Annotated in this window: 51 protein-coding genes (2 of these 51 cut by a window edge); 33 read left to right on the top strand and 18 right to left on the bottom strand. The window is 69.8% G+C overall.

The genetic code is table 11. The features are described 5' to 3' along the window. Nucleotides 1-214 carry the 5' portion of a DUF3224 domain-containing protein gene (locus tag ACLJPX_RS39695; protein ID WP_410605398.1) on the bottom strand. 182 nt of this gene lie to the left of the window's left edge, so the window shows 214 of its 396 coding nt (coding positions 1-214); its start codon is at nt 212-214; its stop codon lies off the left edge, out of view. 60 nt (nt 215-274) lie between these two features. Between ACLJPX_RS39695 and ACLJPX_RS39690 the strand changes: the two genes are divergently transcribed. Genes ACLJPX_RS39690 through ACLJPX_RS39680 form a run of 3 tightly spaced genes read left to right on the top strand, consistent with a single transcriptional unit; the run spans nt 275 to nt 3,391 of the window. After that, nucleotides 275-1,252, top strand: a complete 978-nt coding sequence (locus ACLJPX_RS39690) for a helix-turn-helix transcriptional regulator (RefSeq protein ID WP_410605397.1) — start codon at nt 275-277, stop codon at nt 1,250-1,252. Then, nucleotides 1,245-2,054 carry a uroporphyrinogen-III synthase gene (locus tag ACLJPX_RS39685; protein ID WP_410605396.1) on the top strand — a complete coding sequence of 270 codons (810 nt, stop codon included), beginning with the start codon at nt 1,245-1,247 and terminating at the stop codon, nt 2,052-2,054. Before ACLJPX_RS39690 ends, ACLJPX_RS39685 begins: the two co-directional genes overlap by 8 nt. A 53-nt stretch (nt 2,055-2,107) precedes the next feature. Continuing rightward, complete coding sequence (locus tag ACLJPX_RS39680) at nt 2,108-3,391, top strand: sensor histidine kinase (RefSeq protein WP_101612536.1); 1,284 nt, start codon at nt 2,108-2,110, stop codon at nt 3,389-3,391. Nucleotides 3,392-3,464: 73 nt separating this feature from the next. Here ACLJPX_RS39680 and ACLJPX_RS39675 read toward each other — a convergent pair whose 3' ends face one another. Together ACLJPX_RS39675 and ACLJPX_RS39670 are read right to left on the bottom strand one after the other, a co-directional pair. Further along, nucleotides 3,465-4,295, bottom strand: coding sequence for a siderophore-interacting protein (locus ACLJPX_RS39675; RefSeq protein WP_410605395.1), 831 nt, complete (start codon nt 4,293-4,295; stop codon nt 3,465-3,467). A gap of 14 nt (nt 4,296-4,309) precedes the next feature. After that, nucleotides 4,310-4,633 carry an MGMT family protein gene (locus ACLJPX_RS39670; protein WP_101612538.1) on the bottom strand — a complete coding sequence of 108 codons (324 nt, stop codon included), beginning with the start codon at nt 4,631-4,633 and terminating at the stop codon, nt 4,310-4,312. Between the two features lie 54 nt (nt 4,634-4,687). Here ACLJPX_RS39670 and ACLJPX_RS39665 point away from each other — a divergent pair, with 54 nt between their 5' ends. Both ACLJPX_RS39665 and ACLJPX_RS39660 read left to right on the top strand, forming a co-directional pair. Further along, entirely contained in the window at nt 4,688-7,903 is a 3,216-nt protein-coding gene (locus ACLJPX_RS39665; RefSeq protein ID WP_410605394.1) for an ATP-dependent helicase, read from the top strand. Continuing rightward, nucleotides 7,900-11,175 (top strand): ATP-dependent helicase, encoded by a 3,276-nt coding sequence (locus tag ACLJPX_RS39660; RefSeq protein WP_410605393.1) that lies wholly within the window; start codon nt 7,900-7,902, stop codon nt 11,173-11,175. Before ACLJPX_RS39665 ends, ACLJPX_RS39660 begins: the two co-directional genes overlap by 4 nt. Nucleotides 11,176-11,179: 4 nt before the next feature. On the opposite strand, the gene ACLJPX_RS39655 is transcribed toward ACLJPX_RS39660, so the two are convergent. Beyond that, entirely contained in the window at nt 11,180-11,566 is a 387-nt protein-coding gene (locus ACLJPX_RS39655) for a hypothetical protein (protein ID WP_410605392.1), read from the bottom strand. A gap of 88 nt (nt 11,567-11,654) precedes the next feature. Here ACLJPX_RS39655 and ACLJPX_RS39650 point away from each other — a divergent pair, with 88 nt between their 5' ends. Together ACLJPX_RS39650 and ACLJPX_RS39645 are read left to right on the top strand one after the other, a co-directional pair. Beyond that, nucleotides 11,655-12,731: a potassium channel family protein gene (locus tag ACLJPX_RS39650; protein WP_410605391.1), complete on the top strand. Its 1,077-nt coding sequence runs from the start codon at nt 11,655-11,657 to the stop codon at nt 12,729-12,731. A gap of 135 nt (nt 12,732-12,866) precedes the next feature. Then, nucleotides 12,867-13,274 (top strand): hypothetical protein, encoded by a 408-nt coding sequence (locus ACLJPX_RS39645; protein ID WP_410605527.1) that lies wholly within the window; start codon nt 12,867-12,869, stop codon nt 13,272-13,274. 427 nt (nt 13,275-13,701) lie between these two features. On the opposite strand, the gene ACLJPX_RS39640 is transcribed toward ACLJPX_RS39645, so the two are convergent. Beyond that, nucleotides 13,702-14,787, bottom strand: coding sequence for a neutral zinc metallopeptidase (locus ACLJPX_RS39640; RefSeq protein ID WP_410605390.1), 1,086 nt, complete (start codon nt 14,785-14,787; stop codon nt 13,702-13,704). A 217-nt stretch (nt 14,788-15,004) separates the two neighbouring features. Here ACLJPX_RS39640 and ACLJPX_RS39635 point away from each other — a divergent pair, with 217 nt between their 5' ends. The 7 genes from ACLJPX_RS39635 (at nt 15,005) to ACLJPX_RS39605 (ending at nt 21,804) form a co-directional block, all read left to right on the top strand. Further along, nucleotides 15,005-16,108: a hypothetical protein gene (locus ACLJPX_RS39635; protein ID WP_410605389.1), complete on the top strand. Its 1,104-nt coding sequence runs from the start codon at nt 15,005-15,007 to the stop codon at nt 16,106-16,108. Beyond that, the gene (locus ACLJPX_RS39630) at nt 16,102-16,743 is read left to right on the top strand and encodes a DUF4129 domain-containing protein (RefSeq protein ID WP_410605388.1); all 642 of its coding nucleotides are present in this window, start codon (nt 16,102-16,104) and stop codon (nt 16,741-16,743) included. Before ACLJPX_RS39635 ends, ACLJPX_RS39630 begins: the two co-directional genes overlap by 7 nt. Beyond that, nucleotides 16,740-17,864 carry a DUF4350 domain-containing protein gene (locus ACLJPX_RS39625; RefSeq protein ID WP_410605387.1) on the top strand — a complete coding sequence of 375 codons (1,125 nt, stop codon included), beginning with the start codon at nt 16,740-16,742 and terminating at the stop codon, nt 17,862-17,864. Before ACLJPX_RS39630 ends, ACLJPX_RS39625 begins: the two co-directional genes overlap by 4 nt. Continuing rightward, nucleotides 17,861-18,850 (top strand): AAA family ATPase, encoded by a 990-nt coding sequence (locus tag ACLJPX_RS39620; protein WP_410605386.1) that lies wholly within the window; start codon nt 17,861-17,863, stop codon nt 18,848-18,850. The genes ACLJPX_RS39625 and ACLJPX_RS39620 overlap by 4 nt, the downstream gene beginning before the upstream one ends. After that, complete coding sequence (locus ACLJPX_RS39615) at nt 18,850-20,136, top strand: DUF58 domain-containing protein (RefSeq protein ID WP_410605385.1); 1,287 nt, start codon at nt 18,850-18,852, stop codon at nt 20,134-20,136. Before ACLJPX_RS39620 ends, ACLJPX_RS39615 begins: the two co-directional genes overlap by 1 nt. 58 nt (nt 20,137-20,194) lie before the next feature. Beyond that, on the top strand, nt 20,195-20,941 hold the full coding sequence (locus tag ACLJPX_RS39610) for a maleylpyruvate isomerase family mycothiol-dependent enzyme (RefSeq protein ID WP_410605384.1): 747 nt from the start codon (nt 20,195-20,197) through the stop codon (nt 20,939-20,941). 68 nt (nt 20,942-21,009) lie between these two features. Next, nucleotides 21,010-21,804: a hypothetical protein gene (locus tag ACLJPX_RS39605; protein WP_410605383.1), complete on the top strand. Its 795-nt coding sequence runs from the start codon at nt 21,010-21,012 to the stop codon at nt 21,802-21,804. Nucleotides 21,805-21,879: 75 nt separating this feature from the next. Here ACLJPX_RS39605 and ACLJPX_RS39600 read toward each other — a convergent pair whose 3' ends face one another. After that, nucleotides 21,880-22,953, bottom strand: a complete 1,074-nt coding sequence (locus ACLJPX_RS39600; protein ID WP_410605382.1) for a hypothetical protein — start codon at nt 22,951-22,953, stop codon at nt 21,880-21,882. A gap of 17 nt (nt 22,954-22,970) precedes the next feature. Beyond that, the gene (locus tag ACLJPX_RS39595) at nt 22,971-23,978 is read right to left on the bottom strand and encodes a stage II sporulation protein M (RefSeq protein ID WP_410605381.1); all 1,008 of its coding nucleotides are present in this window, start codon (nt 23,976-23,978) and stop codon (nt 22,971-22,973) included. A gap of 61 nt (nt 23,979-24,039) precedes the next feature. Here ACLJPX_RS39595 and ACLJPX_RS39590 point away from each other — a divergent pair, with 61 nt between their 5' ends. Further along, nucleotides 24,040-24,939 carry an RDD family protein gene (locus ACLJPX_RS39590; protein WP_410605380.1) on the top strand — a complete coding sequence of 300 codons (900 nt, stop codon included), beginning with the start codon at nt 24,040-24,042 and terminating at the stop codon, nt 24,937-24,939. Between the two features lie 334 nt (nt 24,940-25,273). On the opposite strand, the gene ACLJPX_RS39585 is transcribed toward ACLJPX_RS39590, so the two are convergent. Then, complete coding sequence (locus tag ACLJPX_RS39585) at nt 25,274-26,722, bottom strand: neutral zinc metallopeptidase (protein ID WP_410605379.1); 1,449 nt, start codon at nt 26,720-26,722, stop codon at nt 25,274-25,276. A gap of 99 nt (nt 26,723-26,821) precedes the next feature. On the opposite strand from ACLJPX_RS39585, the gene ACLJPX_RS39580 reads away from it, so the two are divergent. The 11 genes from ACLJPX_RS39580 (at nt 26,822) to ACLJPX_RS39530 (ending at nt 41,033) form a co-directional block, all read left to right on the top strand. Next, on the top strand, nt 26,822-28,591 hold the full coding sequence (locus ACLJPX_RS39580; protein WP_410605526.1) for a DUF2207 family protein: 1,770 nt from the start codon (nt 26,822-26,824) through the stop codon (nt 28,589-28,591). A gap of 1 nt (nt 28,592) precedes the next feature. After that, on the top strand, nt 28,593-30,263 hold the full coding sequence (locus ACLJPX_RS39575; RefSeq protein WP_410605378.1) for a DUF2207 family protein: 1,671 nt from the start codon (nt 28,593-28,595) through the stop codon (nt 30,261-30,263). A 21-nt stretch (nt 30,264-30,284) separates the two neighbouring features. Next, nucleotides 30,285-31,595, top strand: a complete 1,311-nt coding sequence (locus ACLJPX_RS39570) for a M16 family metallopeptidase (protein ID WP_410605377.1) — start codon at nt 30,285-30,287, stop codon at nt 31,593-31,595. Beyond that, the gene (locus tag ACLJPX_RS39565; protein WP_101612557.1) at nt 31,592-32,968 is read left to right on the top strand and encodes a M16 family metallopeptidase; all 1,377 of its coding nucleotides are present in this window, start codon (nt 31,592-31,594) and stop codon (nt 32,966-32,968) included. The genes ACLJPX_RS39570 and ACLJPX_RS39565 overlap by 4 nt, the downstream gene beginning before the upstream one ends. Beyond that, complete coding sequence (nudC, locus tag ACLJPX_RS39560) at nt 32,968-33,981, top strand: NAD(+) diphosphatase (protein WP_410605376.1); 1,014 nt, start codon at nt 32,968-32,970, stop codon at nt 33,979-33,981. The genes ACLJPX_RS39565 and nudC overlap by 1 nt, the downstream gene beginning before the upstream one ends. 273 nt (nt 33,982-34,254) lie before the next feature. Further along, nucleotides 34,255-35,505, top strand: coding sequence for an ROK family transcriptional regulator (locus ACLJPX_RS39555; protein ID WP_410605525.1), 1,251 nt, complete (start codon nt 34,255-34,257; stop codon nt 35,503-35,505). 10 nt (nt 35,506-35,515) lie between these two features. Continuing rightward, nucleotides 35,516-36,898 carry an extracellular solute-binding protein gene (locus ACLJPX_RS39550; RefSeq protein WP_101612560.1) on the top strand — a complete coding sequence of 461 codons (1,383 nt, stop codon included), beginning with the start codon at nt 35,516-35,518 and terminating at the stop codon, nt 36,896-36,898. 4 nt (nt 36,899-36,902) lie between these two features. Beyond that, entirely contained in the window at nt 36,903-37,892 is a 990-nt protein-coding gene (locus ACLJPX_RS39545) for a carbohydrate ABC transporter permease (RefSeq protein ID WP_410605375.1), read from the top strand. After that, complete coding sequence (locus ACLJPX_RS39540) at nt 37,889-38,782, top strand: carbohydrate ABC transporter permease (RefSeq protein WP_410605374.1); 894 nt, start codon at nt 37,889-37,891, stop codon at nt 38,780-38,782. Before ACLJPX_RS39545 ends, ACLJPX_RS39540 begins: the two co-directional genes overlap by 4 nt. Beyond that, entirely contained in the window at nt 38,779-40,044 is a 1,266-nt protein-coding gene (locus tag ACLJPX_RS39535; protein WP_101612562.1) for a 6-phospho-beta-glucosidase, read from the top strand. The genes ACLJPX_RS39540 and ACLJPX_RS39535 overlap by 4 nt, the downstream gene beginning before the upstream one ends. Continuing rightward, nucleotides 40,029-41,033 carry an N-acetylglucosamine kinase gene (locus ACLJPX_RS39530; protein ID WP_410605373.1) on the top strand — a complete coding sequence of 335 codons (1,005 nt, stop codon included), beginning with the start codon at nt 40,029-40,031 and terminating at the stop codon, nt 41,031-41,033. The genes ACLJPX_RS39535 and ACLJPX_RS39530 overlap by 16 nt, the downstream gene beginning before the upstream one ends. 84 nt (nt 41,034-41,117) lie before the next feature. Here ACLJPX_RS39530 and ACLJPX_RS39525 read toward each other — a convergent pair whose 3' ends face one another. The 4 genes from ACLJPX_RS39525 to ACLJPX_RS39510 are packed head-to-tail and all read right to left on the bottom strand — an operon-like array spanning nt 41,118 to nt 43,872. Continuing rightward, nucleotides 41,118-41,627: an SRPBCC family protein gene (locus ACLJPX_RS39525; RefSeq protein ID WP_410605372.1), complete on the bottom strand. Its 510-nt coding sequence runs from the start codon at nt 41,625-41,627 to the stop codon at nt 41,118-41,120. Then, nucleotides 41,624-41,965, bottom strand: coding sequence for an ArsR/SmtB family transcription factor (locus tag ACLJPX_RS39520; RefSeq protein ID WP_410605371.1), 342 nt, complete (start codon nt 41,963-41,965; stop codon nt 41,624-41,626). Before ACLJPX_RS39520 ends, ACLJPX_RS39525 begins: the two co-directional genes overlap by 4 nt. 48 nt (nt 41,966-42,013) lie before the next feature. Then, a complete protein-coding gene (locus ACLJPX_RS39515; protein ID WP_101612564.1) occupies nt 42,014-43,381 on the bottom strand; it encodes a gluconate:H+ symporter in 1,368 nt (455 codons plus the stop codon). Next, entirely contained in the window at nt 43,381-43,872 is a 492-nt protein-coding gene (locus ACLJPX_RS39510) for a gluconokinase (protein ID WP_410605370.1), read from the bottom strand. The genes ACLJPX_RS39515 and ACLJPX_RS39510 overlap by 1 nt, the downstream gene beginning before the upstream one ends. A gap of 127 nt (nt 43,873-43,999) precedes the next feature. Between ACLJPX_RS39510 and ACLJPX_RS39505 the strand changes: the two genes are divergently transcribed. Both ACLJPX_RS39505 and ACLJPX_RS39500 read left to right on the top strand, forming a co-directional pair. Then, the gene (locus ACLJPX_RS39505; RefSeq protein WP_101612566.1) at nt 44,000-44,671 is read left to right on the top strand and encodes a FadR/GntR family transcriptional regulator; all 672 of its coding nucleotides are present in this window, start codon (nt 44,000-44,002) and stop codon (nt 44,669-44,671) included. 37 nt (nt 44,672-44,708) lie between these two features. Further along, nucleotides 44,709-45,662 carry a cobalamin biosynthesis protein gene (locus ACLJPX_RS39500; protein ID WP_174720514.1) on the top strand — a complete coding sequence of 318 codons (954 nt, stop codon included), beginning with the start codon at nt 44,709-44,711 and terminating at the stop codon, nt 45,660-45,662. A 601-nt stretch (nt 45,663-46,263) separates the two neighbouring features. Here the strand turns inward: ACLJPX_RS39500 and ACLJPX_RS39495 are convergent. Genes ACLJPX_RS39495 through ACLJPX_RS39485 form a run of 3 tightly spaced genes read right to left on the bottom strand, consistent with a single transcriptional unit; the run spans nt 46,264 to nt 48,246 of the window. Then, entirely contained in the window at nt 46,264-46,884 is a 621-nt protein-coding gene (locus tag ACLJPX_RS39495) for an FMN-binding negative transcriptional regulator (protein ID WP_410605369.1), read from the bottom strand. A 55-nt stretch (nt 46,885-46,939) separates the two neighbouring features. Continuing rightward, nucleotides 46,940-47,761: an SURF1 family protein gene (locus ACLJPX_RS39490; protein WP_410605368.1), complete on the bottom strand. Its 822-nt coding sequence runs from the start codon at nt 47,759-47,761 to the stop codon at nt 46,940-46,942. Between the two features lie 23 nt (nt 47,762-47,784). Next, complete coding sequence (locus tag ACLJPX_RS39485; protein ID WP_410605367.1) at nt 47,785-48,246, bottom strand: low molecular weight protein-tyrosine-phosphatase; 462 nt, start codon at nt 48,244-48,246, stop codon at nt 47,785-47,787. 130 nt (nt 48,247-48,376) lie between these two features. Here ACLJPX_RS39485 and ACLJPX_RS39480 point away from each other — a divergent pair, with 130 nt between their 5' ends. Then, nucleotides 48,377-48,697, top strand: a complete 321-nt coding sequence (locus ACLJPX_RS39480) for a hypothetical protein (RefSeq protein ID WP_410605366.1) — start codon at nt 48,377-48,379, stop codon at nt 48,695-48,697. 87 nt (nt 48,698-48,784) lie between these two features. Here the strand turns inward: ACLJPX_RS39480 and ACLJPX_RS39475 are convergent, their stop codons facing one another. Next, the gene (locus tag ACLJPX_RS39475) at nt 48,785-49,342 is read right to left on the bottom strand and encodes a chorismate mutase (protein WP_410605365.1); all 558 of its coding nucleotides are present in this window, start codon (nt 49,340-49,342) and stop codon (nt 48,785-48,787) included. Nucleotides 49,343-49,373: 31 nt separating this feature from the next. Between ACLJPX_RS39475 and ACLJPX_RS39470 the strand changes: the two genes are divergently transcribed. The 4 genes from ACLJPX_RS39470 to ACLJPX_RS39455 all read left to right on the top strand — a co-directional run bounded on the left by ACLJPX_RS39470 (nt 49,374) and on the right by ACLJPX_RS39455 (nt 53,909). Beyond that, nucleotides 49,374-50,195: a Nif3-like dinuclear metal center hexameric protein gene (locus ACLJPX_RS39470; protein WP_410605364.1), complete on the top strand. Its 822-nt coding sequence runs from the start codon at nt 49,374-49,376 to the stop codon at nt 50,193-50,195. Nucleotides 50,196-50,212: 17 nt separating this feature from the next. After that, nucleotides 50,213-50,950, top strand: coding sequence for a zinc ribbon domain-containing protein (locus ACLJPX_RS39465; RefSeq protein ID WP_410605363.1), 738 nt, complete (start codon nt 50,213-50,215; stop codon nt 50,948-50,950). Further along, nucleotides 50,947-52,059, top strand: a complete 1,113-nt coding sequence (locus ACLJPX_RS39460) for a bifunctional RNase H/acid phosphatase (protein WP_410605362.1) — start codon at nt 50,947-50,949, stop codon at nt 52,057-52,059. The genes ACLJPX_RS39465 and ACLJPX_RS39460 overlap by 4 nt, the downstream gene beginning before the upstream one ends. A gap of 113 nt (nt 52,060-52,172) precedes the next feature. Further along, nucleotides 52,173-53,909 carry a hypothetical protein gene (locus ACLJPX_RS39455; RefSeq protein ID WP_410605361.1) on the top strand — a complete coding sequence of 579 codons (1,737 nt, stop codon included), beginning with the start codon at nt 52,173-52,175 and terminating at the stop codon, nt 53,907-53,909. A gap of 527 nt (nt 53,910-54,436) precedes the next feature. Here the strand turns inward: ACLJPX_RS39455 and sfnG are convergent. Then, entirely contained in the window at nt 54,437-55,564 is a 1,128-nt protein-coding gene (sfnG, locus tag ACLJPX_RS39450) for a dimethylsulfone monooxygenase SfnG (protein WP_410605360.1), read from the bottom strand. A 32-nt stretch (nt 55,565-55,596) separates the two neighbouring features. Continuing rightward, nucleotides 55,597-56,531 carry the 3' end of an AAA family ATPase gene (locus tag ACLJPX_RS39445; protein ID WP_410605359.1) on the bottom strand. The gene runs 1,894 nt beyond the window's last position, so 935 of the gene's 2,829 nt are visible here — the last part of the coding sequence; its start codon lies beyond the right edge, outside the window; its stop codon occupies nt 55,597-55,599.

Raw genomic sequence — 56,531 nt, 5'->3', positions numbered from 1 at the left:
CGTCCACAGTGCCCTCGACGCGTTCGAATCCCGGCGCGGTCGTGCCGCCGCCGTCGTAGCCCTCACTCGCGTAGTACAGCAGGTAGTCCACGATCGACTCGCCGTCGATCAGCCCGCTGTAGGCGAGCGTGGCGTGGGCGTAGGCGACGCGCGGGCCGCCCTCGGTGCCGCTGACGACGTTTTCTTCCCAGTTCTTCATGGCGAAGGTGTTCATGGGTTCACCCTGTCAGCCATACCTGTCAGGATGTGTCAGGTTTTAGGGGATACTGGATTCATGCGCGCGAGCAGACTCCTGTCGGTCCTCCTCCTGCTGCAGAACCGCGGCCGGATGACGGCCGAGGAGCTGGCGGCCGAGCTGGAGGTTTCGGTCCGGACGGTCTACCGCGACGTCGAGGCGCTGTCCGCGGCCGGCGTGCCGGTGTACGCCGATCGCGGGCGCACGGGCGGATACCAGCTGGTCGACGGCTATCGCACACGGCTGACCGGGTTGACCGAGGAAGAAGCGCAATCGCTTTCGCTCGCGGGTTTGCCCGGCGCGGCCGCGGAACTCGGGCTCGGCACGGTCCTCGCCGCCGCTCAGCTCAAACTGTCCGCGGCCATGCCCGCGGAGCTGCGCGCCGGGGCGAGCAAGGTCTCCGACCGGTTCTACCTGGACGTCCCTGGCTGGCACCGCGGGATCGAGAGCCTGCCGCGACTGTCCGAACTGGCCGACGCGGTCTGGCACGCGCGGCGGATCAAGGTCCGGTACGAACGCTGGGGCCAGAAGAAGGTCGAGCGCGTCCTCGACCCGCTGGGCCTGATCCTCAAGGCGGGGAACTGGTATCTCGCGGCGCGCTGCGACGGGACCGACCGCACCTACCGGGTCTCCCGGATCGAGGAGCTCGACGATCTCGGCGAGACCTTCGAGCGGCCGTCCGACTTCGACCTCGCGCGCTACTGGCTGGAGTGGTCGGAGCAGTTCGAGAAGCGGATGTACTCGCGCGTGGCGGTGGTCCGGCTGAACGAGTTCGCCCGCATACTCCTACCGTTCTATCTGGGCGCCGTCGGCACGCGAGCGTTGCGGGAAGCCGTCGAAGGCGGCGCCGAGCCGGATGAGGACGGCTGGCTGACGATGGAACTGCCCGTCGAGCCAGGGGAGTCGGCCGTCGGTGAACTGCTGCGGTTCGGCGGGAACCTCGAAGTACTCGAACCGCCGGAGCTGCGCGAGCGGCTGGCGGAGGAGATCAGGAAGATGGGCGCGCGTTATGGCTGACCTGGACGGCATCACGATCGGGATCACCGCGGAGCGGCGGGCCGACGACTTCATCGCCGCCCTCGAACGACATGGCGCGACCGTGCTGCACGCGCCCACCATCCGCATCGTCCCGCTGCCCGACGACGCCGAACTCCGCGCGGCGACGGACGCCGTGCTGGCCGAACCGGTCGGATTCACCGCGGTCACCACCGGCGCCGGGTTCCGCGGCTGGCTTGCGGCGGCGGAAGGCTGGGGACTGCGCGAACCGCTGCTGGAACGGCTGGCGGCGTCACGGATCTTCGTGCGCGGGCCGAAAGCGGCCGGCGCCGTGCGTGGCGAGGGGCTGCGCGAGGAGTTCTCCGCGCCGGAGGAGAGCAACGCCGAACTGTTCGAGGGCTTGCGCGACGCCGGGGTTCGCGGGGCGCGGGTCGCCGTCCAGCTGCACGGCACGCTGCTGCCCGAACTCACCGGGCTGCTGCGGGATTCCGGCGCGGACGTCGTCCAGGCACAGCCGTATCGCTGGCTTTCGCCCGCGGACGTCGAACCGGTGCACGATCTCGTCGAAAGTGTGGTCGCCGGACGGGTGGCCGCGCTCGCGTTCACTTCCGCCCCCGCGGCGGCGAATCTGCTCGTGCTGGCGGGCTCGCGCCGAGAGGAACTTCTTGCCGCTCTTCGAGGTCCGGTGCTGTGCGCGTGCGTCGGACCGGTGACCGCGGCGCCGCTGGAGGCCGCCGGAATCCCGACCGTCCAGCCCGAACGGCAGCGGCTCGGCGCCTTGGTGAAACTTCTCGTCGCGGAACTGCGCATTCGGCCGTCTTGACGGGTGTGGTCCCCTTTGCCAGGCTCGACATCGAACGCACGGGAGGGCGGAGGATGTCCGAGTCGGTCACCTTCGTGCGGGCGATGTTGCGCAAGGGATCTTCGGTACTGGGCGCGAGCCCGGCCGACGAGGCACCCGATCCCGATTCCGTTCCCGACTGGCGTTATCGCGAAGACTCGGCGGACTCGCTGCTGATGCGCGCGATCCGCTACTCCGCGCTCGGCCCGATCTTCTACCGCGTGGCCGCGTTTCCCAAGGTGTACATCGGTTTCCTGGTCGCGAACGGATCGGCCGGGATCGTCCCGGTACTGAGCACGACGATCTTGGCGGTGCTGCTCAACGTCATCGCGGTCTGGTGGGTGGTGCGGGGCCGCGGGATCCGGGCGAAGACCTCCGGGCTGCTGATGTACGCGGATCTCGCGGTGGGCGTGGTGCTCACGACGATCGTGGCCCTGGCCGCGCCCACCGAGATCCAGCCGTTCGCCATCGACGTCGCGTGGACCTGGATGGTCGGGACGGTGGCGTTGTGGACGTTGTCGTTCGGACTGCCCGCCGCTTGCCTGCTGCTGATCGCGGCTTTCCCGTTCCGGGCGTTCCTGACCTGGATCGGCGGGCTCCCGATCGACCATCCGCTCGCGGTGAGCCGGTCGGTGGGCTGCATGATCGCGCTGGTCGTGGCGATGGTGACCACGGCGGGGATCCTGATCCTGCTCGGCGTCGGGACCCGGTTCGCGCTGGGGATCGGAATGCGCCGAGGGCAGCGTGCCGAACGCCTGCGGACCCAGCGGGTCATGCACGACTCCGTCCTCCAGACCTTGGAAGCGATGGGCCTGGAGGCGCCGGACGACGAAACCGCCGCTGCGGAACGGCTCGCGGAAATGCGCGCGACAGCGCGGGCACAGGCCGCCGAGCTGCGGCGCGAACTGGTCGGCCCGGACGCGCCGTCGGCCCGTGGCCTCGCGGCGGACCTCGCCGAGGTCGCCACCGAAATGGCGCGCGACGGCCTCCGCACCCAGCTCGTCGCGGCAGAGAACGAAGAGGACTACCGCCTCTCGCACGCACGCCGGACCGCGATCCGCGACGCCGTCCGCGAAGCGCTCCGAAACACCGTGAAGCACGCCGGGACGAAACAGGTCGTGCTTCGCGTCGAAGAGCGCGAAGGCGGCATCGCGGTCATCGCGCGGGATCAGGGAACCGGCTTCAGCATGCTGGACCGGCCGCCGGGCTTCGGGATCAGCCAGTCGATCATGGCGCGGCTGACCGAGGTCGGCGGGCGGGGGACGATCGATTCGCATCCGGGGCGGGGGACCCGGGTGACGCTGTGGGTGCCGCACTGAGTCCGTATCCGGCCTCGTGAGTGGTAAGGGCGGTTAGAACCGTCCTTACCACTCACGAGGCGACCAGAAGCGGTCAGTCCTCTTCGGCCGGAACCTCTCCGCTCTCGATCTGACGCATGGCTTCGCGCCCGGCGGCCTCTTCGCTCAATCCCTGCCGCCAGTACCCGGTGAAGCAGATCGCCCGCTTGTCGACCCCGCGCTCCCGCACGAGATGCCGCCGCACCAGCTTCACCATGTTCGCCTCGCCCGAGACCCACGCGTAAGGCGTCCCGCCCGGCAGGTCCGCCTTCCGCACGGCTTCCAGCACGGCGTCGCCGACCGGGCCGCCGGGGTCCCGCACCACCCAGTGCAGTTCCACCGTCCCCCGCGTTTCGAAGACCTGCCGGTCCTCGCGGTCGCCGATCTCGACGTAGACCAGCGCCCGCGTCCCGGCGGGCAGCGCTTCGACGATCGCGCCGATCGCCGGGATCGCGGTCTCGTCGCCGATCAGCAGTTGCCAGGTCGTTCCTTCGGGCACGTCGTAGAGCCCGTGCGGACCCAGGAAGGCGACCCTGTCGCCCTCCGAAACGCGCGAAGCCCACGCGGAGGCGGGGCCTTCGTCGCCGTGCAGCACGAAGTCGATGTCGATTTCTTGCACGTCCGGCCGCAGTGCGCGCACGGTGTAGGTGCGCATCGCCGGCCGGACGTCGTCGGGCATCGCGAGGTAGGTCCTGTACCAGGACAGCACTTCGTCACCGTCCAGCGGCCCGGGCAGGACGGGCTCCGCCTGACCGGGCTGCGGGAAGAACACCTTCAAGTACTGGTCGGGCGCCTGATCCACCATCGGCGCCCCCGAGAAGGTCACCCTGCTCATATGCGGGGTCAGCCGCCGGACACAGGTCACCTTCGCCTCGATGAAACTCATTAGGCGAGGCTAACCTAAAATAGTCCGCCCAAGCCGGCGTCGTCATCGGGATCACGCTGCCACCGGTATTTTCGCAGGTCGACGCGCTGGCCGTCGGCCATGACGCCCTCCGCGCGCAGCCGTTGCAGCTGTTCGTCGACCAGATGCGGAGCCGGTGTCCCGTCGGCGCGCAGAATGCGGTGCCAAGGCAGGTCGTGGCCGTCCTCGCCGAGGATCCGCCCGATCAACCGCGGTGACGGGGCTCCCGAAACCGACGCTATATCCCCATAAGTCGCGACTGAGCCGGCGGGCACGCTCGCGATGACCTCGCGCACCCGCTCGTGCAGTTCGTCATCCATGGGACCACTTTGCCGTGCCGCTGCGAGGTTGTGTCGGCGGGGCGTGGTTCCATCGTGGGCGTGAACGGGCGGCGAACAGCGGCAGGAACCGACGCGCGGCTGGTCCGCACGCCGGTCACCGGCACGCCGTCCTTCCAGTGGGACTCCGGCGCCCGCCGCCTGCTGGCCGCTCCCGACGGCTTCCGACGGGTCCTCGGCGGCCCTGGCACGGGCAAGACGGCGTTGCTGGCGTCGGCGGCCTCGCGGCGCATCGCGGAGGGCGCGGATCCGGAGAGCGTCCTCATCCTGACCACTTCCCGCAAGGCGGCCGACGTCCTGCGCGCCGACATCACCCACCGGCTCACCACCGATCCGGAAGAGGATCCGCTGCCGCGCACGATCCGCGAGCCGCTCGTGCGCACGGTGCATTCGTACGCGTACGCACTGTTGCGGATGGAAGCGCAGGCCGACGACCTCCCGCCGCCCCGGCTGCTGGCCGGGGCGGAACAGGACGTCGTCGTCCGGGACCTGCTCGCGGGCGACCTCGAAGCGGGCGCGCTCGACTGGCCGGAGCAGCTGCGGCCCGCGCTGAACGTCCCCGGTTTCGCCGAAGAACTGCGAGACCTCCTGCTCCGCGCCGCCGAACGCGGGCTCGGCCCGGAGGACCTGGTCGAACTCGGCAGGCGCCGCGGTCGCGAAGAGTGGATCGCGGCGGGGCACTTCTGGAGCCAGTACGAAGAGGTCACGCTGCTGCAGGGCGCGGGCGGCAACGCGCTGGGCGTGGCGAGCGCGCCCGCGCTGGACGCGGCGGAGCTGGTCACTTCCGCGCTGCTGGCGCTCGAGGACGACCCCGAACTGCGCGAACGCGAGCAGCGCCGGATCCGGCACCTGTTCGTCGACGACGCCCAGCACCTCGACCCGCTGCAGACGCAGCTCATCCGGCTCATCGGGCACGCGGCGGACGAGTTCGTCGTCGCGGGCGACCCAGATCAGTCCGTGTTCTCCTTCCGCGGCGCGGATCCCCGTCTGTTCGCCGACGCGGACGACGACGGTGAGCGCACCGTCCTGCTGACCACCGCGCATCGGCTCGCCCCGGTGATCCGCACGGCCGTCACGAAGCTCGGCGCCGTGCTGCCCGGGTCGTCGCCGCAGCGCAAACTCGTCGACGCGCCGGACGCAGAGGGCGGCGCCGTCCGCGTTCGCCTGATGCCAACACCGGCCGCCGAGGCGAGCTGGATCGCCGATCAGCTCCGCCGCGCGCATCTCGTCGACGGGGTGCCGTGGCCGGAGATGGCGGTGCTCGTCCGGTCGCCCGCCCGTACTTTCCTTGTCCTGCAACGCGCTCTGCGAGCCGCCGGGGTCCCGATCGGTTCGGCCACCGAGGAACTGCCGCTCGCGAAACAACCCGCCGTCCGGCCGTTGCTGGCGATGCTGCGGCTCGCCGCGGAGCCGGACCTGCTCGACGTCGACCTCGCCGAGATGCTGTTGTCCTCGCCGCTGGGTGGCGCGGATCCACTCGCCCTGCGGCGGCTGCGCCGTGGCCTGCGCAGGCTCGAACTCGCGGGCGGCGGACAGCGATCCAGCGACGAGCTGCTGGTGGAAGCGTTGCGCACCAACGACGTTCTCACCGGGCTGGCGGAGGCCGAGTCGCTGCCGATGCGCCGGATCGGCGGGCTGCTGCACGCGGCGCACCAAGCAGTGGTGCGCGGTGACGGCGTCGAGCAGGTGTTGTGGGAGCTGTGGCAGAACAGCGCGCTGGAGCAGCGCTTCCTGCGGTTGGTCGATCGTGGCGGTTCTCTGGGCTCCCAGGCGGATCGCGATCTCGACGCGATCGTCGCGCTCTTCGACGCGGCCGGTCGTTATGTCGACAGGTTGCCGAGGGCGAGCGTCGCCTCGTTCGCGGATTACCTGTCCTCTCAGAACATCGCCGGTGGCACGCTGGCGCCCGCGGCCATCAAGAGCGACGGTGTCTCGCTGCTCACCGCGCACGCGTCCGCCGGCCGTGAGTGGACGGTCGTGGCGATCGCCGGTGTCCAGGAAGGCAGCTGGCCGGATCTGCGGCTGCGCGGCTCCGTGCTCGGTGTCGAGCGGCTGGTCGACCTGATGTCCGGCGTCGACAGCGAAAAGGTGTCCGCCACCGCCCCGATCCTCGCCGAAGAGCGGCGGCTGTTCTACCTCGCCGCGAGCCGCGCGCGCAAGACGTTGCTGGTCAGCGCGGTCGCGGGGGAGGACGAGCAACCCTCGCGGTTCATCGACGACTTGGAGGAGAACGGCGCGGACGACGGCGGCCTCGACTCGCGGATGAAACCGGCGGGACGTTCGCTGGTGCTCGCCGAACTCGTCGGGGAACTGCGTGAGGTGGTTTGCGACGAGACGAGCGAGCCCGAAAGGCGGCAGCGGGCGGCGCGTCAGCTCGCCAAACTGGCCGCCGCCGGGGTGCCGGGCGCGCATCCGGGCACCTGGTACGGCCTGCTGGAACCCTCCACCGGCGAACCGGTGCACGGGCCCGGCGATCTGATCCGCATCTCTCCGTCCACCGTGGAGGTTCTGGTCAAATGCCCACTGCGGTGGCTGATCGAACGCCACGGCGGCAGTGACCCGGCACAGCTCGCGGCCGTCACCGGAACCCTGGTGCACGGGCTCGCGCAGGCGGTCGCGGGCGGCAGCAGCGACGAGCAGATCCGCGCGGCCCTCGACGAGGCCTGGGTGCGGGTCGACGCGGGGGCGCCGTGGTTCTCGCGCCGCGAGCGGTCGCGGGTCGAGAAGATGCTGCGGAACTTCATCACCTGGCTGGAGTCCAGCCGCAAGGAACTGATCGAAGCCGGGGTCGAGCAGGACATCGAGGTCGAGCTGCCGGTCGGTGAAGACGACGTCCGCGTGCTCCTGCGCGGCCGTGTCGACCGCGTGGAGATGGACAAGGACGGCCGCCCGGTCGTCATCGACATCAAGACCGGCAAGGTCCCGATCTCCGCTTCCGACGCCGAGCAGCATCCGCAGCTGGCCGCGTACCAGCTCGCCGTGCTGCTCGGCGCGGTCGAGGGCGGTTCGAAACCCGGTGGCGCGCGGCTGGTCTACGTCGCGAAGTCCAACAACAAGACCGGATCCACCCAGCGCGAGCAGGCGCCGCTCGACGAAGACGGCGGCAAGCAGTGGCTCGAACTGGTGCGCTCGGCGGCCGGTTCCGCCGCGGGGCCCGAGTACGGCGTCACCGAGAACCCGGACTGTGATCGTTGCCCGGCAAGGGGTTGCTGTCCGCTGCGGCCCGAGGGCAGGCAGGTGACCGGCCCTTGATCTCCGAACTCCAGCGCCGTCAGGTCGAACCGGCCGAGATCGCCCGCGCGCTCGGCCTGCACAGCCCGACCGACGAGCAGGCCGAGGTCATCGCCGCGCCCATCGAGCCGTCGCTGGTGGTCGCGGGGGCCGGCGCGGGCAAGACCGAGACGATGGCCGCGCGCGTGGTGTGGCTGGTGGCCAACAGCATCGTGCCGCCGGAACGCGTCCTCGGCCTGACCTTCACCCGCAAGGCCGCCCGTCAGCTCGGCGAACGCGTCCGCACCCGGCTCCGGCGGCTGGTCGGCTCGGGCCTGCTCGACAAGATCGACCCGACCGGCGACCTGCGCACGACGGTGACCGCCGGGGAACCGACGGTGCTCACCTATCACGCGTACGCCGGGCGCCTGCTGTCCGAACACGGCCTGCGGCTGCCGGTCCAGCCCGGGGTACGGCTCCTTTCGGAGACGTCCTCGTGGCAGTTCTCGCATCGCGTGGTGTCCACTTGGGACAACGATCTCGACACCGATCGCGTGCCCTCCACGGTGACGGCGCAGCTGCTGGCGCTGGCCGGGGAACTCGGCGAGCACCTGGTCGAAACCGAACGGCTGGCGCAGTACACGTCCTGGCTGTGCGAGGTCATCGAGAAAGCGCCACGGGCCAAGGGGCAGCGTGCGGCGCTGCCCCAAAAACTGGCCGAAGTCATGACGGCTCAACGGTTCCGGCTCGCGCTCCTTCCGCTGGTCGAGGCGTACCACACGCGGAAGCGAGCGGAAGGCGCGCTCGACTTCGCCGATCAGATGTCGCTGGCCGCGCAGCTCGCCGACAGTTATCCGGCGGTGGTCGCGGGGGAACGTGAGCGGTACGGCGCGGTCCTGCTCGACGAGTACCAGGACACCGGGCACGCCCAGCGGATCCTGCTGAGGTCGCTGTTCGGCGGCGTCGAACATCCGCCGATGCCGGTGACGGCGGTGGGTGACCCGGCGCAGGCCATCTACGGCTGGCGTGGGGCGAGCGCGGCGAACCTGCCGCGGTTCACCACGGACTTCCCCCGCGACAACGGCGAACGGCTCGTCCCGGCGCTGGATTTCGGGCTGCTGACCAGTTTCCGCAATCCGCCCGAGGTGCTGGAACTGGCCAACGCGATCTCGGAACCGTTGCGGGAGCGAGGCTTGGGCGTCGCGCGGCTGCGCGCGCTGGAAGGCGCCGGAACGGCCGACATCGCCTCCGCGCTGCTGCCGGACGTCCGTGCCGAACGCGAGTGGGTGGCCGACGCGGTGGCGAAACGCTGGTTCGAAACCATGGAGGAGACCGGAAAGCCGCCGACGGCCGCGGTACTGGTGCGCCGTCGCGCGGACATGGCGCCGATCGCGGCCGAGATGCGGGCTCGCGGGCTCCCGGTGGAGGTCGTCGGGCTCGGCGGCCTGCTCGACGAACCCGAGGTCGCAGACCTGGTCAGTACGTTGCGGGTGCTCGCCGATCCGCTCGCGGGCAGTGCGGCCGCGCGGTTGCTGACCGGCGCGCGCTGGCGGATCGCCGCGGCCGACCTCGCGGCGTTGTGGCGCCGTGCCGGTGAGCTTTCGTCGCCGGTGCCGCCTTCGGGAAAGTCCGATGTGGACGAACCGGTGCTGGTGACCGAACGGGTCGAACAGGCGGGACTCGCCGACGCGATCGACGATCCCGGTACCGCGGAACGCTATTCGACGGAAGGGTATCGCCGGATCCGCCGGGTGGGCGGCGAGCTTTCGGCGTTGCGCCGCCGTCTCGACCAGTCGTTGCCCGAACTGGTCGCCGACGTGGAACGCACGATGCTGCTCGACGTCGAATCCTTGGCTCGCCCCGGGCCCGCCGGACGGGCGCATCTGGACGCCTTCGCCGACGTCGTCACGGATTTCGCCGAGACCTCGCCGACGGCCACCCTTTTGTCCTTTGTGGACTACCTGAACACGGCCGCGCATGCGGAGGACGGGCTCACCCCCGGCGAGGTGGAGGTCGTCCCGGACCGGGTCCAGGTGCTGACCGTGCATTCGGCCAAGGGGCTCGAATGGCAGATCGTCGCGGTTCCGCACCTGGTCAAGGAGGTCTTCCCGGGCAGGCGGCGTTCGTCGTCCTGGCTGCGGACCTCGACCGCGCTCCCGGCCGCGCTGCGCGGGGACTCGGAGGATCTGCCGGAGCTACGGGTCGCCGAGGGGTATGACCGCAAGGAAGTCCAGGAAGCGCTGGAGCTGCACGAAGAGGGCTTCGTCGCGCGGGAGGCGGATGAGGAGCGGCGGCTCTGTTACGTCGCGCTGACCCGCTCCGAGCGCACGCTGCTGGTTTCCGGCCACTGGTGGAACGAGAGCAGCGCGCGGCCGAAGGGGCCGTCGGAGTTCCTGCTCGAAATCGGCGAGGTGATGCGGGGGAACTCGGTCGGCCGGATCGAGCACTGGGCCGACGAGCCGGAGAGCGACGGGGAGAACCCGCTGGTCGCCGATTCACGCAAGGCGCGGTGGCCGGTCGATCCGCTGTGGCCGCGGCGTGAGGGTGTCACCAACGGGGTCGACATGGTGCTCGGTGCCATGGAAGACACTGCGGGCGCGGAAGAGGGCGACTCCGAAGATGCTGCAGAAGAGGAAGATCCGGACGGCTGGATCTCCGACACCAAGGTGCTGCTGGAAGAGCGCGCGCGGGCGCAGAACCGCGTCCAGCAGGTCGTGCTGCCGCCGCATCTTTCGGTGAGTCAGCTGGTGGAGCTGTCGGCCGATCCGGCCGCGCTGGCCAAACGGTTGCGGCGGCCGCTTCCCGTGCGCCCCAACACTTACGCGCGCCGGGGGACGGCGTTCCACGGCTGGCTGGAGCAGCGGTTCGGCGGTGAACAGCTGCTGGAGATCGACGATCTGCCGGGTGCGGCGGACGTCGACGAGGCGCCCGATTCCGAGCTGGAGGCGCTGCAGACGGCGTTCGAGAAGAGCGAGTGGGCGAACCGGGTGCCGCACGCCGTCGAGGTCCCGTTCTCGGCCGACGTCGTCGGCGTGACGGTGCGCGGGCGGATGGACGCCGTGTTCGCCGACCCCGACGGCGGCTGGACCGTCGTCGACTGGAAGACCGGCGCCGTCCCGGAGAAGGACCGGCTCGCGCCGCTGGCGGTGCAGTTGGCGGCGTACCGGCTGGCGTGGGCCGCGCTGAAGAAGATCCCCGTGGAGAAGGTGCGGGCGGCGTTCCACTACGTGAAACACGACAAGACCGTCAGCCCGGCGGATCTGCTGGACGCCGAAGGCCTGCGAAACCTGCTGCGAAGCGTCCCGACGCTCTAGCGTTTCAGGCGCGGTCGCGCACCTTCAGGGCCCAGGTCACGAGCGGGATCTGAAGCGGGACGCGGGCCCAGAAAGCCGCGCGCAAGGCCTTCGGGGCCTTCCGGCGGTCGGCGTCGGCGGCCATCTTCACGTTCCCCGGCAGGACCACCACGAACAGCAGTGCGGCCGCGAGCCCGCCGAGACGGCGCGTCTTGGGGGCGGCGACCGCGGCGGCGACGCCCAGCTCGGCCACTCCGGAGCCGTAGGTCCACGCGCGAGGCGAGCCCGGAAGCTGCTTCGGGATGATCGCGTCGAAGGGTTTGGGCTGGACGAAGTGCAGGACCCCGGCCGCGCCGAGCAGGCCGGCGAGGAAGTATGCGGGCCGCTGAGACGGCTTGAAATCCGAAGACATGCCCTGAGCTTCGCATACCGAGCTGAACGCAAGGTTCGTCGGCTATCCTCCCGACCGTGAGTTACGCGGACCAGGCCGGAGCCTGTGCATGAGGGTTCTCAAGCGTTTCCCGGTCAGGCTGAGCGATCGCCCGGACCACGAGCTCGTCGGCGTCATCCGGATGCCGGAACTGACGGTCAGCCCGCTGCGGTCGATCCTCAAACGGATCATCGGCGCGATGCTCGCCCTGCTCGCGACCGTCCTGATCGTCTACCTCGACAGGGACGGCTACCGCGACGCCAACGGCGACGGCCTCAGCTTCCTCGACAGCCTCTATTACGCGACCGTGTCGCTGTCGACCACCGGTTACGGCGACATCGCCCCGGCGACGTCGTCCGCGCGGCTGGTGAACGTCCTGGTGATCACCCCGCTGCGGGTGCTGTTCCTCATCGTCCTGGTCGGTACCACACTCGAAGTGCTCACCGAGCGCTCTCGCCAGGCTTTCAAGATCCAAAAGTGGAGGACCAAGGTGCGTGACCACACGGTCGTCGTGGGATTCGGCACGAAGGGCCGGTCTGCGGTCAACGCCCTGCTCGGGGACGAGAGCGTCGAACCCGACCACATCGTCGTCGTCGACACCGACCAGCAGGCGCTGGAGGCGGCGACCTCGCTCGGCCTGGTGACCGTGCACGGTTCCGCCACCCGCGCCGACGTCCTGCGGGTCGCCGGCGTGCAGCGGGCCAAGGCCGTCGTCGTCGCCCCGAACCGGGACGACACCGCGGTGCTGGTCACGCTGACCGCGCGCGAGCTGGCGCCGAAGTCGCACATCGTGGCGTCGGTGCGGGAGGCGGAGAACGTCCACCTGCTCAAGCAGTCGGGCGCGAACCAGGTCGTGGTGTCGAGCGAGACCGCCGGACGCCTGCTCGGCATGGCGACGTCGACGCCGCTGGTGGTCGACATGGTCGAGGACCTGCTCACCCCCGAGTCCGGTCTCGCGATCGCCGAACGCCCGGTGGAACCGTCCGAAGAGGGCGGATCGCCGCGGCATCTGCCGGACATCGTGCTCGGTGTCGTCCGTGACGGCGTCCTGTACCGCGTGGACGCGCCGCAGGCGGACGCGATCGAGCCGGGCGACAAGCTGCTCTACATCCGGAAGGTGACCGCGGCGGAGACGATCGAGCGGTAGCAGGGGAGCTTTGGTGTCACCGTCCCGGACGAGCGGGCTCGCTGTGTTTTGCCACGAGGTTCTGGGAGCATGGCGAACGTGCGCAACCGATCGGACCCCGCCAGAGGGCTCACCCCGGGGTGGAACTCCCTGGCCGTGGCGGCCGGTGCCGGCCTGCTGGTGATCTTCCTGGCCTGGTTCGCCGGGCCGGGGCTGTTCGGCATCACGAGCGACGCCCAGGGCACGACCGTGCAGGCCGAGGTCGTCCAGCCCGCGCCCTGTGCGAACGGCGGCGCGACCGAGACCGTCAAGTTCGAATTCGGCGGCAAGCCGATGGAGGCTTCGCTCAACGGCTGCGGGCACGGCAAGGGGGAGCGGCTCGAGGTCGTCGTCCCCGCCGGTGCTTCGGGGGACGCGGTCTCGGTGCACGCGGCCGACGCGGCGGCGGGAGCCAGCGACGCGCGGCGGCCGCTCGGGCTGGCCTTGCTGGTGTTCAGCTGCTTCGCCGGCGGGATGTACGTCTTCCTCGTCCTGCGAGGGCCGCGTCGGCTGGCGACGGCCTGACACGAGCCTCGTGAGTGGCAAGGGCGGTTAGAGCCAAAGCGGTCTTAGGTACCTGCTGGTTGTGGCTGGAGTTGGTTGCAGGTCCGTGAAGGCCTCCTTGCCTACCCTGAAGGTAGTGAAGGACCCCTTCACCCCTTCCCGAGTACATGAAGGCCCCCTTCCTGTACCTGGGCGCAAGGAAGGGGGCCTTCATGTACTGCGGGGGCGAGCCAGGGCGGCGGTGGCGTGGTGGGTCGAGCCTCGTGAGTGGTAAGGGCGGTTAGAACCGCCCTTACCACTCACGAGGGTGGTGACCAGCCGGACCGGGCAAGCCGGAATCGCCCACGGTCCCGTATCCGTCGGCGAGCGGCGCCCACCGCACCAAGTACGTGAAGGCCCCCTTCACTGCGCCTAACGCAATGAAGGGGGCCTTCACGTACTTGAGTGGCTAGGAAACGGCGCTCGCCGGGGCCGAAAAGGTGTTGCAGTCGGCGACCCGGTTGTTGCTCGCGCCCGCCCGCCACCAGGACGCGTAGTGCGCGTTCGTCCCGTGGTCCTGGCTGCGCGAGGTGTTGTCGCCCCGGGTCTCCTGGTCGTTCCAGGCCTTGTTGTACATGTCCCGGCTGACCGTGCCGCCCTGGTCGACGTGCGCGCCGAGGAACATCCCGGAGAAGCACTGCGCCTGCAGTTCCTTGCGCCGTGACATCTCCAGCCCGGACGGGCTGTTCTGACCGGCTTCGTAGATCTTCTGCCAGGCCGCGTCCATCAGCCCGGCGACCTCCTGCACGTGATGCCCGTACTCGTGCGCGAAAAGGGCGAGGTAGACGCCGGGGTTGTTGCCGTACTGGTCGGTCTGCAGACCCCGGAACGGCACGTAGAGGTTGTTCTCGCAGTAGTACGCCGCCGTCGCGATGCCCACCTGGATCGTGCCGCATTCGGTTTCGAAGCTGGCACCGGTCGGGAAGTGCAGGGCGGGCGGGGTGAACGGCAGGCGGTAGGCCTCGAGGAACGGGCCCCAGGCGTTGTCGAGGCATTTGCCCGCGGCGGTGAAGAAGGCCTCGGCGGCCTGCTGGCTGCTCTGCCACTGCGGCAGCGCGCAGACGCGGTTCTGCAGGCCGGCGTTGGGATCCTGGAGGATCGGGTGGTCGCCGAGCTTGAGGATCTTCTGCGGCCCGCTCGACGACGACGGCGCCCTGGTCGGCGACGACGGGAACGGGTTCGACGAGGACGAGGGTGACGACGACCCGCTCGGCGGCAGGGCCGCCGGGGAAGTCGGGTTCGGGAGGGTCGAATAGCCCGCGTTCGCGACGGGATCCTTGTCGTCACGATTGAGTGAAACGATCGCGACCAGGCCGAGGACCAGCACGGCGACCGCGCCGAGGCAGATACCGACGATCGCACCCGTCGACCGGCGCGGAGGCGGCGGCGGGAACTGGTGCGGCGCACCGTGCCACTGGGCTGGGGGTGGGCCGTGCACCGGCGGTGGCTGGACGGCGCCGCGTGGCGGCCACTGGCCGTGGGGCGGTTGCGTCATCAAGTCGGTCCCGGTGGTTCTAGGGGCGGACCGGGGGTGCCCGGCCCGATGTTCAGCATAACGAGCTAACGGCTTCTCCTCCCACAGCTCGGCTGCAGAGGGTATCCGGCGTGAGGCGAGTGGTCACCCATCAGTGTCGTCACCCCAGCTCTGGCTGGGTGTCGGACCCTCTGGAAGAGTGTGCGTAAGCAACGCGAAACGGGTAAGGGGCTGTCGCATGACGGAGACCGGCGGACCGTCCGGGCCGGAAGGTACCGAGACGCCGAAGCCGCAGGCGGACGCACCGACGCCGCCGCAGGGTGAAGTGCGGCCGCCATCGGCGCCGGAGCAGCAGTGGCAGTCCCCGTCCGGGGCCACGCCGCCGCCTCCGCTGCCGTCCTATCAGCCGCCGCCGCAGCAGCAGGTTCCGGACTGGAAGGTCGGCCTCGGCAGGCCCGGGGTCATCCCGCTGCGCCCGCTGAACCTGACCGACATCCTCGACGGCGCGGTCACGGCCATGCGCAAGTACTGGCGGATGGTCTTCGGTGCCGCGGCGATCACCGCCGTGCTCACCGCGGCCATCAACCTGGTCGGGCTGCTGCTGATCGACACCACCAGCGACCTCGAGCAGGTCCGCGATCTCGGCCCGGCGGCCACCGATCAGGAACTGCTGAACCAGATGCTCGGCCTGCTCGGCGGGACACTGGCGACCTCGTTCATCGGCCTCATCGCGACCCTGCTCGGGACGACGCTGCTCACCGGCTTCCTGACCGTCCTGATGGGCAAGGCCGTGCTGGGCAAGCCGGTCACCTTCAAGGAGGCGCTGAAGGAGGCGACGCCCAGGCTGCTGCCGCTGCTCGGGCTGACCGTGCTCTACACGCTGGCGATCATGGTCGCCGCGATCTTCTGCCTCCTGCCCGCGATCATCCCCTACACCTTCTGGGCGCTGGCCAGCCCGGCGTTCATCCTCGAACGCGGCACGGTGATGGAGTCGTTCCGCCGGTCGGTGAAGCTGGTCTCGGGCATGTTCTGGCGGGTCTTCGGGATCCTGCTGCTGGCCACCGTGATCGCGTCGTTCCTGGCGTCGATCATCACGCTGCCGTTCAGCTTCGGCGCCTTCATGTCGATCTTCGGCAACCTGAACGAGATGTACGTCCCGTCGACCGGTGACCTGATCCTGCAGTCGGTGGGCACGGTGATCTCGCAGACGATCGTCGGCCCGTTCACCGCGCTGGTGACCGTGATCCTCTACATCGACCAGCGGATGCGCCGCGAAGGCATGGACATCGAACTGGCCCGCGCCGCCGGGATCACGCCGCCGCCCCCGCCTCAGGCATGGTGACGCGCTTCCTCACCGACGTCCCGGTCGACATCGACCGGGACACCGCCCGGCTGCGCGCGGCCGAGGAGCTCTCGGGCCAGGCGTATCAGAACGCGAAACCGAGTTGGCTGTCCGAGGCGTTCAGCTGGGTGCTCGAAAAGCTGCTGGGCTTCCTCGACGCCGTCGACACCGCCGTGCCCGGCGGGATCTTCGCCGTGGTGCTGCTCGTCGTCGTCCTGATCGTGCTGGTCGTGGTGATCCGGCTGCGGTCCGGCCCGCTGGCGACGTCGGCCAAGGGCGGCCGGGCCGTGTTCGCCGGGCAGCGCAAGGCGTCCGGCGAACATCGCAGGGCGGCGGGGGAGGCCGCGTCGAGGGGCGACTTCGACGACGCCGTCCGTGAGATGTTCCGTGCCGTGGTGCGGTCCTTGGAGGAACGGGCGCTGCTGGACGAGAAGTCGGGCCGGACGGCCGACGAGGCCGCCGACGAAGCCGGACGGATGCTCCCGGACGTCGCCGTTCCGCTGCGCGCCGGTGCCCGGTTGTTCGACGACGTCCACTACGGAGGGATCCCGGCCACCGAGGCGGGCTACCGCTCACTGTCCGAATTGGACGAACGCTGCCGTCGTACCCGGCCCGTCGCGCTGGTGGCCGGATGACCTCGGTTTCGCCCGACGCCCGCCGGATCTGGCGCGGGGTGCGGCTCCCGCTCGCGGTCGTCCTCCTGCTCGTGCTCACCGGGACGCTGCTCGTCCTGTTCCAAGGCGAGCAGACCACTGGCGCGCTCGAGCCGGATTCGTACGAGCCCGGCGGCAGCCGCGCGCTGGTGACCCTGCTGGAACGCGAAGGCGTCGAGATCATCACGGTGCGCACTGCGGCCGAGGCGGACGACGTCGCGGGGAAGGCGACCGTCCTGATCACCCGGCCCTCCTACGTCCCCAAGCGCACGTTCACCGAACTCAGGCGCATCGCTTCGGATGTCGTCCTGGTGCAGCCGAGTCCCGGCACGGTCGACGAAGTCCTTCCCGGCGTGCGGGTGGCGGGCGAGCTCGAAACCGAGACCCGCGAGCCCGATTGCCAGGCGAAGGACCCCGTCGCGGCGGGGAGCGCGACGATGGGCGGCCTGAAGTATTCGGCCACGCAGCCGAGGGCGGTGGAATGCTACGGCGGTTCGTACCTGGAAGTGCCCGGTCCACAAGGGACGGTGAGCGTCCTCGGCGCCCCCGCGCCGCTGACCAACGAGTGGCTGGCGAACGAGGGCAACGCGGCCTTGGCGATGCGGCTGCTCGGGAAGCACGATCGGCTCGTCTGGTACCTGCCGACACCGGCCGATCCCTTCCTGGAGAACGAGAAGAAGCCGCTGTCCGAACTGATCCCGGCGGGCTGGTCGTACGCGGCGCTGCAGGCCGGGGTCGCGGTGGTGCTGCTGGCGTTGTGGCGCTCCAGGCGGCTGGGGCCGGTGGTGACCGAGCCGATCCCGGTCGTGGTGCGCGCGGCCGAGGCCACCGAGGGACGGGCGCGGTTGTATCGCAAGGCGAAGGCCGCCGCGCACGCCGGGGAAACCCTGCGTGAGGCGGCCCGCGCGCGGCTTCGGCCGTTGCTGGGGCTCACCCGCGACGCCGAACCCGCGGCACTGGTGGAATCCGTCGCCGTGCGGACCGGCCGGGTACCGGCCGAGATCGGCGCGCTGCTGTACGGGGACCCGCCCGCCGACGACGCCGCGCTGGTGCGGCTGGCGGACGGACTCGATGTCGTGGAACGAGAGGTGGAGCGGTCTTGAGTACCGAACAGTCCGATGTGGACACAGGGGACGCCGCGGCCGAAGCGCGGGCGGCGCTGATCGCCCTGCGTGCCGAGGTCGGAAAGGCCGTGGTGGGCAACGACGCGGCCGTCACCGGGCTCATCATCGCGTTGCTGTGCCGGGGACACGTACTGCTCGAAGGCGTTCCGGGCGTGGCGAAGACGTTGCTGGTGCGGGCACTGGCCGCGGCGCTGGACCTGGAGACGACCCGGGTGCAGTTCACCCCGGACCTCATGCCGGGCGACATCACCGGCTCCATCGTCTACGACGCGCACAGCGGCGAGTTCTCCTTCCGCGAGGGCCCGGTCTTCACGAACCTGTTGCTGGCGGACGAGATCAACCGCACCCCACCGAAGACGCAGTCTTCGCTGCTCGAAGCGATGGAGGAGCGTCAGGTCTCCAGCGACGGCAAGACGCGGCCGCTGCCCGATCCGTTCATCGTCATCGCGACGCAGAACCCGGTCGAATACGAGGGCACGTACCCGTTGCCCGAGGCGCAGCTGGACCGGTTCCTGCTGAAGCTGACCATGCCGACACCGTCCCGTGAGGACGAATTCGGCATCCTTTCCCGGCACGCGCAGGGTTTCGACCCGCGCAACCTGGCCGCGGCCGGGATCAAACCGGTCGCCGGGGCCGCCGAACTCGACGCGGCGAGGCGTGCGGTCGCCGGGGTCACCGTGCGCCCCGAGGTGCTCGCCTACATCGTCGACGTCTGCCGGGCGACGCGGTCGCTGCCGTCCGTGCGCCTCGGCGTTTCCCCGCGCGGAGCGACGGCCCTGTTGGCCGCGACGCGGGCGTGGGCGTGGCTCGCTGGCCGCGACTACGCCACCCCGGACGACGTCAAAGCCTTGGCACGGCCGTCTTTGCGGCACCGGCTCGATCTGCGTCCCGAAGCCGAACTCGAAGGCGCGACCGCGGACGGTGTGCTGGACCGCGTCCTCGCGTCCGTGCCCGTTCCACGCTGATGGCCGTCACCGGGCGGCTCGGGCTCCTGGCGCTCCTCGCGGCGCCGGTGGTCGGTCTCCTGCTGCCGTCGTGGGCCGGGATCGGGCTGGCCGCGGCGGTCCTGTTCCTTTTGGTGGTACTGGATCTCTTGCTCGCCGGGAGCGTGCGGAAGCTGCATTTCGCGCGGTCCGGCGCGACGTCCGTGCGGCTGGGGGAGGCGTGCGAGGTCACGCTGACCGTGGCCAATCCCGGCGGCCGCGCGGTGCGAGCCCGGCTCCGGGACGCCTGGCCGCCCAGCGCGGGCGCGGACGACCGGCACCGTTTTTCCCTGCCCGCCGGCGAACGCCGCGTCGTGACCACTCCGCTCCTGCCGACCCGGCGCGGCGACCGCCGGGCGGCCAGGGTCACCGTCCGGTCGACCGGGCCGCTGGGCCTCGCGGCACGGCAGGGTTCGCACGAGGTGCCGTGGACCGTGCGGGTGCTGCCGCCGTTCCACAGCCGCAAGCATCTGCCGTCGCGGCTGGCGCGGCTGCAGCAGCTCGACGGCCGCAACGCGGTGCTGATCCGCGGCCAGGGCACGGAATTCGACTCCCTGCGCGAGTACGTGATCGGCGACGACGTCCGGTCGATCGACTGGCGGGCCTCGGCCCGCGCGTCCGACGTGATGGTGCGGACCTGGCGCCCCGAACGCGACCGGCACGTGGTGCTGGTCCTCGACACCGGCCGCGTTTCGGCGGGCCGGGTCGGCGACGCGCCGCGGCTCGACGCGGCGATGGACGCGGCCCTGCTGCTGGCCGTGCTCGCCGCGCGGGCGGGCGATCGCGTCGACCTCCTCGCCTACGACCGTCAGGTCCGCGCGGCTGTCCAGGGATCGACGGATCTGTTGCCCGCGTTGGTGAACGCGATGGCGCCGCTCGAACCGTCGCTGATCGAGACCGACGCGCGGGGAATGGTCGCGGAGGTGCTGCGGCGGACCAGGCGGCGCGCGCTGGTCGTCCTGCTGACCGGGCTGGACGCGGCGCCGCTGGAAGAAGGCCTGTTCCCGATCCTGTCGAAACTGACCTCGCGGCATCAGCTCATGATCGCTTCGGTGGCCGATCCCCGGGTCGCCGAGATGGCGGCGGGCCGCGGCGACGCGGAAGCCGTCTACGACGCGGCCGCGGCCGAGCGGGTGCTGGCCGAACGGCGCCAGGTCACCGCGCGGCTGGCGCGGCACGGGGTCGAGGTCGTCGACGCCGTGCCGGAGGACTTGCCGCCGCGGCTGGCCGATCGGTATCTCGCGCTCAAGGCGGCCGGACGGCTGTGATGTCGAGGGCCGCGAACCGGCTCCGACTCCCTGGTGAACCGATCACCAGGAGGAACAGATGGATTTCGACCGGCACTGCGCGGAGATCGTCACCCAGGCCGAACTGCTCGCGACCGAACTGGCGGACGCCGAGCTGACCACGCCCGTGCCGTCCTGTCCCGGTTGGACGTTGGGCGCGCTGGTGCGTCATCTCGGCGGTGGGCACCGGTGGGCGGCGGAGATCGTCCGGACCCGGGCGACGGCGCCGGTGCCCGACGATCAGGTGCGCCAGGTGGACGGCGACGATTCCGGTCCGCTGCCCGGGGCTTGGCTGGTGGAAGGTGCTTCGCTGCTGGCGTCGGCGCTGCGGGAAGCGGGGCCGGACGCCGAGGTCTGGGTGCCGTTCCACTACCGGACGGCGTCGTTCTACGCGCGCCGGTTCACGCACGAGACGCTGGTCCACCGCGCGGACGCGACCCTCGCCGCGGGACTCGGCTTCCAGGCCGGGCCCGAGGTCGTGCTCGACGCCATCGACGAGTGGATGGAACTCGAGGCGCTGCCGGAGCATTTCGAGTTCCGGCCGGAGAAGCGGGAGATCCTCGGTGACGGCCGATCGGTGGGCTTCGAGGCGGGAGAGCACGTGTGGTTCGTCGATCTCGGCGGCTCCGCGGTCGCTTGGGAGCGGGACCGGCGCGGGGCGGCGGTGACCGTCCGCGGAGCGCCGGCGGATCTGCTGCTGGTGCTCTACCAACGCAAAGACGCCGAAGACGTCGTCGGTGATCTTGCCTGGTTCGAGTCGTGGCAGACCCACGTGCGGTTCGGCTGAACCCGATGGGGTGGTGCCGGTTGGCGGCGGGTGCCCCGGGCGGTTAGGTCGGAGGGAGACCGACAGGATTGGGGTCCGGCTTGCGCAAGGTCGTGCTGTTCTTCGTGCTGCTCCCGATGGCGCTGCTCGTTTCGCCCGCGTCGGCGCAACCCGCCGGGACCCCGGTCTACCTCGCCGACGGGGGCGGGAACGTGTCCTTGGCCGCGGCCGACGGCAAGCCCGCCCTCGCCGACGCGAAGGCCGCCGGTGCGCTGTGGGTGTACGACAAGGCGGCGCTTTCGTACAAACACGTCGCGAGTGGACAGTGCCTGTCGGCGATCAGCCCGGTGGACGGGATCGGCGTCAAACTCGTGGCGTGCGACGGAAAGGACCGCTACCAGCAGTGGCGCCGCAACGCCGGGCTGCCCGGGCTGGTGCTGCTGGCGAACGTCGCGACCGCGCGCTGCCTGACGGCCGAGTCGCCGACCGCCGGGGCACGGCTCTACCAGGAGGTCTGCTCGCTTTCCGGGCTGTCCAACGCCTGGGCCGCCGGGGTGCGGACGCTCGCGATCCTCTCCGGCAACGGGCAACGGCTGTCCACGAAGACGCCGGGGCAGCCGTTCGTGGTGCGCGTGATCGGGGAGAACGGCCAGCCCGCGGCCGACGTGCCGGTGAACTTCTTCGTGCGCGCGGCGCGGCCGAAGAACGTGCTGGTCTTCGAAGGCGGCGCCGAGACCGCGACGGCGAAGACCGGCGCCGACGGTTCGGCGACGAGCCCGAAGATCGTCCTGACCGAACCCGGCGAGTTCGAGATCCGGTTCGCGGGCAGCGCGAGCCTGGAGGACGGGAACAGCATCGCTTTCGAGGGCAGCTGCAGCTGCTGAAGGGGCCCTTCCCCGCATCTCACGCGGCGAAGGGCGCTTTCCCCGCATCGCATGCGGGGAAAGGCCCCTTCAGCTCTACGCGACCAAAGCGAAACTGGAGTAGTACTCGCCTGCGGGGTCTCGCGTGCCGCTCCGGTCGGGGCTGACCTCGGCGCCGACCCAGCCCTGGAACGCGCCCGCGTCGTCGATCACCTGGAGCAGCGGGCGGACGTGGCTGTTGCCGAGGTAGCAACCGTTGTAGGACAGGCATTCGCACCAGAACTCGTAGCTGTTGCGCCGTCCGCCGAAGGCGTCGCTCAGGTAGTAGAACCGCCTGTCGCCGGTGTCGATGATCTTCTGCGCGCACGCCGCGTGGCCGGGGCCGGCCGGGCAGCAGGAGGACGGGTCGCAGCCGGAGTTGTACTGCACGTAGCCGAGGCACGAGCTGTCGTCACACTTGTTCCACGCCGGACCGACGCCGAGGGCGCCGCTGCCGCCGCGGGTCCAGTTGGTGATCGCGCGGCGGTTCACCGCCTGCCCTTCGAGCAGGTACGACCGCTGGGTCGCGCGGACCGTGCTCATCGGCGCCTTGCTGGTCTGCGCGAGGGAGGCGTTGCTGCCGTAGGCGATCCCGCTGGTGATCGAGTAGCTGTCGCTGACCAGCTGCATCCGGCCGAGGCCCGGCCGCGTCTCCGAAGCCGCCCAGGTCTCCTCGAGGTTCACCGGGGAGGTGGTGCCGTCGACGGTGCTGCTGGTCCAGGTGATGCCCACCTGCCCGGAGTTCTCGGTGTAGGTGCCGGTGAAGTGGCCGTTCGGCTCACCGGTGAACCCGGGCGCCGTCTTGATCGGACAGTTGTTGCGGGGATTGGTTCCCCCGGTCCATTCGCCGCAGTAGTAGACGTCGCCGCTGTTGACCGGGGCGGGGAAGTCCGCCTGGTTCCAGGTCCAGAAGTTGTGCGCGACGGTGTTGTCGGCCGGGTTGAAGACGAGATAGCCGAGCCGGACGTAGTTGCGGTCGGCGTCGGTGCGGAATCCGCCGACGCTCACCACCCAGTTCGTTTTGCCCGCGGGCGCGGCCGCCGTTCGGGCCTGGGACGCGCCGACGAGGAGCGTCGAGGCGAGAATGGACAGGACGACTATCGCGAATACGCGTAAACGTTTTCTCCCCATGGGAGGAGCTAACCAGGTCAGCCCGCTTCCGGTCGAGAATCTCCAGCGTATCGCCAGTCGACATCACCCACTTCGCCCGCTTTCGCGGCCCGGCGCCCCACAACGAACACGTAGAGTAGGAACGCGACCTCGGCGATTACTCCGATTCCGATCCTCGCCCAGGTCGGCAGGCCCGACGGCGTCACGAAACCCTCGATCACGCCGGAGACCAGCAGCACCGCGGTCAGCCCCAGCGCCATCACCACGACCGAGCGGCCCTGTTCGCCGAGCGCCGCCGTCCGGGAGCGGCGTCCCGGGTCGATGACCGTCCAGCCGAGCTTCAGCCCCGTCCCGGCCGCGACGAAGACCGCGGTCAGCTCCAGCAGGCCGTGCGGCAGGATCAGGCCGAAGAACACGTCGAGCCGTCCGGCCGACGACATCAGCGCGGCGCCGATCGCGAGATTCAGCGAGTTCACCCAGAGCGCGTAGATCACCGGGACACCCAGCACGACGCCGAGGAACAGGCAGGTCGCGGCCACCCACGCGTTGTTGGTCCAGACTCGCGCGGCGAACGAACCCGCCGGATCGGACGAGTAGTACGTCTCGTACTTGCCGCCCGGCGCGGTCAGGTCCTTGAACTCCTCTGGCGAGGCCAGCGAGGCGAGCACCTGCGGGTCGCCGGCGATCCACACCGCCGCGATCGCCATCACCGCGATCGACGCCGCGGCCGACGCCAGCCACCAGCGCCTGCTCAGGTACAGCGCGGCGGGGAAGCGCTGGGTGAAGAACAGCCCGACCTCGCGCCACGCGGGGCTGTGCGAACCGGTGACGGCCGACCGGGCCTTCGCGACCAGGCCGGACAGATGCGCGACGAGCACGGGATCGGGCGCGACCGAGCGGATGATCGAAAGATGCGTCGCGACGCGCTGGTACAGCGTCACCAGCTCGTCGGCGTCCGGGCCGCTGAGTTTCCCGGCGCGGCCGACGAGGTCACGCAGCCGGTTCCATTCGGCCTGGTGCGCGGCGACGAACACGTCCACGTCCAACTCGGAGCCCTCCCGGCGATCGTCTTTGGTCGCCCAGCCTATTCGTCACTACGCTTGCCGGGTGGAACAAGAGTCCGAACTAGTCACCGGCGAGGCCGTCGTCCTGGACGTGCGCGCCGCGAAGCTGGCCAGCCGCGGGCTCGCCATGATCGTCGACGTCACCATCCAGCTGATCGCGCTGTTCGTCGCGATGCTGGTGCTGAGCCAGGTCGCCGCGTTCGGCGACGAGGCGCTGGCGCTCACCCTTTTCCTGGTGACGCTCGTGCTGATCATGGTCGGTTACCCGGTGATCTTCGAGACGCTGAGCCGCGGCCGCACCCTCGGGAAGATGGCGCTCGGCCTGCGGGTGGTCCGCACCGACGGCGGCCCGGTCCGGTTCCGGCACGCGCTGGTCCGCGGGCTCGCCGGGTTCTTCATCGACTTCTGGGCGCTCGGCCTGCTCGGCGCCGTGGCGGTGATCACGTCACTGCTGTCGCCCAACGGGCGCCGCGTCGGCGACTACCTCGCCGGCACCCTGGTGATCCGGGAACGCATGCCCGCCGCCCGGACGCCGTACGTCGGGATGCCGCCGCAGCTGGCGTACTGGGCTTCCCAACTGGACCTGACCCGGCTCCCGAACGAGCTCGCGCTGGCCGTCCGTCAGTACTTGAGCCGCACGAGCGAGCTACGCCCCGAAGCCGTCGAAGCCCTCGGGCACGGGCTCGCGCAGCAGGTCGCGGCGACGATCGGGGCACCGGTGCCGCCGGGGGTGCCTGCTTGGGCGTACCTGTCGGCGGTGCTGGCCGAGCGACGGCGGCGGGATCAGGCGAAGCTGCAGCCGCCGGTTCAGTACGGGCAGCCGCCGCACTATCCGCAGGCGGTCGCTCCCGCGCCGGTCACCCAGCCCGTGGCACAGCCGATCGCTCAGCCTGTCGCTCCCTTGGAGCCGGTGCCGGAAAACCCCTTCGCGCCACCAGGCTGACGGCTCGTCGTGAGTGGTAAGGACGGTTCTCTTTGAGGAGAAGGGCGAACGTGGCGTGTGCGGGCGGGATGGGCGTTCACGCGTGATCGAGCGGCGATCACGGAGTTCGGCGTCTGATCACGCGTGATCCGGCTCCAAGCACGCGAGTCACGCCTTCGCTCACCTTGGGTTCAGCCACAACGACACCTTTGCCCCGCCCCGTCACCGTGAGGGTCGCACCAGCCTTTCCGGGCGTCGCGAAAGCCACTTTCGGGACATCAGACGTCCCGAAGGTGGCTTTCGCGACACGGCCGCTCGGCATCGGACACCGCAACTAGTCCTCTGGTTGCGCCACTCAGGACACGTCGGACGAGTTCGCCGCCCACGTGTTGCACTGCGCTATCCGGTTCTTCTGCGCGCCGTGCTGCCACCACGAGATCGCGTGCGCGTCGGAGCCGTGGTCGCGCGGGCCGCCGTTGTGGTCGCCGCGGTCCTGAGATCCCCACGCGTCCCGGTACATCGCCTGATCGACCGAGCCGCCGCGGCCCACCGTCGAGCCCAGGAACGTCCCGGACAGACATTGCGCCGAAAGTTCGTTCCGCCGCGACATCTCCAGGCCCGCCGCCGAGTCGGTGCCCGCGTCGTACCGTGCGTCCCAATAGGCCTCCGAGATACCGGAAAGCGCCTGGATGTGGTGCGCGTACTCATGGGCGAAGACCGCGAGGTAGACCCCGGGCCGGTTGCCGTACTGGTCGGGCTGAAGGCCTTCGTACGGCATGTACAGCGTCTCGTTCTGCGAGCAGTAGAACGCCGCCACCGTGCCGCCGCTGGCGTCACCGCACGGGCTCGACCAGTTCTTGCCGGACGGGTACTTCACGGTCGGCACCCGGAACGGCAGTTTCGTGTAGCTCATGACCTGCTGCCAAACACTGTCCAGGCAGGGTCGCGCGCTTTCGAAGAACGCCGACGACGCGTTCGGGTTGCTCGCCCAGCGCGAGAGGTTGCACGCCTGGTTCGGCAGGCCGACGTCGGAACTGAGCCACAGCGGGTTGTCCGCCAGCTTGTGGTGCGGTTGCGGACCGGACGGCGCCCGGCTGGCCGAGGTCTCGCGGCTCGAGCCGGTCGAGGTCTCGCGCGACGCCGTCGAATCGCGCGAGCGAGTGGCGGTCGTCGACGTCTCACTGGACGTTGTCGTCGTCGTGTAGTCCGAAGAGGACGTCGTCGGGCTCGTCGGATAGCTCGAGTACCCGGCGTCCGCGACGTGGCGCGAGCCGCCGTTCGCGATGGCGATCACCATGATCAGCCCGCCCATCACCGCCATCACGGCCACGATCGCGACGGCCGCGATGACCCCGCCGTTCGACTTCTTGGGCCGGTATCCCCCGTAGGGTGCGAAAGCGGGCTGGGCGAAACGCGGACCGTAGGGAAGTTGCGGCGGGCCGACGGCGCCGGGCTGGAACGGGACCGGCGCCCCGATCCGCGGCGGCGGCAGCGGGGCCGCGCCCGGTGGGGGCAGCGGCATCCCGCCGCTCGGCGGACCCGGCCGGAACGGCGGTGGGACCGGCGTCGGCCGCGATACCGGCGGCCGCTGACCCGGGCCCGGCTGTCCGGGTGGGACGGGGCGACCCGGCGGAACGGGGCCCGGCCGGTTCGGCGGCGGCATCGGCGGACCACCGCGCGGCGGCAGCGGGCGCGCGCCCGGCGGCGGCAGCGGACGGCCGCCCTGCGGTGGCCGTGGCGGTGGAGTCGGTGGCGGAGTCGGCCGGCGCCGCGGATCAGGCGGGCCGGGCGGCTGGTGGTTCATCGAGTGGATCCCCCATGCGGTCTGCAACGCCGTTCGCCCAGGTGGCGGATTCGGCGATTCGGCGGTCAGCATAGATCGGCTGCCCTAGAGTGTGTGGCTGTGTTGACGAAATGGGGGACGGCGGTCGTGGCCGTCGCGGCGAGCTCGGCCTTGATGGCCCCGCCGTCGGATTCGAATGTTCCGGAGGCGCCCGAAGCGGGCCCTTCGCTGACGAACGCGCCACAATTGCCGAAGCCGCCGCCACTGGGCGCGCGCGGCCAGCTCGGGCTGCTCCAGCCGCCGAGCGGCGCGTCCGCGAACGTCGCGGTGAAGGTGGAACGCGACGGTTCCGTGTCGATCACCGAGCAGGTGACCGTCCCGGGTGGACAGCATCTCGTCCGCCGGATCCCGTTACGGGTTCCCGCGGGGGAAGAGCAGGACCGCGTCTACGGGGTCCGCGACGTGTCGGTGGAGGGCGCGGGCAAGGCCGAGTCGAACGGCGAGCAGCTGGTCGCCACCTTCGACGGCGGCGCCGCCACCCTCAAGTACAAAGTGGACGGAGCGGTCGCCGACGTCAACGGCGCGCAGCAGGTGCGCTGGCAGGTCGCGAGCGGCTGGGACGGCGAGCTGTCCCGCGTGTCCGCTTCGTTCAGCGCGCCGACGCGCGAAATGCCCACCGTGGACTGTTTCGCCGGGCCGCTCGGCTCGGACAGGCAGTGTTCGCTCGCGGAGACCGACCACAGTGGTGTCGTCCGCATCGAGCAGGACAAGCTCGCGGCGGGCGAACGGGTCGACCTCGCCGTGCAGCTCCCGGCGGGCACCGTGCCCGCGAACGCGCGGTTCGAGCAGCTCTCCTCGGTCGGCGGCGCGTTCGCCCTCACCACGCTCACCGGCATCGGTTTCGGAGCGCTGGCACTGTTCCTCCTGCTCGGCGCGCTGGCGATCCTGCTGCTGCGCCGCCGCGACAAGGGCGCGCTCACCGCGGGCACCGGCCCGGTCGACGTCCTCATGCGAGACGGCGACAGGGTCTCCTTCACCTCTCCCGACGGCGTCCTGCCCGGCCAGGTCGGCACGGTCGTCGACGAGACGGTCGACGTCGTGGACGTCAGCGGCACGGTGGTCGACCTCGCGGTCCGCAACTACCTGTGGATCGCCGAGGTCCGCGGCGCGGGCACCGTCGATTGGCAGATCGCCCGCCGCAACGCGCCGGACGAGCACCTCGTCGCCTTCGAGCGCGAGATCTACACCGCGCTCCTGCCCGAGGGCACCGATTCCGTGCTGCTGTCGGAACTCCGCGGCCGCGGCACCGTCGATCTCCGCGTCGCGGGTGAGGCGATGTACGCCGACGTCGTGCGCAAGGGCTGGTTCTCGCGCCGCCCCGACAAGGGCAAGAGCAAGCTCACCTGGGCGGGCATCGGCCTGGTCGCGCTCGGTCTCGTGGGCACCGCGGTCCTGACGTTCACTGCCGGGCACGCGCTGCTCGGCGTCGCGGTCGCGCTCGCCGGGGTCGCCGCGCTGCTCGGCGCGTCGTGGGTGCCGCCGAGGACCTCACGCGGTAGGCGCCTGGTCGGCCAGGTGCGCGGGTTGCTCGAATACCTGCACACGGTCAAGGTCGACGGCATTCCCTTGGCGGACCGGGAAATGGTGTTCTCCCGGTCGCTGCCGTACGCCATCGTGCTCGGCGACGCCGAACACTGGCTCCGGACGTTCGAGGCGCTCGACCCGTCGGCGGACGGTTCGGCGGGGCTGTACTGGTTCGGCGGCCTCGAAGGCGATCGGGACCTGCGCCGGTTCGCCGCGCATCTGCCGTCGTTCCTGTCCGCTTTGGACGGACTCCTCGCCGAATCCGGGCACCTGCGCTCGATCCGCCCGGAACCGGTCCCCGCCTGACGTGAACTCGCGCGATTCGTCCTCTTGTTGCGGTCCTTGCCCGCGCAACTACCGCACCAAGAGGACTACTTGCGTCCTCCTGGCGGTCCTCCTGCTGGTGCTGGGCGCGGCACCGGCGGGAGCGCAGGGTGAGCCGTCGCTGCCCGCGCTCCCCAACAGCGCGGAGATCTCGCTCAAGGTGGAGCGCGACGGCGCCCTCTCGGTCGTCGAGGCGGTGTCCGTGCCGAGCGAGGCGACGATGACCCGTCGCATCCCGCTCCGCACGGCCGCCCCGCGCGACCGCGACCGGATCATCGGCATCCGCGACGTCGTCATCGAAGGCGCGGGCAACTCCGAGCTGACCGACGACGAGTTCACCATCCGGCTCAAGGGCGGCACCTCGATCGTCCGGTACACAGTGGACGGTGCGGTCGCCGAAGCCGACGGCCTGGTACGGGTCGGCTGGCAGCTCGCGGGTGGCTGGGACGGACGGCTCGAACTCGTGCGCGCGAGCTTCGCCGCGCCGTCCATCCCGAACGCGGTCACCTGTTTCGCCGGGCCCGAAGGCTCGCGGGCGCACTGCGGCGGCGCCCAGATCTCGCATTCCGGGCTGACCCGGTTCAACCAGCAGAACCTCGCGGCCGGGCAGCGGATGGAGATCTCGGTCGAGCTGCCCGCGGGCACCGTCCCGGCGAACGCGCGGCTGGAGCCGTCGAAGACCCTCGCGGGCGCGTTCGTGCTCACCGCTCCGGTGGGCTGGGCCTGGGGCGGCTTCGCGCTCGCCCTGGTCGCGGCCGCCGTGGCGCTGGCCCTGCTGCGGAGGCGGGACAAACATCCGGGCGACGCGCTCCCGGTCCGGCTGCTCACCGGGAAGGACGACCAGGCCGCGTTCGCGTCACCCGACGGGGTGCTGCCGGGACAGGCCGGGCTCGTCCTTTCGGGTCGTGCCGACGCCGTCGACCTCGCCGCGACGGTCGTCGACCTCGCGGTCCGGAACTACCTGTGGGTGAGCGAGGAGCCCGGCGAGCTGACCGGCTGGCGGCTCGTCCGCCGCAACCCGCCGGACGAGCAGTTGACCGCCTTCGAACGCGCGGTGTTCGACGTCCTGCTGCCGGACGGGCGGGAGTCGGTGCTGCTGTCGGAGATCCAAGCCGCCCGGATCGGGATCGAAACGGTGCGGGGCGCCTTGGCCGGCAGCGTCGTCGAACGCGGCTGGTACTCGCGGCTGCCCGCCAAGCTCACCCGCGTCGGCCTGCGCGTCTGTTTCTACGGTTTGTTCCTCACCATCCTGCTGGCGCTGACGGTCGGATACGCCCAACTCGGGTTGATCGTCATCGCCGCGGGCGCCGTCCTCGCCGCCGCGGCCCGATGGCTGCCGACGCGCACCGGCGCCGGAGTCACGCTGCACAGACGGCTGCTCGGCGTCCGGGACGCGCTGCTGACGACCAAACCGGCGGCCGTCCCGAAGCTCGAACGCGAGGTGCTCCTTTCCCGCGCGCTGCCCTACGCGCTCGCTCTCGGCGAACAAGAACAGTGGGTCGCCGGATTCGCCGCGCTCAAGGGCGGGCCCAAGATCTACTGGTACGGCAGGGAAGCCGCCGACGAGGGGGAGATCGCGCGGGTGAGCGACTTCACGGCCGCGGTGGTGGGAACCTTCGCCGCGACCCGCCAGGGTCGTCGCCTGGAGGCCTGACTAGCCCGTAGGGTGGTGCGCATGGCCGATCCCGAGCTTGTCCGATTCACCCTCGACAACGGTCTGCGCGTGGTGCTCGCGCCCGACGCGACCGCTCCGGTGGTGGGTGTCAGCGTCCACTACGACGTGGGCTTCCGTTCCGAGCCCGAAGGGCGCACCGGTTTCGCGCACCTCTTCGAGCATTTGATGTTCCAGGGGAGCGAGAGCCTGGAGAAGCTCGCGCACTTCCGGTACGTCCAGTCGAGTGGTGGGAGCTTCAACGGTTCCACCCATCCGGACTACACGGACTACTTCGAGGTGCTCCCCGCCGCGGCTCTCGAGCGCGCCCTGTTCCTCGAAGCGGACAGGATGCGGGCGCCGAAGCTGACGCAGGAGAACCTGGCCAACCAGATCGACGTGGTCAAGGAGGAGATCCGCCTCAACGTGCTGAACCGGCCGTACGGCGGGTTCCCGTGGATCACGCTCCCGCCGGTGCTGTACTCGACGTTCCCCAACGCGCACAACGGTTACGGCGGTTTCGAGGACCTCGAACAGGCCACCATCGACGACTGCGCGGCCTTCTTCGACACCTACTACTCGCCCGCGAACGCGGTGCTGACCGTCGCCGGTGACTTCACCGTCGAGCAGGCCCGCGAGCTGATCGAGAAGCACTTCGGCGACGTGCCGCACCGGCCCGCGCCCGAGCGTCCCTCGTTCGCCGAGCCCGCCCCCGACGGTGAGCTGCGCGGCGAGCAGATCGATCAGCACGCCCCACTGCCCGCGATCGGCATCGGCTACCGCATGCCGGATCCGATCAACGACCTCGACGGCTACCTGGCGAACCTCGTGCTCGCCGGCGTGCTGTCCGACGGCGACGGCTCCCGGTTGCAGCAGCGCATGGTGCACCGCGAGCCGCTGGTCGTCGACATCGGCGCGGGCGCCGGGCTGTTCGGCCCGTTCGAGGCCCGTGACCCGGACACGTTCACCATCACCGCGATCCACCCGCACGAGGTGAGCACCGAACAGGTGCTCGCCGCGCTGGACGAGGAGCTGGAGAAGCTGGCGGCCACGCCGCCGGAGGAGCAGGAACTCAAGAAGGTCACCGCGCGCTGGGCCGCGAGCCTGCACTCCGAGCACGACAAGCTGGTGTCCCGCACGCTCGCCCTCGGCTCGTTCGAGCTGCTGTACGGCGACGCGTCGCTGGTGTACCGGCTCGCCGAGAAGATGTCGGCGGTCACCGGTGAAGCCGTCTCGGCGGCGGCGAAGGCGCTGCGGCCGGACTCGCGCGCCGTCCTCGTCGTCCGTCCCGGCAGCGGCAGTGTCGAATCCGAGCAGGAAGGTACCGAGCAGTGAGCGCACCGCACCGCACCGCCGAGGAGATCGGCCGCACGGCCGCCGGGCCCCGTCCGGTCCCGTCGCTGGGGACGCAGCGCGCCGCCGCCGATCTGTCCCATGTGGACACCACGCTGAGCAACGGCCTGCGGGTGCTCGCCGTCCGCAAGGCCACCGTGCCGCTGGTCGAGCTGCGGGTGTGGATCCCGTTCGCCGGCGAAGACGCGCTGCACCCGGCGACCGCCGAAGTGCTGGCCGAGACCCTGCTGACCGGCACCGCCCGCCGCGACCGCATCGAAATCGACGCGGATCTGGCCCTGATCGGTGGTGACCTGGGGTCCGGTGTCGACCCGGAGCGGCTGTCCATCTCCGGTACCTCGCTGGCCGAGGGCCTGCCGACGATGCTCGACGTCCTCGCCGACGCGCTCACCGGCGCGTCGTACGCCGACGCCGAGGTCGCGCGGGAACGCGAACGGCTGATCGAGCGGATCGCCGTCTCCCGCACCCAGCCGAGGACGATCGCCCGCGAGGCGCTGCAGAAGCACCGCTACGGGAACCACCCCGCGGTCCGCGAGGTCCCGCAGGCCGAAGACGTCGCCGTCGTGACGCCGGAGCAGGTGCGCGCGCTGCACCAGGCCTCGGTGCTGCCGCGCGGATCCGTGCTGGTGCTCGTCGGTGACATCGACCCGCAGACCGTCATCGGCGACCTGGAGAAGGCTCTCGGCGGCTGGGCTTCGGACCGCTCCGCCGTCCGCCTGCCCGCGCTGCCCGACCTCACCGGCGGCAACGTCCTGCTGGTACCGCGGGCCGGTGCCGTGCAGTCGCAGATCCGGCTGTCCGCGCAGACCGTGCCGCGCACGGACCCGAGGTACGCCGCTTTGCAGCTGGCGAACCTCGCGTACGGCGGATACTTCTCGTCGCGGCTGGTCGAGAACATCCGTGAGGACAAGGGTTACACCTACAGCGCGCACTCCGGCTTCGAGTTCACGGACCAGACCGCCGTGGTGAACGTCGACGCGGACACCGCGACCGACGCGACCGCCGCCGCGCTCCTGGAGACGCGCTACGAGCTGGCCAGGCTCGGTCTCGTGCCGCCGACCGCCGACGAGGTCGAGTCGGTCCGGCAGTACGCGATCGGCTCGCTGGTCACGTCGGCGTCGTCGCAGGCGGGCCTCGCCGCGCAGCTGGCCGCGCTCGCCGCGACCGGACTGGGCGCCGAATGGCTCGCCGAGCACCCGGCCCGGCTCGCCGCGGTCACCGCCGAGGACGTGGCGAACGCCGCGCTGGAGTTCTTCGCGCCCCAGCGGTTCACCGGGGTCGTCGTCGGCGACGCCGACGTCCTCGCGCCGAAGCTGAAGGCACTGGGCGACGTGACCGTCGGGGAGCCCACCTGATGGAGACGCCGTTCGGGTTAGGGGCGCTCCCGACGCTTTCGCGCTCCACGGCGGACCGTCAGGAATCCTTGCGCACCAACCCGGACAGGCTCGCGGAGCGCTGGCCGGACGCGCGTGTCGTACTGCTCGACGAGCACGCGCGCACCCCGGTGGTGGAGGGTTCCGGCTCGCTCGCGACCCGCAAGACGCAGGACTTCGGCGCCGAGCCGCCCGCCGACGCGATCTTCCTGGGGGAGTGGCAGGGCACCGACTACTGGTCGTTGCCCGGCCGCCCCGCGGGGGAGACCGAGACCGTCGAAATGGCGGGGAGCTGGGGCGTCATCGAAGAGGTCCCGCGGCACGAAGGCGAGATCTGGGTCGACCTGCGCGGCTACGGTGACCTGCTCGACGACGCGTCGGCGGGGCTGTTCACCACCGCGCAGGCGCTGCTGAACTGGCGTCGGCAGGCGAAGTTCTGCACGCGCTGCGGGAGCCCGGTCGAGGTGGTCCAGCTGGGCTGGGCGAGCAAGTGCACCGGCTGCGGCCGGGAGGAGTACCCGCGCACCGACCCCGCCGTCATCTGCCTCGTGCACGACGAAGCCGGCGTCAACGGCGAGCACGTCCTGCTGGCGCGGCAGCCGATCTGGCCGGAGAACCGGTACTCGATCCTCGCCGGTTTCGTCGAGGCGGGGGAGTCGCTCGAAGGCTGTGTCGAGCGGGAGATCCGCGAAGAGGTCGGCGTCGACGTGCGCGACGTGCGCTATCTCGGCAGCCAGCCGTGGCCGTTCCCGCGGTCGATCATGCTCGGTTTCACCGCGCGGGCCGACATCTCTTCGACGATCGTGCCCGCCGAGGGCGAGATCGAAGAGGCGTTCTGGGTTTCGCGCTCGGAGGTGCGGGCCGCTTTCGCGAACAGCCAGCTGCGGAACGCGGGCGCCGTGCCGACCCCGATCGCCGGTGGCACGCGGCAGCTGGTGCTGCCGGGGAACTCGTCGATCGCGCGCGTCATGTTGGCGGCTTGGGCAGGCGTCTGACCCCGGGCGTCCCCGTACGCGAGTGCAATGAAAGGCCCGTTACTTGCAAAATTTGCAAGTAACGGGCCTTTCATTGCGTCCGGACCGTATCCATCCGCGGCGACCCTCCGCATCGGTACGTATACCCACTGTGCGAAACACGGCAAGCGTTACCTCCCCGTTTCCCAGGCCCGTTGACGGCTGTGGTTCGGCTCACTACAGTCCCCGGAAACCGTCTGTAAAGTTTCCTAACGAAGTCGGGAGCGAGCCCCAGTGCGAGCCGGTAGTCCGCGAATGCTGCGCGAGATCAACGATCGCGCGGCCATCGAGGTCCTCCTCAGGGACGGCCCGCTGACGCGCTCCGAGCTCGAGGTCGCGATCGGCCTGTCGAAGCCCGCGACGGCGCAGTTGCTCACCCGCCTCGAACAGGACGACGTCGTCGCCAAGGCGGGCGTGCGCGGTGGGGGCCGTGGGCCGAGGGCGCAGCTCTGGCAGGTCAACGGCGGTGTCGCCTACGTCGCGGCCGTGGACCTGACGCCCCAGAAGGCCGACTTCGTCGTCGCCGACGTCACGGGTGCGGTGCTCGCGGAGTACCAGGTCCCGCTGCCGGTTCACGAGGGCGCGGACGTCGTCGGCACCTTCGGCGCGGCGCTCACCCACGTCGCCGGTCAAGCCGAGCTCGCCGCCACCGACCTCCGTCACGTGGTCATCGGCGCGCAGGGCGCGTTCGACCCGCGCACCGGGCTGCTCTCGTCGGCACCGCACATCCCAGGTTGGCTCGGCTTCGACGTGCCGACCAGGCTCAGCGAGGAACTCGGCGTCGGCGTCACCATCGAGAACGACGTCAACCTCGTCGCGATCGTGGAGATGACCGTCGGCCAGGCCGTCGGTCTCGACGACTTCGTGATGATCTGGCTCAGCGACGGCGTCGGCGGCGCGGTGGTGGTCGGGCGGCGGCTGCTGCGCGGCGCGACCGGCGGTGGCGGCGAGATCGACTGGATGCGTGTCCCCGACCCGGTTTCCGTCACCACGCCGGGTACCAAACCTCGCGCCGGAGACCGTTTCGGTGACCTCGTCGCGTCACCCGCCGTCGTCGCGCTGGCCGCCGCGCACGGCATCGAAGCCGAGGACGGCGCGGACGCCGTCGCCAAGGCGCGGCAAAACGACGACCAAGCCTTCCTCGACGACCTCGCCCGCCGTGTCGCGAGTGGCGCGGCCGGGCTGATCGCGGTCGTCGACCCCGAACTCGTGCTTCTTTCCGGTGACACCAGCCGGGCCGGTGGCGACGAATTCGCCGCGCTGGTGGCGAAAAGGCTGCACGAGCTCGTCCTGCCCCGCACCCCCGTCGGGGTGGCTTCGGTGCAGGGCAACGCGGTGCGCGCGGGCGCGCTCCAGTCGGCGCTCGCCACCGTTCGCAGGGACGTCTTCGGCGTCAACACCCCTTCGCTCCTCGGGCCCCGCAGGTCCGGGGCGGGAGAGCCCGGTCAGCTCGCGGCGATCCCCGAATCACGAACAGAACCACCGTCTCCCGCCCCAACCAATTAGGAGGAGGGTCATGAGTTCCACGACCCAGGTTCGGAGAAGTGGCCGCCGTTGGCGCGGCTCGATAGTGCTCGGCGCGGTCACCGTCGCCGCACTGGTGTCCGCTTGTTCGGGCGCCGCAAGCGGCCCGAACAGTGGTTCGGGTGACCCGGCGGCCGCCCCCGCCTCGGACGCGAAGCTCACGCTGACCGTCTACAGCAAGTTCACCGACCGCGAGTACAACGTGGTCACCGCCGGGCTCAACAAGCTCAAGGCGAAGTTCCCGAACATCGAGATCAAGCACGAAGGCCAGCAGGACGACGACAAGATCACCCAGTCCATCCGCGGTGGCAACCCGCCGGACGTGGCGATCTCGTTCTTCACCGACAACCTCGGCGCCTGGTGTTCCACGGGCAGCTTCCAGGATCTGAAGCCCTACATCGATCGCGACAAGATCGACCTGACGCAGATCCCGGACGCCGTCCGCAGCTACACCGAGTTCCAGGGCAAGCGCTGCGCCATGCCGCTGCTCGCCGACGTCTACGGCTTCTACTACAACAAGGAGATGTTCGCGGCGAAGGGCGTCACCTCGCCGCCGAAGACGACCTCGGAACTGTTCGAGGCCACCAAGAAGCTGACCGAGTTCAACCCGGACGGCTCGATCAAGGTCGCCGGCTTCCTGCCGTCGATGCCGTTCTACGCCAACTACGCGCAGTACTGGGCCCCGAACTTCGGCGCCACCTACCTCGGCCCCGACGGGCAGTCCCACCTGGCCGACAGCCCCGAGTGGAAGTCGATGTTCGACTTCCAGAAGCAGCTCGTCGACTTCTACGGCGGCCACGCCAAGGTCGAGCAGTTCAAGGCCGGTCTCGGCGAGGAATACTCGGCGGACCACGGTTTCCAGCGGGGCAAGCTCGCGATGATGATCGACGGCGAGTACCGCACCGCGTTCATCAAGGACCAGGCGCCGGAACTGAAGTTCGGCACCGCGGCCCCTCCGGTGCTCGACAGCAAGCCGGACCGTTACGGCGGCGCGTTCACCACGGGCACGATCATCGCGATCCCCAAGGGCGCCAAGAACCCCGGTGCCGCTTGGGAACTGATCAAGCAGGTCACCCTCGACACGTCGACGCTCGTCGAGCTGTCGAACGGGCTCAAGAACGTGCCGAGCACCAAGGCCGCGCTGACCGACCCGAAGCTCGAGGTCACGCCCGAGTTCAAGACGTTCCTCGATCTGTACAACGGCGGGAAGCTGCTTCCCAACCCGTCGACCCCGATCGGCGACGCGCACCTCAAGGCGGTCAACGACTTCGCGGAGAAGTGGCAGGCGGGCAACATCCCCGACATGACCGCGGGTCTCAAGCAGGTCGACGCTCAGATCAACGACGAGCTGGCCCAGAAACGCGCCGGCGGCTGATCGCATGACATCGACCCTGGAGTCCAGGGCGGTCGGTTCCCCTTCCGCGTCCACCCGGACGCGGAAGGGGAACGCGGCGCGCCGCCGTCGGACGGTCTTCTACTTCATCGCACCGGCGATGCTCGGGTTCCTGATCTTCTTCGGCTACCCGCTGATCGCCACGGTGTACTACTCGTTCACCCGCTACGACCTGATCAACGCGCCGGAATTCGTCGGCTTCGACAACTACATCCGGATGTTCACCAGTGAGCCGCTGGTCGGCACCGCCGCGTACAACACGCTGTGGCTGGTGATCGTCCTGACGTTCTGCCGCGTGGTGTTCGCCCTCGGCACGGCGTCGATCATCTCCCGGCTCAAGTCGGGTGTCGGCCTGGTGCGGACGCTCTGCTACCTGCCCTCGCTGGCCCCGCCCGCCGCGGCGACCCTGGCGTTCGTGTTCCTGTTCAACCCGGAATACGGCCCGGTCAACGCGTTCCTGAGCGCGGTCGGCATCGACGGCGGACTGTGGTTCAACGACCCGGCGATGTCGAAGCCCGCGCTGACCCTGCTCGTGATGTGGGGTTCGGGCGAGCTGATGATCATCATCCTGGCGGCGCTGCTCGACGTGCCGCAGGAGCAGTACGAGGCCGCCGAACTCGACGGCGCCGGTCCGGTCCGCCGGTTCTGGCACGTCACGCTCCCGTCGATCTCGCCGGTGCTGTTGTTCGGTGTCGTCAACTCGATGATCTTCGCGCTGCAGTTCTTCACCCAGGCGATCGTCGCGGGTTCGGCGGCCGCCGGAGCGGCGGACGTCGCGGGCAACACGAGATTCATCGGCGCACCACAGAACTCGACGCTGACCTATCCGGTCTGGCTGTACGTCCAGGGTTTCCGGTACTTCAACATGGGTTACGCGGCGGCGATGGCGGTCCTGCTGTTCATCGTTTCGGCCGGGTTCACCTGGATTCTCGTGCGGCAGCTTCGCAAGTCCCAGCATCAGGAGGAGGGCGGATGACCACACTGGCCGAGCCCCGGCACGCGGCCCCGGCGTCCGAACCGCCGAAGGTGCGGGTGCGGCGCCAATGGGACAAGAAGCTCTATTGGATCGCGACGCACAGCCTGGGGATCGCGATGGGCGTGATCTTCATGCTGCCCATCCTGTTCGTCTTCCTCACCGCGGTGATGTCCAGCGACCAGGCGCTTTCGTCGAACTTCTGGCCGAAGGAATGGCACTTCGAGAACTTCATCGAGGTGTTCGAAAAGGCGCCGCTGTTGCAGTACTTCGGCAACAGCATGCTCTATTCGTCGCTGGCCACCCTCGGGGCGCTCGTTTCGGCGATCCCGGCGGCGTACGCGCTTTCCAAGCTGAAGTTCCGCGGGCAGAACCTGTTCTTCATGCTCACCGTGGCCGCGATGATGCTGCCCCCGCAGGTCACCGTCGTGCCGCTGTACGACCTGTGGGTGCGGCTCGGGTTCACCGGGACGCTGGTTCCGCTGATCGTGCCGTACTTCTTCTTCGACGCGTTCTCGATCTTCCTGCTGCGGCAGTTCTTCCTCACCATTCCGAAGGACTATCTCGAAGCGGCGAAGATCGACGGCTGCAACGAGTTCCAGACGATGATCAAGGTGCTCATCCCGATGGCGAAGCCGGGGATCGCGGCCACCGCGATGTTCTGCTTCCTGTTCACCTGGAACGACTACTTCGGTCCGCTGCTCTACACCGGTGAGACCCGCGACAGCTGGCCGCTTTCGCTGGCGATCGCGTCGTTCCGCGGGATGCACCACGTGGAATGGAACCTCACCATGGCGGCCACCGCGCTGATCATGCTGCCGGTGATCGTGCTGTTCGTGTTCGCGCAGAAGTCCTTCGTCAAGGGCGTCACATTCACAGGGGTCAAGGGATGAAACTCGCAGTCGTCGGTGGTGGGTCCACTTACACACCCGAGCTGATCGACGGGATCGCCGGACGGCGGTCCACTTTGGACGTCGACGAGATCGTGCTGATCGATCCGGACGCGTACCGGGTGGAAGCGGTCGGGGACTTCAGCAACCGGTTGCTGAGCCACGCCGGGCATCCGGCGCGGGTCCGCACCACCGCCAATCTCGAAGAAGGCGTCGAGGGCGCGTCGGCGGTGCTGATCCAGTTGCGGGTCGGCGGCCAGCGCGCGCGGCGCGGGGACGAGACGTTCCCACACGCCTGTGGCTGTGTCGGGCAGGAGACCACGGGCGCGGGCGGCCTCGCGAAGGCGCTGCGCACGGTGCCGGTGGTGCTCGACATCGCCGACAGGGTAAGGAAAATCGCCGGTGACGACACCTGGATCGTCAACTTCACCAACCCGGTCGGCATCGTCACCCGCGCGCTGCTGAACGAGGGCCACCGCGCCGTCGGGCTGTGCAACGTCGCGATCCACCTCCAGCGCACGTTCGCGCACCTGCTCGGTGCGGGTGTCGACGACGTCAAGCTCGTGCACACCGGGCTCAATCACCTGAGCTGGGAACGGAAGGTGCTCGTCAACGGCGAGGACCGCCTGCCGGAACTCCTGGCGGAGCACGCGGAATTCCTCGGTGAGCACGTCACCGCGCCGGTCGAGTGGATGCGGCGGATGAACGTCGTGCCGTCGTACTACCTGAAGTACTACTACGGGCACGACGAGCAGGTCACCAAGCAGCGCACCGAGCGGCCGCGTGCGGACGTCGTCAGCGACGTCGAGGAGGAACTGCTCAAGGTGTACCTCGACCCGGCGGTGGTGACCAAGCCGGAGCAGCTCGAAAAGCGGGGCGGCGCTTACTATTCCGAGGCCGCGGTGCAGCTCGTGCACGCGCTCACCTCCGGCGGGCCCGCGGAGGAGCACGTCGTCAACGTCCGCAACGAAGGCACTTTCGACTTCCTGCCGGACGACGCCGTCATCGAGGTTCCGTCCCTTGTGGACGGCAACGGCCCCCGCCCGATCCCGCAGCCGCCGGTGGAGCAGCGGTTCGCCGGGCTCATCGCCGGAGTGACCTCGTACGAGCACCTCGCGCTGGAGGCGGCGATCAAGGGCGGCCGTGACCGGGTGGCGGACGCGCTGCTGGCGCATCCGCTGATCGGCCAGTACACCAAGGCCGACCAGCTCGCGGACACACTGGTGCAGGTCAATCGCCAGTTCCTGCCGTGGGCCGGGGCATGACGGCGGGCTCACGGGACGTCGTCGTCGCGATCGACGGCGGCAACAGCAAGACCGACGTCCTGATCGTCTCCCGCGACGGGCGGGTGCTCGGGCAGTCGCGGGGGCCGGGCGCGTCGCCGCAGAACATCGGGGTCGACGGCAGCGTCACCGCGTTGGAGAAGCTGGTCCTGGAGGCCTTTCGCGGGGCAGGGCTTCCCGACGAACGCCCGTTCGCGACGCATACGTCGGCCTATCTCGCGGGGCTGGACTTCCCGGAGGAGGAAGAGGTCCTGCACGCGGCGCTGGCCGCGCGCGGCTGGAGCGACACGCTGATCGTCGGCAACGACACGCTCGCGCTGTTGCGCGCGGGCAGTTCCGACGGGAACGGCGTGGCGGTGGTGTGCGGTGCCGGGATCAACGGCGCCGGCATCAGCGCCGACGGTCGTGAGCACCGTTTTCCGGCGCTGGGCAAGATCTCCGGCGACTGGGGCGGCGGCTACCGGCTCGGCGAGGAGGCCTTGTGGTGGGCTGTCCGCGCCGAGGACGGCCGAGGTCCCGGGACGGCTTTGCAGGCGGCCGTCGCCGCGCACTTCAAGGCATCGACGGTGCTGGAAGTGGTGCGGCGCCTGCACTTCGAGGATCTGCACTCCGACGCGATCCACGGCCTGTGCCCGCTGCTGTTCGCCGTCGCGGCGGACGGTGACGAGGTGGCGCAGGACGTGGTCGGCCGGTTCGTCGAGGAGGTCGCCGTGCTGGTCGCGGTCATCCTGCGGCGGCTGGAACTGACCGAGGAGACGCCCGAGGTCATCCTCGGCGGGGGAGTGCTGACCGGGGTCGGCGCGCAGGTTATCGCGGAGATCGAGCGGCGGTGCCTGAAGGTGGCCCCGCGCGCTTCGATCAGCGTCGTCGACGTCGCCCCCGTGGTCGGCGCGGCGTTGTTCGCCCTGGACACCATCGGTGCCCCCGACACCGCCAAGGTCGCTCTCAAGGCTGCGACCAAGCGGGTCTAGGGAGAGCTGAAGGGGCCTTTCACCGCATGCGATGCGGTGAAAGGCCCCTTCGTGGCGTCCGATGCGGGGAAAGTCCCCTTCAGCTCAGGAGGCGGCCGGGACCAGCGGCTCGTCGGTCTCCAGCAGCGACTTGAGGTCGGACAGGATCCAGGCCCAGCCACCACCGGCGTTCTCGCCCGGTCCGGCGTTGACGTCCTCCTGCGAGCCGTTGACCAGCGCGGCCGTCGTCGGCGCGTCGGTGACGTCGTGGGTGACGGTCAGCCGGGTGCCCGCGGTCTTCGTCTCTTCGATCTCGTAGGTGAGCTTGGTGTACGGCTCCTTGTCGAAGGCCGGGTCCATCTGCAGCTTCCAGGTGATGACCAGCTTGCGCGGTGGGTCGACTTCCAGGACCTCACCGTCGACGAGGTCGTTCTTGAACCCGGCGTCGACGTAGTCCTGCGTGGGGTGGGTGGCGTGCTTGCCACCCGGCCGCAGGTCGTAGTCGACCAGGCCGGTGTACCCGTACTTCTGTGACCACTCGGGCTTCGTGATGGCGTCCCAGATCTTCTCCGGGGTGGCTTTGATGTAGACGCGGTAAACCTGGGTGTCGGTCATGACGGCTCCTCAGTTTCGGGTTCCGGGGCTTCGAGTTCGGCTTTGAGGTCGAGCAACGCGGTCACGGTGCGCTCCGTGAACTTGTCGATCCACCGGTCGTGGATCTGCCGGATCGGGACCGGGTTGAGGAAATGCCGCTTCTCGCGGCCCTCCTTGCGCGTGACGACAAGTCCGGCTTCTTCCAGCAGTTTCAAATGCTTCATCACACCGAACCGGCTCATGTCCACTTCGGACTCGAGTTCGGTCAGCGTGCTGCCGTCACGCGCGAACAGCTGGTCGAGCAGGAACCGGCGAGTCGGATCCGCCAGGGCCTTGAAAACCAGGTCGTCGTCGGGCACGAGGGAAGAATAGGTGACCAAAAGGTCACGTGTCAACCGGTGACTTCGCTACAGGAGGGCGCCCAGCGGCAGGATCAGCGCGATCGCGGTCACGGAGATGAGCGTCTCCATGATCGACCAGCTCTTCAAGGTCTGCCCGACCGAAAGCCCGAAGTACTCCTTGACCAGCCAGAACCCGGCGTCGTTGACGTGGGAGAAGAACAGTGAACCGGCGCCGATCGCCAGCACCAGGAGCGCGCTGTGCGACGGGTCCATGGTCGCCGCGAGCGGCGCCACGATTCCGGCGGCGGAGACGGTCGCGACCGTCGCGGAGCCGGTGGCGAGCCGGATCGCGACCGCGACCAGCCAGCCGAGCAGCAGCGGCGACAGGTTCGCGCCGGTCGCCAGGCCGGTGATGACGTTGCCGACCCCGGCGTCGACCAGGGTCTGCTTGAACCCGCCGCCCGCGCCGACGATGAGCAGGATGCCCGCGATCGGCGGGAGCGAATCGGCCACCGTGGACGACAGCTTGTCGCGCGTGAAACCCGCGGATTTGCCCAGCGTGAGCATGCCGACCAGGACCGCGGCGAGCAGTGCCACCAGCGGGTCGCCGATGAAGTCGAGCACGCGGCGGACGTGGTTCTCCTTGTCCAGCAGGATGTCCGCGAGCGCCTTGCCCATCATCAGCACGACCGGCAGCAGCACGGTGGACAGCGTCGCGAGGAAGCCGGGGCGCCGTCCTTCGTCGTTCGACGACTCCGGGACGAGCCGTTCCGGCGCGACGGCGTCCGGGACCATCTTCGCGGCCAGCCTGCCGAACAGCGGTCCGGCGATGATCACCGTCGGGATCGCGACGAGCAGGCCGAAGGCCAGGGTGAGGCCGATGTTCGCGTTCAGCGCGCCCGCGGCGGCGAGCGGCCCGGGATGCGGCGGGACGAGGCCGTGCAGCACCGAAAGCCCCGCGAGCGCCGGAATACCCAGCAGCAGCAACGGTTTCCCGGTGCGCTTGGCGACCAGCAAGATCACCGGGATCAGCATGACCAGGCCGATCTCGAAGAACATCGGCAGCCCGATCAGCGCGGCGACCAGCGCCATCGCCCACGGGAGCGTGCGATTGCCCGCGCGGCGCAGGATGGTGTCGACGATCTGGTCCGCGCCGCCGGAGTCGGCGAGCAGTTTGCCCAGCATCGCGCCGAGCGCGATCAGCACGCCGACCGAGGCGACGGTGGAGCCGACGCCGGAACTGAAGCTCTTGATCAGCTTGTCCACCGGCATGCCCCCGACGAGCCCGAGCACGCCGGAACCGAGGATGAGGGCCAGGAACGGATGCTGTTTCGCCTTGGTGATCAGGACGACGATCACGGCGATGGCGAGCACCGTCGCGCCGATGAGGCGCGTGTCGTGCCCGGTCCAGGAGGCGGCGAGAGTGGTGGTCATCAGCGGTCCTTGAAGGCGGCGAGGGTGGTGTCGACGATCTCTTCCGGCTTCTTCGCGATGTCGGCGACGAGCCCGAACTCGTCCGGCTGCAACGGTTCGAGGTCGGCGAGCTGGGAGTCCAAAAGGGACACCGGCATGAAGTGGCCGGAGCGCGTCTTCATCCGGTCGGCGAGCAGGGCGCGATCGCCGTGCAGATGCAGGAACCAGACGTCGCCGCCGCTGCGCAGGACGTCGCGGTAGCGGTACTTGAGCGCGGAGGAGGTGACGACGCCGCCCGAGTCCTGGTGGTCCCGGATCCAGCCGGCGATGGCCTCGAGCCACGGCTGCCGGTCTTCGTCGTTCAGCGGGTGGCCGGAACTCATCTTGTCGATGTTCGCCTGCGGATGGAACGTGTCCGCTTCGGCGTAGTCGACGCCGAGCCGGGCGGCCAGTTCGGTGCCCACCGTCGTCTTGCCCGAGCCGGAAACACCCATCACCACGATGACGGTCATCCGTACCTCCCACGTCGTTGTAGCCGGGACGAGTACAGCTCAAAAGTACTACTTAAGCAACATCAAGTACTACTTAATCGAATCAGAACGTTAAGGTCGCCTGGTGGGCAATGACAGGCATGCCGAAATGCTCGACGCGCTCGGCTCCGCGATCGCGAACGGGCAGCTGCCACCGGGTTCCGTGCTGCGCTCGGAGGAGCTCCAAGAGCGGTTCGGCGCGTCGCGCACGGTGGCGCGCGAGGTGGTGCGCGTCCTCGAAACGATGTGCCTGACCAGCAGCAAACGCCGGGTCGGGATGACCGTGCGCGAGCCGCGTGACTGGAACCATTACGACCCGAGGCTGCTCCGCTGGCAACTCGACGGATCCGAGCGGAAGACCGCGCTGCGCACGCTGACCGAGTTGCGCTCCGGCGTCGAACCGTGTGCGGCCCGGTTCGCGGCGCTGCGTGCGACGCCCGAAGAAGGCGGCCGTCTCCGGGCTTTGGCGAAGCGACTGGAAGAGACGGCGCACCAGCGAGATCTCGCGACCTTTCTGGGGCACGATGTCGCATTCCATGATCTTCTGCTGACCGCGTCGCGGAATCCGATGTTCGCGCAGCTTTCCGCCGTCGTCGCCGAAGTGCTCGCCGGGCGCACGGGGCACGGGCTGATGCCCGAGGAACCGCAGCCCGAGGCCGTCGCGCTGCACGTCGAGGTCGCGGCCGCCGTCGACGCCGGTGACCCTGACCGGGCCGAACGCGCGATGCGGGACATCGTCATCCAGGCGCGTGACGAGATGGCCGCCCTTCTGGACGGATGATGTTCGAGTAACCTCTGCAGGTCTTCGAGGGAACTGCATGCGGGGGGCGACGGTGAGCGCGGCGCGCGCGATCGGCTTGGTGTTGGGGGTGGCCGCGGACGGGGCGATCGGGGATCCCCGGTCACGGCCTCCGGTGACGGCGTTCGCCAGGGCGGCTTCGGCGGTGGACGCGAAGGTCCGGTCGAAGCATCCGGCGGCCGGTCTGCTGTGGACCGGCGGTCTCGCGGGTTCCGCCGTGCTGGCGGGCGTCCTCGCCGAACGCGCCGGACGGCGCAGTCCCGTCCTTCAGGCGACCACGACCGCGGTGACCACCTGGGCCGTGCTCGGCGCCGCCGGTCTGGCCGCGCACGGTACTTCGCTGGCGCGGGATCTCGAAGAAGGCGACCTCGAGACCGCGCGCGGCACACTGTCCACACTGGACCCCCGCGTCGCCGACGACCTCGGCGTCATCGGCCTTTCGCGCGCCTCGGTGGAGACGCTCGCCGAGAACACCGCGGACGTCGTCATCGCGCCGCTGGTGTGGGGAGCCCTGGCGGGCGCGCCCGGCCTGCTCGGCTCGCGCGCGATCAGCCTGCTGCGCGGCCTCGGCCGGGGACGCTCCGAGCGGTACCGCTGGTTCGTCGCGCGGCTGGACGAAATCGTCCATCTCGTGCCGACGCGGGTCGCGGCCGGGCTGACCGTGCTCGCCGCACCGGTCGTCGGTGGTTCGGCGGGCGGCGCGTGGCGGGCGTGGCGACGGGACACGACCGCGCACCCGAGCCCGAACGCGGGGCGCGTCGAAGCCGCGTTCGCCGGGGCGCTGGAGATCCGGGTCGGCGGGCGGACGGTGTACCCGCACGGGGTCGAGGAACTGCCGGTGCTCGGCATCGGCCGGAACCCGGACGCCGGTCACGTGACGCGGGCCGTGGAGCTTTCGCGGGTGGTCGGCTGGCTGGGCGCGATCAGCTCGGTGGTGCTGGCCGTCCTGGTCGGCCTGCGGCGACGGCGCTGACCTGGCTGCGGGAGCGCTGACCTGCGGGGCGGGAGCAAGGGACCTTTGCTATCGCTTGGGTCTCTGACCTGCGGAAAGAGTCTCGATCCGCTCTTGGGCGCCGCCCTTCACGTACGTGAAGGCTTCTTCCTTGCGTGAGGCGCCAGAGTCTCGGCAAGGTCGGCTATCCGCACGTGTCAGGTGCGACTGTTCATAGAGGGCTGCAGGACGGGTTCTGATGCCCGATTAGAGCGCTTTGCGTGGTTTTCGGGGTGGTCGTGAGTGATAAGAAGCGTTAGAGCGACACTTACCGCTCACGACCACCCCGAAACCGCCCAAATCGGGCAACGTTGGGCCGAAGGCGTCCTCTGTGGACATTCGAGGAGCGTGTCATGCCTCGGATGACGAGCCCACTCCGCCACCTCTGCGACCAGCGGATAGCCGACTTTGCCGGAACTCTGGCGCAGACACAATGAAGGGGGTCTTCACGTACTTGGGAAGGTGAAGGGCGCGTTACTTCCGCCGAGTCGGGTGAAGGCGGACTTCAGGTGGGGGCGGGAAGCAAGGGACCTTTGCTATCGCGTGGGTCTCTGACCTGCGGAAAGAGAGCAGGGGACCTTTGCTATCGCTCCCGCCGCGCCAGCTGCGCCCGCGCCCGAGCGTCCATCGGGCCGTCGCGCCGCTCCAGCTCCGCGTCGATCCGCGACCGGTCGGCCGGCTGCTTGTTCCCGCCGAACTTGAACTTCGCCCGCACCCCGGTCACGGTCAGCTCGACGCCGCGGATCCCCGGCAGCAGTCGTTTGTCCGGCGCCTCGGTGGCGCTCACTCCCAACCGGCCCGAACCGGGCTCGAAGTGCGCGAGTTGCCGGTCCAGGAGCGCGGCCTTCTCCTCGGCGTCGTCGACCAGCCGGACGTCGCATTCGAGTTGCACCGACGCGTAATACGACGTCGGGACGCCGCGCGGCGGGTCGGCGGGAGTGTTCCAGGCGGATCGGATGTAGGTGTGGTCGTCGGTCACCGAGAGCAGCGCCCGCGGATGTTCCTCCAGCAGCGGCCAGACCGGGTTGGGGCGCGCGAGGTGCAGCAGGACCGTCCGGTCGCCGTCGTAGACGAAGTGCACCGGGTTGACGACCGGCAGGTCACGGCCCGCGCCACCGGCGATCAGCTGGCCGAAGTCGTGTCCGGAGAGCCAGGCCTGCCATTCGGCGTCGTCGTGGGCGGCGTCCCACGGGTGAATCAGCATGATCGAGTATGAGCACGCGGATATGGACCCATAAAAGATCCAATTTCTCGTCGGATCAGGTAGCCACTTCGGAACGTTCGTCCTCGGCCAGCATCTCCGCGACACTCTTGCGCCGCTGCGGCCGCTCCGTCGTCAGTGCGCCGCCCGGCTTCAGCTCGCGGACGGTGAAGTACAGCCAGCCCATCAACGCCATGGCCCCGAACGCGATCCACTGGAGCGCGTAGGAGAAGAACGGTCCCGCGTCGGTCTGCGGCAGCGGCATCGCGCCCAGCACGCCGGGCTGCTCGACGTCGAGCTGGAAATAGCCGGGCCGGATGTCGAGCTTCGCGGCCCGAGCGACGACCTGGGAATCGACGACGTAGCTCTGCAGCTGACCGCCTGTCGACTCGTCGGCGAAGGCGTCGCGGTTCTTCCCGTCCCGCTCGTCGTGACGTGCTCGCGTGACGATGTCGACCGTCCCCGCGGGAGGCGCGGCGAAGGGGAGGGCCCGTGACTTGTCGTCGAGCCGGACATACCCGCGGTCCACCAGCACGACCGTGCCTTCGACGGTCCGGAACGGCGTCAGCACCTCGTAGGCCGCTTCGCCCTGTACGGAGCGCAGACGGGCCACGACCTCGCCCTCGGGCAGGTATGTGCCCTTCATCGCGACCAGGTGCCACTCGGTGCGCTGGTCAGGGGCGGCTCCGCCGGGAAGCAGCTGGTCCAGCGACCGCGGCTGACCGGAGAACGACTCCCGCAGTGCCGCGTTCTGGTGCTCGCGCTCGCTGTCGCGGGAGAACTGCCACGGCGCCAGCAGGGTGAAGCAGCACACGGCGAAGGTGAACACCACCAACGTCAAGGCCAGCCACCCGGGCTTCAGCAGGAACTTCAACCGCACCCCACCACGGTAAGCGGTCCGCCTCAGGCGTGTGCGCGCACCCAGTCGAGCAGGCCGGGAACGGACCGCTCGATCATGCCGAGGACGTCCTCGAAACCGTCGTCTTCGCCGTAGTACGGGTCGGGCACCTCGGCGCCTTCGGGCGCGGAGGGATCGAACTCACGAAGCAGCCGGACCTTGGACGGGTCCGACACCTTGCGCCGGAGAAAGGACAGATGACTGTCGTCCGCCGCGAGCAGCAGGTCGGCGGCCAGATGCCCGCGGTCGACCTCGGCCGCGACGTGGCCGGTCGGGTAACCGTGTTCGGCCAGCTTCGCGCGGGCCCGCTTGTCGGCGGCCTCGCCGACGTGCCAGCCGCCGGTGCCCGCGCTGGACACCTGGACGAAGTGGTCGAGACCGGCCTCCTCGACCTTCGCGCGGAAGACGAGCTCGGCCATCGGCGAGCGGCAGATGTTGCCGGAACAGACGAAGACGATGTGCAGCACCCGATCAGTGTGAAGGCCGCCGGAGATCGACCGTTCACCGGCTCTGAACGGCTACCGGGCGCGCGAAGCTGGCAAGCCGGGACGAAGCGGGAGTAGACCTCCTGGAGAGAAACACGCAGGAAGGTCGCGTATGAGCGCACCAACACCCATCGTCGAGTCCCCGGCAACCGGGCTCCGCTGGTATCGCATCACCGTCAAGCATCCGCACCCCTACGAGGTCGGGCGGATCCTGTCGGAGCACCACTTCGTCCAGGCGAGATCGCCGAAAGAGGCGATGACCAGGATGCCGTTGCACCTCCGGTCGAGCGCGTCCGTCGCGCCGTACCAGGTCGATTACGCCGACGTCCCCGATCACTCGACGAAGGCCTACCGGGCGATGCTGTGGACGGGCCGCGTCATGCGCGCGGCCGGCCGCTGGGCGATCAACAAGGACGCGAAGGCGCTGGACTGACCCGGGCGCGACAGCAAAGGTCCCTTGCTCTCTTTCCGCAGGTCAGCGAACCAGGTGAGAGCAAAGGTCCCTTGCTCCCGCCCGCGGTCAGGGCCGAGCGCAGGCCGACCGGACGGCTTCCCCGAGCGCGCCCGCGTGCAGCCGGTCCAGGTCTCGTCGCGCGTCGACCAGCCGCACCGTGACCGCCAGTCGCGCGTCGCACGACGGCCGCGCCCGCGCGGATCGGGTCGCGGCGAGTTCGGCGAGCAGGCCCGCGTTGAGCCGGTCGATCACCGGCCGGACCTCGGTCGCCAGATCGGGCCGTCCGGGCGGCCGCGAGCCGGGGTGCTCGGTCCATCGCGCGTACAGGCCGCGCTGCACGACCTTGTTCGCCTCGATCTGGTCGCGGAAGAACCGCACCACGCCATCCGCGTCGAGACCGAGCCCGGGCGCCTTCGCCGCCACCGAGTCGAGGATCTGCTGTTCGCGCACCGGATCGTCGATCGGCGACGGCGTGCCGAACTTCGCGGCCGCGACCTTGTCGGCGATCTGCACGCGCTGAGCGGCCAGATCGGTCAGCGTCCAGAGACCCGAGGACGCCGATGCCGGCGCGGGCGCCGTCAGCAGTCCGGCCACGAGCAGCGCGCAGAGCACCCGAAGTCGCATGCCCGGAAACGCTACATGCGAAAATCCCCGGGTGCCCGCGCTAGCCGAAGTCATCGCCGCCCTGGAACAGGCGTACCCGCCCGAACTCGCCGAATCGTGGGACGCCGTCGGACTCGTCTGCGGCGACCCGGCCGAGAACGTGGACAAGGTCCTGTTCTGCGTTGACCCGGTCGACGAGACCGTCGACGAGGCGATCGCCGACGGCGCGCAGCTGATCGTCGCGCACCATCCGCTGTTGCTGCGCGGCGTCCACGGCGTCCCGGCCGACAGCACCAAGGGCCGTCTCGTGCACCGCCTGATCCGCGCGGGCGTCGCCCTCTACTGCGCGCACACCAACGCCGATTCCGCGTCGCCCGGCGTCTCCGACGCGCTCGCCGACGCCATCGGCCTGACCGTCCTCGGCCCGCTCGACCCTCGCGAGGACGGCGTCACCGGCATCGGCCGCATCGGCGAACTGCCCGCCTCCGAACCGTTCTCCGTCTTCGTCGAACGCGTCGCGAATGCCTTGCCCCGCACGGAACCCGGCGTCTACGGCGCGGGCGATCCGGCCCGCCCGATCCGCCGCGTCGCCGTTTCCGGAGGTTCCGGCGACAGCTATCTCAAGCGGGCCACCGCCGCCGGGGTCGACGCGTACGTCACCGCCGATCTCCGGCATCATCCCGCCGGCGAACACCTCGCCGAGATCGCCGAAGTCCCCGCCCTGGTCGGCGTCACACACTGGGCGAGCGAATGGCCGTGGTGCGAGCAAGCCTCGGCCGTCGTCCGCGCCGCGTTTGCGGGTAACGTCGACGTTCACGTCTCCACGCGGTGCACCGACCCGTGGACGCTACGGGCCACCCGAACCGAGCACTAAGAATCACAAGGAGCACCGTGAAGGCCGACCCCGCCGTCCAGCGCCAGCTGCTCGAACTCGCGAAGGTGGACGCCGAACTTTCGCGTACCGCCCACCGCCGCCGCACCCTGCCGGAGATCGCCGAGATCGACGCGGGCGAGAAGACGGTCCGCGATCGACGTGACGCACTGGTCTCGGTCCAGACCGCGGCGTCCGACCTCGACCGTGAGATCGCCCGTCAGGAGAAGGAGATCGAGTCGGTGCGCGCCCGTGGCGACCGCGACCGCAAGCTCCTCGAATCCGGTTCCGTCGCGGCGAAGCAGATGACCGACATCGAGCACGAGCTGAACAGCCTCAACCGGCGTCAGTCCGCGCTCGAGGACGACCTGCTCGAATTGATGGAACGCCGCGAGGCGCTCGACCTCGACGCCCAGCGCACCAGCGCCGAGGTCGCGAAGGCCGAGAACGAGGTCGCCGAGGCCGTCCGCCGCCGCGACGAGAACTTCACCGACTTCGACACCACGAAGGCGCGCCGCGACGAAGACCGCGCCAAGCTCCTGCCGCGTTTCCCGGAAGACCTCCTGAAGCTCTACGAGCGCGTCCGGGCGCACAAGGGCATCGGCGCGGCGCTGCTGCGGGCCCGCCGTTGCGGCGCCTGCCAGCTCGACATCGACCGCCGTGAGATCGCCGAGATCAAGGCCGCTCCCGAGGACAACGTCATCCAGTGCGAGAACTGCGGCGCCATCCTGGTGCGCACGCTGGAGTCCGGCCTGTGACCGACCACGTGCTGATCGAGGCCGACGGCGGGTCGCGGGGCAACCCCGGGCCCGCCGGCTACGGCGCGGTCGTCAAGGACGCGGTCACCGGTGAGGTGCTCGCCGAACGCAAGGCGTACGTCGGCATCGCGACCAACAACGTCGCCGAGTACTCCGGCCTGATCGCCGGTCTCGCCGCGGCCGCCGAGCTCGGAGCGTCCACAGTGGACGTCCGAATGGACTCGAAGCTCGTGGTGGAACAGATGTCCGGGCGCTGGAAGGTCAAGCACCCGTCGATGCAGCCGCTGAACGCCGAAGCCAAGGAGCTGGCGGCGCGCTTTTCCCGCGTGCGTTACGAGTGGATCCCGCGCGCGGAGAACTCCCACGCGGACGGGCTCGCGAACGAGGCGATGGACGCCGGGACCGAGAAGAAGTCAGAAGCGCCGAAGACCGTGAAGCAGGACAGGATCAGCCCGGTCGGCTGGACCGGCGCCACCGGCACGCCGACCAAACTGCTCCTCGTGCGGCACGGCCAGACGGCGATGTCGGTCGACAAGCGCTACTCCGGCCGCGGCGACGTGCCGCTCACCGACCACGGCAAGCAGCAGGCGGCCGCCGCCGCGAAACGCCTCGGCTCGATGGAGGGCCTGGTCGTCGACGGCGAGGTCGCGCCGATCATCGCCTCACCGCTGATCCGCACCCAGCAGACCGCGCAGGCGATCGCGGACGCGCTCGGCGGCCGGGTCGAGACCCACCCCGGGCTGATCGAGACCGACTTCGGCGACTGGGAGGGCCTCACCTTCAAAGAGGCCATGGACCGCGACCCGGAATTCCAGACCGACTGGCTCTCGGACACCTCCATCGCGGCGCCGGGTGGCGAGAGCTTCGACGGCGTCCACCGGCGGGTCCGCAAGGCGCGCGACGAACTGATCGCGCAGTACGGCGGGCGGACGCTCGTGCTGGTCAGCCACGTCACGCCGATCAAGTCGCTGCTGCGGATGGGCCTGGACGCCGGGCCGTCGCTGCTGTTCCGCCTGCACCTGGACCTGGCCTCGCTGTCGATCGTCGAGTTCTATCCGGACGGCAACGCCTCGGTCCGGTTGGTGAACGACATCTCGCATCTGTCCTGACCCGGTGGATGTGGCGCGGATCACGCCTGGATATGACGTGTCGCGGGCGACCGATGGGGTATTGGCTACAGTTTCGGCGACGGGCACGTGAGCGAGAAGGCAAAGACGGGGACATGACGGCGAGCGCACTCAGCGAAGCTTCCGAAAAAGATGTGCCCGACCCGGCGGAGACGCCGGCCCGTCGTGGCCCGGCCGCCCGGATCGCGCCCTACCTGGCGGTGCTCGCCGGTGTCGCCGCGCTGGCCTGGCACGCCACCCTCTACGGCCACTGGATCGTCGACGACGCGGCCATCACCTTCTCCTACGCGCGCAGCTTCGCCGACGGGATCGGCCCGGTGCTGCAGCCGGGGCAGCCGTCGGTCGAGGGCTGGTCGAACTCGACCTGGCTGGTGCTGCTGGCGTTCGGCAAGCTCGTCGGCATCTTCGACAGCGGCACGCTGTTCGGCCTCCCCGACTACGTCCTGTTCCCGAAGCTGCTGGGGCTCCTGTTCACCGCCGGGACGCTGGCGGCCTGCCACATCGCGGCGAAGCAGATCTTCAAGCGCTTCGCCTGGCTGGCGACCCTGGTCGTCGGGCTGACGCTGGCCGCGATCCCGTCGTTCGTCATCTGGACGATCTCCGGTCTGGAGAACTCCCTGTTCGGGATGGCCGTCGCCTGGCTGGCCGTGCTGCTGTTCGTGGCCGTCCGCAAGGACACCGTGCTCACCGCGAAGGTCGCCATCTGGTCCGGGGTGCTGGTCGCGTTCGCCGCGCTGACCCGCCCCGAAGGCCTGATCTACGGCGGCGCGTACCCGCTCGTCGTCCTGTTCCAGCTGCGGAAGCCGCTGCTGGGGCAGAGCGTCAAGCTCGTCGTGGTCTCCGTGGTCGCGTTCGCGATCCCGTTCGGCGCGTACCTCGCCTGGCGGATCGCGGAGTTCGGCAGGCTGCTGGCGAACCCGTCCATCGCGAAGGGACAGGGCCTTCCCGGGCTTTCGGCGTTCAAGCAGCCGTTCGAGCTGGTCGGCTACGCCGGTGTCGCCGGGACGATCCTGCTCGCGCTGACCATCGGTTACGCGCTGGTCCGCGCGGAATGGCGGCGCGCGCTGGTCGCGCTGATGACGCCGCTGGTGCTGGGCATCATCGCCTACGGCGTGATGGTCCCGGACTGGATGGGCCAGCACCGCTTCGCCACCCCGATCTGGATCCTCGCCGCGCTGGCGGGAACGCTGGCCGCGGGCGAACTGCTGCGCCGTTCGCGGGCGGTTCTGCGGACCGTCGTGGTGCTCGTGCTGGTCGCGGCCGCGATCCCGTCCGGGATGGGCTTCGCGTCGTCGTCGGAGAAGTTCCAAGAGGTCCCGACGGTGCCCGCGTGCCTCATCGCCGACCGCTTCGGCCGCGGGTTCAACACCATCGCCGACATCCTCGGCCTCCAGCAGGCGTCGCTGCTGCTGCCCGACCTCGGCGGCTCGTCGATGACCAGCCGCCTGCACCTGGTGGACATGGCCGGGCTGGTCGAGGCGGACGTCGCGGACTTCGTCAAGAACGGCGACATGCCGGGGCTGCGCGACTACGTGTTCGACAAGGTCAAGCCGACCTTCATCCACTCGTGGGGCCCGTGGGCCGCGGGCAACGGCATCACCGTCGACTCGCGGATCGACCGCGACTACGAGCCGATCTTCGTGTACCCGGGCGGCGGGCTGCGCAATGGTGACTTCGTGCGCAAGGACGCCGTCTCCAGCCCCGAGAAGCTGAAGGCCGCCCAGGACTACGCCGCGAAGACCCTGCCGGACGTCGAGAAGGCGCGCTTCGGCGGCCCGCTTAAGGACTGCGGCCCCACCATGCACCCGGGCCAGACCGTCTACCTGCCCTGACCCTTCCCCTCACCGCCCGCGTTTCGTCCTCTAGTTGCGGTAGTTGCGCTCCGCGAGGTTGTGGATGGCACGGTCTTGATCAACGGAGGATCGGGGACGTTGAGTGTCCCCGATCCTCCGTTGATCAAGTACCAAGACCGGACCGACCCCCGTCGACGATGAAGGAATCGGGACACTCAACGTCCCCATTCCTTCATCGTCAACGCTCGGCACACGCGTGAGCGCCACCCCAGCCGAGTGTGGAGGATTTGGGACGTTGAACGTCCCGAATCCTCCACACTCGGACCTGCCGCGGTGAGATTCCGGTGTCATCGAACCGACCCCCTCGACTACCGCACCACACCTTCGCGCTGGTCACGCGTAGGTAGGCAAATACCGTTCCGCTCTAACCCGAGTCGCCACGACCCGCCGCACCGATCACAGCCTGGAGACCCGCGTCGCCCTGACCCGTCCCCTCACCGCCCGCGTTTCGTCCTCTAGTTGCGGTAGTTGCGCGTGCAAGGACCGCAACTAGAGGACTAAACGCGTCAGGGGGCGGAGGTGACCAGGGGTTCGGGGGTGGCGGCGCCTCGCTCGAGGTCCGCCTCCTTGGCCCGGATCACCGGCAGCACGTGCTTCCCGAAGTGCTCGACGTCCTCCAGGTAGTGCAGGAAACCGAGCAACAGCAGGTTCGCCCCGCGCTTCTTGTACTCGATGGCCCGGTCCGCGATCTGCTCCGGCGTGCCGATCAGCCCGGTGCGGAAGCCGTCGTTGTACTGCACCAGATCCTTGAACTCCGAATCGGCCCACATCCCCTTCTTGTCCGATGTGGAGCTTCCCGCCTGCTTGACGGCGTTGCGGAATCCCTCGACGGCGTCGGTGTTCGCCTTCTCGACGATCTCCCGCAGCACGGCCTTCGCCTCGCTCTCGGTCTCCCGCGCGATCAGGAAGCCGTTGAGCCCGAAGCGGACTGCGTGGTCGTTCTCGGCCGCGTAACCACGAACCTCCGAGACCTGCTCGCTGAAGCCGTCGAAGTCCTTGCCGTTGCTGAAGTACCAGTCGGAGACCCGGCCCGCGAGCTTCCGCGCCGCGGTGGAGTTGCCGCCCTGGAAGATCTCCGGATGCGGCCGTCCCACCGGTTTGGGCTTGATGTCGAAATCGTGAATCCGGTAGAAATCGCCGTTGAATTCGGCGTGGTCGTTCGTCCAGAGTTCCTTCAGTACGCGAATGAACTCTTCGGATCGCCGGTACCGTTCGTCATGTTCGAGCCATGCTTCACCCAGATTGGTGAATTCGTCCTTGAACCAGCCGCTGACCACGTTGACCGCCGCGCGTCCGCCGGAGATCACGTCCGCGCTGGCGATGAACTTCGCGAGCACCCCGGGATGCCACAGTCCGGGGTGGATCGCCGCGATCACCTTCAGCCGTTGCGTCGCGAGCAGCAGCGCGAGGCTGAAACCGGTCGATTCGTGCTGGTAGGCGGCACCGTAGCTGGCCGTGTAGCGGACCTGGCTCAGCGCGTATTCGAACCCGCTGTTCTCCGCGAGGACGGCGAGATCCCGGTTGTACTCGTATCCCCAGTCGGTGCGCTGCTCGATGTCACTGGTGACCAGCCCGCCGCTCACATTGGGGACCCAATAGGCGAATTTGAGTGGTTCGGATTCGATTCCCGGCATGTCGCGGAGTGAACCGCCGCCCCCGGAAACCGTCAATCACCGTCCACGCGCTGGGAACGGCCGAGCGCGGTGCTCAATTCGGTCCGCCCGGTGATGCCGAGTTTGCGGTAGGCCCCGGACAAATGCAGTTCGACGGTGCGACGGGTCAGGTGCAGCGCCTCGGCGATCTCCCGGTTGGTGAGACCTTGTGACGCCATCACCGCGACGCGGTACTCCTGTTTGGTGAGCCCGTGCTCGTTGTCCTTCGCCGTGGCCATGCTCGCTCGCGCGTCCCGCAGCGCCTCGGCGGCCCGCCTCGCGAGCGGCCGCGCGCCGCAATGCCTGCTCGACTGCGCAGCCTCCCGCAGCGTGGCGATCGCCTTCTCGCCCTGGCCGTGCCGGGCCTGCAGCGCCCCGAGTTCGGTCAGCGCCTCGGCCAGCGCCAGCTTCGCCGTCGACCCGCCGAGGACGTCGACGGCCTTGGTGAGCAGGCGTTCGGCCTCCTCGTTGTCGTCGCGGGCCAGGCCCGCCGTGGTCAGCGCGCCGCCGAGGATTCTCGGCGCTCCCCAGCGTTCCGCGGCTTCGAGATCCTCTTCGGCGAGCCGGGCCGCCGCGTCGGTGCGCCCGAGCGCCAGCGCGGTGCGAGCGGCATGCGCCCGCCAGGGGGCGAATCCGGGGAAGCGCATGCCGTGGTGTTCCAGACGGCGCCCGCAGCCGCGCAGGTCTTCGTAGCCGAGTTCCGGCTCGCCGGTGGCCGCCCGGAGCCTGCCGCGGGCGTAAAGCAGGTAGTTGTGCGTGAAAAGTGCTTGGGTGGCCCCGAAATCGATCTTGTCCAGCAGTGCGTTCGCGACGTCGAACCGGCCGAGGTCGACCGAGGTCTCGATCAGCCTCGCCACGCACAGCACCGCGATCGGGCACTGGCTGGTGGCGCCGCGTTCGTCGAACTGCCGCACCAGGGATTCGTAGTGGACACTCGCCCGCACCAGGT

The organism is Amycolatopsis sp. lyj-90 (assembly GCF_046549035.1).
Lineage (GTDB): Bacteria > Actinomycetota > Actinomycetes > Mycobacteriales > Pseudonocardiaceae > Amycolatopsis.
Note: the sequence above shows the minus strand (reverse complement) of the source record. Positions and strands in the feature narration are given on the sequence as shown.

Excerpts from the sequence above, each read along its gene's own strand:
- ACLJPX_RS39550 (WP_101612560.1), top strand. The coding sequence starts at position 35,516 with ATGAGTTCCACGACCCAGGTTCGGAGAAGTGGCCGCCGTTGGCGCGGC.
- ACLJPX_RS39625 (WP_410605387.1), top strand. The coding sequence starts at position 16,740 with ATGACCTCGGTTTCGCCCGACGCCCGCCGGATCTGGCGCGGGGTGCGG.
- ACLJPX_RS39545 (WP_410605375.1), top strand. The coding sequence starts at position 36,903 with ATGACATCGACCCTGGAGTCCAGGGCGGTCGGTTCCCCTTCCGCGTCC.
- ACLJPX_RS39670 (WP_101612538.1), bottom strand. The coding sequence starts at position 4,633 with ATGGATGACGAACTGCACGAGCGGGTGCGCGAGGTCATCGCGAGCGTG.
- ACLJPX_RS39480 (WP_410605366.1), top strand. The coding sequence starts at position 48,377 with ATGAGCGCACCAACACCCATCGTCGAGTCCCCGGCAACCGGGCTCCGC.
- ACLJPX_RS39555 (WP_410605525.1), top strand. The coding sequence starts at position 34,255 with ATGCTGCGCGAGATCAACGATCGCGCGGCCATCGAGGTCCTCCTCAGG.
- ACLJPX_RS39615 (WP_410605385.1), top strand. The coding sequence starts at position 18,850 with ATGGCCGTCACCGGGCGGCTCGGGCTCCTGGCGCTCCTCGCGGCGCCG.
- ACLJPX_RS39510 (WP_410605370.1), bottom strand. The coding sequence starts at position 43,872 with ATGACCGTCATCGTGGTGATGGGTGTTTCCGGCTCGGGCAAGACGACG.
- ACLJPX_RS39680 (WP_101612536.1), top strand. The coding sequence starts at position 2,108 with ATGTCCGAGTCGGTCACCTTCGTGCGGGCGATGTTGCGCAAGGGATCT.
- ACLJPX_RS39630 (WP_410605388.1), top strand. The coding sequence starts at position 16,102 with ATGGTGACGCGCTTCCTCACCGACGTCCCGGTCGACATCGACCGGGAC.
- nudC (WP_410605376.1), top strand. The coding sequence starts at position 32,968 with ATGGAGACGCCGTTCGGGTTAGGGGCGCTCCCGACGCTTTCGCGCTCC.
- ACLJPX_RS39570 (WP_410605377.1), top strand. The coding sequence starts at position 30,285 with ATGGCCGATCCCGAGCTTGTCCGATTCACCCTCGACAACGGTCTGCGC.
- ACLJPX_RS39650 (WP_410605391.1), top strand. The coding sequence starts at position 11,655 with ATGAGGGTTCTCAAGCGTTTCCCGGTCAGGCTGAGCGATCGCCCGGAC.
- ACLJPX_RS39610 (WP_410605384.1), top strand. The coding sequence starts at position 20,195 with ATGGATTTCGACCGGCACTGCGCGGAGATCGTCACCCAGGCCGAACTG.
- sfnG (WP_410605360.1), bottom strand. The coding sequence starts at position 55,564 with ATGCCGGGAATCGAATCCGAACCACTCAAATTCGCCTATTGGGTCCCC.
- ACLJPX_RS39690 (WP_410605397.1), top strand. The coding sequence starts at position 275 with ATGCGCGCGAGCAGACTCCTGTCGGTCCTCCTCCTGCTGCAGAACCGC.
- ACLJPX_RS39600 (WP_410605382.1), bottom strand. The coding sequence starts at position 22,953 with ATGGGGAGAAAACGTTTACGCGTATTCGCGATAGTCGTCCTGTCCATT.
- ACLJPX_RS39655 (WP_410605392.1), bottom strand. The coding sequence starts at position 11,566 with ATGTCTTCGGATTTCAAGCCGTCTCAGCGGCCCGCATACTTCCTCGCC.
- ACLJPX_RS39535 (WP_101612562.1), top strand. The coding sequence starts at position 38,779 with ATGAAACTCGCAGTCGTCGGTGGTGGGTCCACTTACACACCCGAGCTG.
- ACLJPX_RS39455 (WP_410605361.1), top strand. The coding sequence starts at position 52,173 with ATGACGGCGAGCGCACTCAGCGAAGCTTCCGAAAAAGATGTGCCCGAC.
- ACLJPX_RS39635 (WP_410605389.1), top strand. The coding sequence starts at position 15,005 with ATGACGGAGACCGGCGGACCGTCCGGGCCGGAAGGTACCGAGACGCCG.
- ACLJPX_RS39525 (WP_410605372.1), bottom strand. The coding sequence starts at position 41,627 with ATGACCGACACCCAGGTTTACCGCGTCTACATCAAAGCCACCCCGGAG.
- ACLJPX_RS39495 (WP_410605369.1), bottom strand. The coding sequence starts at position 46,884 with ATGCTGATTCACCCGTGGGACGCCGCCCACGACGACGCCGAATGGCAG.
- ACLJPX_RS39505 (WP_101612566.1), top strand. The coding sequence starts at position 44,000 with ATGCTCGACGCGCTCGGCTCCGCGATCGCGAACGGGCAGCTGCCACCG.
- ACLJPX_RS39475 (WP_410605365.1), bottom strand. The coding sequence starts at position 49,342 with ATGCGACTTCGGGTGCTCTGCGCGCTGCTCGTGGCCGGACTGCTGACG.
- ACLJPX_RS39540 (WP_410605374.1), top strand. The coding sequence starts at position 37,889 with ATGACCACACTGGCCGAGCCCCGGCACGCGGCCCCGGCGTCCGAACCG.
- ACLJPX_RS39685 (WP_410605396.1), top strand. The coding sequence starts at position 1,245 with ATGGCTGACCTGGACGGCATCACGATCGGGATCACCGCGGAGCGGCGG.
- ACLJPX_RS39675 (WP_410605395.1), bottom strand. The coding sequence starts at position 4,295 with ATGAGTTTCATCGAGGCGAAGGTGACCTGTGTCCGGCGGCTGACCCCG.
- ACLJPX_RS39515 (WP_101612564.1), bottom strand. The coding sequence starts at position 43,381 with ATGACCACCACTCTCGCCGCCTCCTGGACCGGGCACGACACGCGCCTC.
- ACLJPX_RS39585 (WP_410605379.1), bottom strand. The coding sequence starts at position 26,722 with ATGAACCACCAGCCGCCCGGCCCGCCTGATCCGCGGCGCCGGCCGACT.
- ACLJPX_RS39640 (WP_410605390.1), bottom strand. The coding sequence starts at position 14,787 with ATGACGCAACCGCCCCACGGCCAGTGGCCGCCACGCGGCGCCGTCCAG.
- ACLJPX_RS39500 (WP_174720514.1), top strand. The coding sequence starts at position 44,709 with ATGCGGGGGGCGACGGTGAGCGCGGCGCGCGCGATCGGCTTGGTGTTG.